The organism is Janthinobacterium sp. SUN073 (assembly GCF_030397665.1).
In the GTDB taxonomy this organism is placed as follows: Bacteria; Pseudomonadota; Gammaproteobacteria; order Burkholderiales; family Burkholderiaceae_D; genus Janthinobacterium.
The window spans coordinates 173,015-230,685 of the sequence record NZ_JAPUBT010000005.1 but is presented as its reverse complement, the minus strand read 5'-3'; the positions used below and the strand labels follow the sequence as shown (position 1 = coordinate 230,685).

Here is a 57,671-nt window from a genome sequence, read left to right as displayed (position 1 = left end):
CATGCTGTGCTCCGCGCGCGAACTGAAATTGTCGGAAGAAAACACCGGCTTGATGGAATTGCCGGACGACGCGCCGATCGGCCAGAATTTCCGCGATTACTTTGCTTTGAACGACTTGAAATTCACCATCAAGTTGACGCCGAACAAGGCGGACTGCCTGTCCGTGCTGGGCGTGGCGCGCGAAGTGTCGGCCCTCACGGGTGTGACCCTGAATGTGCCGCAGTTCCGCACCGTGCCGGTTTCCAGCGACGAAATCCTGCCCGTCAAAGTCAGCGCGCCGGACCTGTGCGGCCGTTTCACGGGCCGCGTCATCCGCGGCTTGAACGCCCGTGCCGCCACGCCGGACTGGATGAAGCAGCGCCTCGAGCGCAGTGGCCAGCGTCCGCTGTCGGCCCTGGTCGACATTTCCAACTATGTCATGCTGGAACTGGGTCGTCCCAGCCACGTGTTTGACCTGGCGAAGATCCACGGCAGCCTCGATGTGCGTTGGGGCAAGGCGGGCGAATCCGTCAAGCTGTTGAATGGCAACACCATCGCCGTCGACGAATGGCTCGGCGTCATCGCCGATGAGCAGGAAATTGAATCGCTGGCCGGCATCATGGGCGGCGACGCCAGCTCGGTGTCGGACGATACGGACAGCATCTACCTGGAAGCGGCATTCTGGTGGCCGAACGCCATTCAAGGCCGCGCGCGCCGTTTGAATTTCTCGACCGATGCGGCGCACCGCTTCGAGCGCGGCGTCGATTTCGCCACCACCGTCGAGCACATCGAGCGCATCACGGCCCTGATCGTGGAAATCTGCGGTACGCCGGCAACCACCGTCGGCCCCGTCGACGACCACGTGGTGAACTTGCCGCAGCGCCAGCCTGTATCGATGCGCACGGCGCGCGCGCAAAAAGTCATCGGCGTGCCGCTCAACGATGAGCTGATCGCCGATATCTTCACGCGTCTGGCCCTGCCATTCACCCTGGCGGACGGCGTGTTTTCCGTGACCTCGCCCAGCTACCGTTTCGACATCGAGATCGAGGAAGACCTGATCGAGGAAGTGGCGCGCGTGTACGGCTTTGAAAACATCCCGACCCTGCCGCCCGTGGCCGCGAACGTGATGCAGATTGCGCCAGAAAATACCCGTTCCCTGTTTGCGGTACGTCATGAGCTGGCTGACCTGGGCTTCCAGGAAGTGGTCAACATGAGCTTTGTCGATACGGCATGGGAGCGCGATTTCTCGGGCAACACCAATCCGATCAAATTGCAGAACCCGATCGCCAGCCAGATGAGCGTGATGCGTTCCTCGCTGATCGGCAGCCTGATCGCCAATGTGCGCTATAACCTGAACCGCAAGACGAACCGCGTGCGCATCTTCGAAGTGGGCGCCATCTACCAGCGCGATGACAGCGTGGAAAACGGTCCCTTGTCGGTGGCTGGCTACGCCCAGCCGAAGCGTGTGGCGGCCATGGCCTACGGCGCGGTAGCCGACGAGCAGTGGGGTCAGCCAGCCCGCACGGTCGACTTCTTCGACGTGAAGGCGGACCTGGAAGCGCTGTTCGCGCCGCTGGTCTTGCGTTTCACCAAGGCGGAGCACCCGGCCCTGCATCCGGGCCGTTCGGCCAACGTGGAACTCGATGGCAAGGTCATCGGTTTCATCGGCGAATTGCACCCGCGCTGGATGCAAAAGTACGACTTGCCGCTGGCGCCCGTGCTGTTCGAAGTGGATGCCGCCGCACTGACGCAAAGAGTCGTGCCCGTGTACCAGGAAATCTCGAAATTCCCTGGCGCCAGCCGCGACCTGGCCGTGGTCGTCAAGCAATCGGTAGCGGTGCAGGATCTGCTCGACAGCTTCCATGCCGCCGCCAAGGCAAGCCCTGCAGCGCGTATCGTGCAAGCCATTGTTTTATTTGATGAATATCGTGGAAAAGGGCTGGAAACGGATGAAAAAAGCCTTGCTTTCCGGATTAGCTTGCAAGATACTCAAAACACCCTGCAAGACGATGTCGTCGATGGCCTGATGGCTGTCCTGATCGATGCGGCCAAGCAGGGCCACGACGCGAAACTGCGTTCGTAATACCGGACTGGCCGTCGCCTTGCGTGACGGCCTTTCCGTCGTCAACCGTAGACGAGCTTGCCATGTGGCGGGCTCGGGCGCACAGAAAAGGCAGGGCAGGAAAATTAATAACAGCGACGTTGATTCCGCCGTACTGCAATCCGCACTGGCCGCCGATCTGCATCGGGCCATGCTGGTTGCCAAGGTGCGCCAGGAAGCGGAAAAAGATTTACCCACCTTGACCAAGGCGGAACTGGCCGAACTGTTGTTCGAGCAAGTGGGCCTGAACAAGCGCGAAGCGAAGGATATGGTCGAGACCTTTTTCGACGAGATCCGCAATGCGCTTGAGCGTGGCGAGGCTGTCAAGCTGTCCGGCTTCGGCAATTTCCAGTTGCGCGACAAGCCGCAGCGGCCGGGCCGCAATCCGAAGACGGGCGAAGAGATCCCCATCACGGCGCGCCGTGTCGTGACTTTTCATGCGAGCCAGAAGCTGAAAAGCATGGTCGAAGAGACCAGTCCGCTGGCACGTGCTGCCTGAGTGAGTGGCGATGAACGAGCGCATCAGTAAAACCGAGTTGATCGCCTTGCCGCCCATTCCGGCGAAACGCTATTTCACGATCGGCGAGGTGAGCGAGTTGTGCGGCGTCAAACCGCACGTACTGCGCTACTGGGAGCAGGAGTTTTCCCAGCTCAAGCCGGTCAAACGACGTGGCAACCGCCGTTATTATCAGCACCATGAGGTGCTGCTGATACGCCGTATCCGCGAATTGCTGTATGAACAGGGCTTTACCATCAGTGGCGCGCGCAACAAGCTCGATAGCCGTGGCGCATCGCATGCCGTCCTCGACGAATTGCCTGTGCTGCCGGCCATGCCTGTCGTGCCGCAGGAAGTACCGCTGGACCGCGTGTGGATACGCAATGAATTAATTGCGATTTTAAACTTGCTAAAATAAGATTTGTACCAATATAGGTCTGGTTGTCCGATACCGGATGAGCATATTGCATGGGCTCGTTGCCCAGGCGTTGCCGGTAGCCTGCGGCGCGCCATATTTTGAATATAATGTTAATGTTGCGTTTTTGTTAGTGACGCTAAGCCGGAGCAGCGTGCAGGTTCCGGTAGTCTTTCCCAGGCCAGGAAAATTTAAGGGGAAACAATGATACGCGTTGCCATTTGTGATGATCACCAAATAGTACGAGCTGGATTCAAGCAGATTTTTTCGTCGTCAAGCGATTTCAGTGTGGTGGCGGAAGCCGGTACCGGGCGTGAAGCGCTCGATATCGCCCGCCGCGAAATATGCGATGTATTGCTGCTCGATATAGCCATGCCGGATCAGAGCGGCATCGATACCTTGCGCACGATCCGCCAGGGTCAGCCGGAATTGCCCGTGCTGATACTCAGCGGCTATCCCGCGCAGCAATACGCGCTGAACCTGTTCAAGATGGGCGCGAATGGCTATCTGAACAAGGAATGCGAAGCCGATGAGCTGATGACGGCCGTGCGCACAGTATTCCAGGGGCGTCGCTATGTCAGTTCCACCGTGGGCGAGTTGCTGGCGCAGTCGTTCGACCGCGACACGAATGCCGCCCTGCATACGGAATTGTCGGACCGCGAGTTCCAGGTCTTCCTGCGCCTGGCGCGCGGCGCCACCGTGTCCGATATCGGCGTGGCCTTGTCGCTGAGCATCAAGACGGTGAGTACTTACCGTACGCGCATCATGGAAAAAATGGGCTTGCAATCGAACAGCGACTTGACCTATTACGCAATGAAAAACAATTTGCTTGACTAGCGCTGCGGTGCGATCATGGAAACATGATCGCTCAGCCCGCTAGCCAGCACGACTTGTGCAGTGCAGCAGTCTGTGGCGAGGACTATAATTGGCCGGCGCCGGCGCTCTCTCCCGCGCCGAACCTTGCTAAGGATGCACATCAGGATGTATTTCACCGCTGAACCGGCCCCGAATCACCGCCTGCCCTTGTACAAGACGATCCTGTGCGTCACTTGCGCCTTGCTGCTTGTGCTCAATGGTTTCAGCCTCTACCATAACTTGCAGTCGCTGAAGGGCACCAACGCCTTGCTTAGCCAGAGCGCCCGCGTGGCGGACCGCTTGCAGTACTTGAACGTGCTCGTGCTGGATGCGGAAAGCAGCTTGCGCGGCTATTTCATTTCCGGCTCCGAAACGTATCTGGGGCCGTCGAAGACAGCCACCACCGAAATCGACAACGAATTGAACGAGTTGCAAACCTTGCTCGCGGGCAGTCCCACGCAGCTGAAAAACCTGGCGCAATTAAAGAGCTTGATCCGTCGCAAGATGTCGATGCTGCAAGAATCGATCGAGGTCTACAAGCAGGGCGGGCTGGCTGAAATCGTCAATATCTCGCGTGTGACCGATGACCGCGCCACCATGGACGAAATCCGCCTGCAGGTGGTGATCATGACGCGTGAACAGAATGAAGCGCTGTCGTCCGGCAGCGCCGCCTTTTATCATGAGTACCAGAAAGCCGTGCTGCTCGGCATTGGCATCAATGCCCTGGCCATCCTCGTGCTGATCATGTTTTACCAGCTGGTGCGGCGCAGCTTCCAGAACCGCGCGGCCGTCGAGTATGCCCTGCAAAATGCCAACGACACCCTGGAATCGACGGTCAGCAAGCGCACCGAGCAGTTATCCGTGCTATCGCGCCATTTGATCAGCGTCAATGAAGTGGAGAAGGCGCGCCTGGCGCGTGAGCTGCACGATGAGCTGGGCGCCAATTTGACGTCGATCAGCATGGACCTGGGCGCCGTCACGCAGCAGCTGGCGCACACGCAGCCTGAACTGGCCGCGCAATTACGCCGCGCCAAGGCGACCCTGCTGGAAACGGTGGAACTGAAGCGCCGCATCGTCGAGGATTTGCGCCCCAGCCTGCTCGATAACCTGGGCCTGTGCGCCGCCATCGAAAGCTATTGCGAGGATTTTGCGCGCATGAGCTCGGTTCGCTGCGAAACGGACGTGGCCATCAATATCGATAACCGCGAAGCCACCCTGACGATCGCCCTGTTTCGCATCGTGCAGGAATCGCTGACGAACATCCTCAAATATGCGCGCGCCGGCATGGTCAGCGTGACATTGAAGCGCAATGAACACGGCCTGGTGCTGCGCGTCATCGACGACGGCATCGGCATCACCGAAGATGCGCTGCAAAAACCCATGTCGCACGGCTTGCTGGGCATGCGCGAGCGGGCCTTGCTGCTGGGTGGCACCCTCACCGTGCGCCAGGGGCCGGAAGGCAAGGGCACGTGCGTGGAAGCCGTGATTCCACTGCCGCTGACGCCGGAGCCGGAAGAGCTCGACGAGGACGCCAGCGTGTGATTGTTTCTGGATGCAAAAAAATGGCCGGGCATGCAGCCCGGCCATTTTTTTATCTATGCAGATCAGCAGCGGTTCAGCAGCGTGACACGTCGCGCAGCAAACGGTCGTATTCCGTCTTGGCGACCTTGTAGCACTCGCCCGCATAGCATTCCAGGCCGGCGCGGTCCAGCACCGTGATATTGCCACGGCGATAGTGAATCAAGCCTTCATCTTGCAGCTTGCCGGCGGCGGCCGTGATGCTTTCACGGCGCACGCCCAGCATGATGGAGATCAGCTCTTGCGTGACTTTGAGTTCGTTCGATGGCGAACGGTCCAGGCGGTCCAGCAGCCAGCGACACAGTTTTTGCTCGATGGAGCTGTGGCGGCCACCGACGGCATTCTGCGCCATTTGCGCAAACAGGGCATTGGTATAGCGCATCAACAGCTGGGGCAGGGCGCCGCCTTGATTGAAGGCGTCGCGCAAGCTTTGTGTTTTCAGGCGATAACCGTAGCCGGCACTTTGCACGACGGCCGTGCACATGGCGCGCTCGCCGGCCAGCAACGAGGCACCGGCCACGCCTTCATGGCCGACGACGGCGATTTCCGTCGTGGCGCCATCTTCCATCACGTACAGCAGCGAAATGATGGCGGTGGTGGGGAAATAGCTGTATTCCAGGTTGTTACCGTAGGCATACAGCTCCTTGCCGAAAGGCAGTTCCACCAGTTCCAGGTCTTCGAACAGCGATTCGAGCGCGGCGCGTGGCAGGGCGGCCAGCAATTCATTTTGTTGGGCACTGCTGAGGCTAACCCGCGACGCAAGCTTGATTTCCCGACCAGCCGCCGGCATGGCGCGCGGCAGCAACTGGTTCTTCTGGACCGGGGTGATAAGTTGAGTATGGCTCATAGTATTCCTCACAGGCTTTTTACATCGGAGTGCGACTGCCGCGTTGCTGGTCGAAAGCGGTGCCGCATCCATCGGATAACGGCGTTTTTTTTCGACCGCGCGGTGCAGATCGCGATGTAGCTACTTTAAAAGCTTATGTAAGTGGCGAACATAAGATTAGCAGTCGCCACTTTGTAGTCTCTTTTGAGGTGAAATTGTAGTCCTTGTCCTACACGCACACTTTAGCTTAGCTAGCCTTGCGCCGTTCTGCACGATTTTGTGATATGACGCGCGGCTTATTGGCGCTCCACAGGCCGGCCGGACGCACGCTGGGCAAGCCGTCGCGCATGCTCGTGGCACTCGCCAGGCGCGCGGCTGGCACCTCATGTTCGCCCAGGCGGAAGCGGCTGACGGCCTGCGTCAGCGCCTCGCCTTCCTGATGCAGGCGCTGCGAACCGGCGCGCGCCTCGTCGACCAGGCCCGCGTTCTGGCGCGTCATGTCGTCGATCTGCGCCAGCGCCTGGTTGATGCGGGCGATCTCGCCATTCTGCTCGGCACCGGCGCTGCTGATGCGCCCGATCACCACAGCCACCTGCTGCACCGCATCGACGACTTGCCGCATGGTGTTGCCGGCGGCATTGACGAGGTCACCGCCCGCATCCACGGTGGCCACGGAGTCGCCAATCAGGCGCTTGATTTCCAGCGCCGCCTCGTTCGAGCGCTGCGCGAGGCTGCGCACTTCGGAGGCGACGACGGCAAAGCCGCGTCCTTGCTCGCCCGCGCGCGCCGCTTCCACAGCCGCGTTCAGGGCCAGGATATTCGTCTGGAAGGCGATGCCGTTGATGACGCCGATGATGTCGACGATCTTGTGCGAGCTGGCCTTGATCGAGGCCATGGTCTCGACCACGGCGCCGACGGTCTGTCCGCCTTTCAGGGCCACGTCGGCCGCCGTCGCCACCAGCGTGCGTCCCTGTCCTACATGGGCTTCGTTGCGGCCCACGGTGGCCGTCAGCTCGCGCATCGAATCGACGGTGGCGCCCAGCGCGTCCGCTTGCGTGGCCGTGTGGCCGGACAGGGCGGCGTTGCCCTGGGCGATATCGGCGCCGGCCGCCGCGATGACGGCCGCGCCGCCGCGGATTTCCTGCACCAGGGTGGCCAGGCCATGCGTCATGGCGCCGAAGTCGCGTACCAGGTCGCCGATTTCGTCATGCGCCTGCGAGGTGATGCGCTGCGACAGGTCGCCCGCCGCCGCCGCGCCGACGGCCACGCGCAATTGCGTCACGTCGCGCGCGAAGGCGGCATAGAAGCCCGCGCACAGGTAGGCGGCGGCCAGCAGCACCAGCAGCATGGCGGCCAGGATCAGACTGCGGCGCGCCTCGTCGCGCGCGATGCGCTGCGCCAGCAAGTCGTCCAGGGCGCTGGCGGAGGCGCCGGACAGCGCGTGCAGGGCGTCGATGGCTTGCATGCCGGCCGCGTGGAATTGCGCGCCCGAGGTCTGGTCGTAGGAATTGGTCACTTCATTTTTCGTCCGTTCGAGGAAGGCCAGGGCCGTCGGCACGGCTTTCAGCGCGCCTTGCAGGCTGGCGCGCAATGCCGGCCTGGCGGCGAGGATTTCGTCGAAGCGGGCCGGCAGGCGTTCCAGTTCGTGGCGCGCGATCAGGGCGTTGGCATTGACGAGTTGATCTTCATTCGCTTCGAACAGGCCCGTGTCGATGTAGGCCGCGCCGCGCCCGGCGATGTCGGACAGGCTCTCGGCCAGGTCGGGCAGAGTGGCCGTGAAGACGGCGCTCAGGTGGTTGGCGCCTGCGTCCGGGTCGACGCTCAGGTGCGAGCGGTCGGCCACCAGCTGGCCCAGTTTGGCCGCCTGGCGCAGCAGCGCCGTGTGCGCCGCGTAGCTGTCGCGCGCCGCGAGGCCCGCCTGACGGCCCAGCAGGGCTTGCCACTGCTTCGTCAGCTCGGCCGCCTGGGGCAGGCCGGCGCCGGCCGGCAAGCGCGCCAGGGATGCCAGCGCGGCCGTGATGCGCGCATTCAGGGCCGTGTTGTCCATGCCCGCCTTGCCGCTCAGGCGCAAGTGTTCCAGGCCGCGCCGTTGCTGCAGCAGCCGCGTGCCTTCCTGCAACTGGCGCACATAGGCCACGCCTCGCTGCGCATCCTGCGCCTGCGCCAGCGACTTGCCCAGCTCCGAGATCAGCAGGGTGGTCGCCAGCGCCAGCGGCAGCAGGAAGACCAGGCAGACCAGCATGAATTTGGGCAGCAGGCGCAAGCGCTGCATGAGTCGGATGGCGGGAGTGAGGAGGATTTTCATCGGTTTTCCAGGGAAGAGTGGCGACATTTCTGCAGCGCAATGTTGCCTGTGGATTGTGACCCCTTGATGAAGTGGGCGATTTTGCTTTCCGCCAGAGTGAAGCAGTTCACACGGAAGTGCGATCCTTCTGTAAAATCGAGGGTTTTTTGCGAGGGCCATATTATGGTCACCAATATGGCCAACGAGAACGACATCACTACCCCCGATTCCAGCGACAATGCGGACAACGCCGCGGCGTCAGCCAGCAGCAAGGCGCCTGCCGTGATCGCGCGCGAAGTGGCGCGCCGCCGCACCTTCGGCATCATTTCCCACCCGGATGCGGGTAAGACCACGCTGACGGAAAAACTGCTGCTGTTCTCGGGCGCGATCCAGATGGCCGGTACCGTCAAGGCGCGTAAATCGGGCCGTCACGCGACGTCGGACTGGATGGAAATCGAGAAGCAGCGCGGCATTTCCGTCGCCTCCTCGGTGATGCAGTTCGAATTCCGCGACCACGTCGTCAATCTGCTCGACACCCCCGGCCACCAGGACTTCTCGGAAGATACCTATCGCGTGCTGACGGCAGTCGACTCGGCGCTGATGGTCATCGATGCGGCCAAGGGCGTGGAAGCGCAGACGATCAAGCTGCTGGCTGTCTGCCGCATGCGCAATACGCCCATCGTCACCTTCATGAACAAGATGGACCGCGAAACGCGCGATCCGCTGGATCTGCTCGACGAACTGGAATCGGTGCTGAAGATCCAGTGCGCGCCAGTCACCTGGCCTATCGGCATGGGCAAGAACTTCCGCGGTGTGTATCACCTGCTGAACGACGAGATCATGCTGTTCAAGGCCGGCGAAGAAAAAGCCGACGGCGCCTTCGAAATCATCAAGGGCATTGACAATCCGCGCCTGCAGGAGATGTTCCCGCTGGAGATGGACCAGTTGCGCATGGAAGTGGAGCTGGTGCACGGCGCGTCGAACCCGTTCAACCTGGAAGAATTCCTGTCCGGCGTGCAGACGCCCGTGTTCTTCGGTTCGGCCATCAACAACTTCGGCGTGCGCGAGATTCTCTCCGCGCTGGTCGACTGGGCGCCGGCGCCGCGCGCGCGCGATGCGACCGTGCGGTCGGTGGCGCCGTCCGAACAGCCGTTTACGGGCTTCGTTTTCAAGATCCAGGCGAACATGGACCCGGCCCACCGCGACCGCATCGCCTTTTTGCGCGTGTGCTCGGGACGTTTCGAGCGCGGCATGAAGGTCAAGCACTTGCGCCTGGGGCGCGAGATCAAGGTGTCGAACGTGGTGACCTTCATGGCATCGTCGCGCGAACAGGTGGAAGAAGCGTACGCGGGCGACATCATCGGCTTGCCGAACCATGGCAACATGCAGATCGGCGACAGTTTTTCCGAAGGCGAGATGCTGACCTTTACGGGCATTCCCTACTTCGCGCCGGACTTCTTCCGCTCCGTGCGCATCCGTAATCCCTTGAAGATCAAACAGTTGCACAAGGGCCTGCAGCAGCTGGGCGAAGAGGGCGCGGTGCAGGTCTTCAAGCCGGTGCAGGGCGGCGAACTGGTACTGGGCGCCGTCGGCGTGCTGCAGTTCGAGGTAGTGGCCAGCCGCTTGCTCAACGAGTATGGCGTCGATGCCGTGTTCGAAGGCACCAGCATCAGCAGCGCGCGCTGGGTCAGCTGCGACGACAAGCGCATCCTGCAGGACTTCGAAAACGCGCTGGGCCACAACGTGGCCTACGATGCGGCCGGCAACATGGCTTACCTGGCCACGTCGGGCGTGAACCTGCGCCTGACGGAAGAGCGCTGGCCGAAGCTGACGTTCCACGCGACGCGCGAGCATTCGGCCAAGCTGGCTTGATAGCCGACAGCTGGGGTCAGACCCGCCGGGTCTGACCCCATACTACACCGGCAAAATCGTGCGCGTACTCCAGTCGCGCCGCTCCAGCAGCAATGCCGTCAGCTGCGCCGCCGTCATGGGGCGCGCAAAGAAGTAGCCCTGCACGTTGTCGCAGCCGGCTTTCCTCAAAAACTCCACCTGCTGCAGCGTTTCCACGCCTTCGGCCACCACTTTCAGATGCAGGCTGTGCGCCATGGCGATGATGGCCGTGACGATGGCTTCGCCTTCGCCGGGCAGGTCGTGCACGAAGCTGCGGTCGATTTTCAACTGATCGATCGGCAGGCGCTTCAAGTACGACATGGAGGAATAGCCGGTGCCGAAATCGTCGATCGACAGGTGGATGCCCGTCTCCTGCAGGCGCCGCATCAGTTCCACGTTGGCGTGGATATTGTCCATCAATACCCCTTCCGTGATTTCCAGCTCCAGCAAGCCATGCGGCAGCTGCGTCTCCTGAAGGATGGCGCGGATGTCGTCCATCAATCCCGGGTCGCGCGCCTGGCAGGCCGACAGGTTGACGGCCACGTGTTCGAGCGAATCGAGCAAGCCGGCCTTGCACCAGCTGGCCGCCTGGCGGCAGGCGCTTTGCAGCACCCAGCGACCCAGCTCGACGATGATGCCGCTTTCCTCGGCCACGGGAATGAATTCGCTGGGGCTCAGTTGCCCCATCTCGCGGCAGTTCCAGCGTATCAGCGCTTCCACGCCGACGATGCGCCCGCTGCGCAAGTCGATCTGCGGCTGGTAGTGCAGATACAGTTCCTCGTTTTGCAGGGCGCGGCGCAGGTTCGCCTCCATGCGCAGGCGGCGCTGGGCGCGCAATTCCATTTCGGCCTTGAACACGGCATAGCGGTTCTTGCCCTGGTGCTTGGCGTGGTACATGGCCGTGTCGGCATTGCGCGTCAGGGTGGCCACGTCCTGCGCATCGAACGGATACAGGCTCACGCCGATGCTGGCGCTGACATACAGCTGGTGGCCTTCCAGCGCGAACGGCGCGGCCAGCACGGCGAGGATCTTGCGCGCCACGCTGGCCATTTCCGAGGCGTCGTCGGCCGGTTCGACGATGACGACGAATTCGTCGCCGCCGATGCGGCAGATGATGTCGGTGCCGCGCAGGATCTCCACCAGGCGCTCGGCGACGAGTTTGAGCAGCTGGTCGCCGCAGTGGTGGCCCAGCGTATCGTTGACCACCTTGAAGTTGTCCAGGTCCAGCAGCAGCAGTCCCACGCTGCTGTCCTGGCGGTCGGCGCGCGCCAGCGCGTAGGCCAGGGCGCCGTTGAATTCATGGCGGTTCGGCAGTTGCGTGACAGGGTCGACGTGGGCCAGGTAGTGCAAATGGCTTTCCGCGTGCTGGGCGGCGGTGCGCGTGCGGCGCACCATCAGGACCGTCAGGCCGAACGCACACAGGCAGACCAGCAAGGTGAAGGCGGCAAATTGCGCCAGGCTGCCCCACAGCGGCGCCAGGCTGGCGCGCAGATATAGCGCGCCGCCGCCGGGCAGGTTTTGCAGGAGGGCGGCGCTGCCGTCCAGGTAATCGATCTGCAGGCCGCTGCGCGGCGCCGTGGGCGCGGCATCGCTGGCGCTGCGCGCGTAGCGGGCGAATGGCGTGCCATACGGACTGTAGAGCAGTGCTAGCCGGACATGCGGGGCGGCGGCGAGGGGAGCGAGGACCTGTTGCGCCGCAAGGCGATCATCCCGGCGCATGGCCTGGGCAGCGGCTGGCGCCAGCATGTCGGCCTGGATGCGCAGGTCGCGCTGGAGCGATGTCTGGAGGGAAAACAACTGGAAGAGGATCAGCAGCAGGCTGGCCGTGGCCAGCATGGCCGCCGCGGCCAGCAGGTTCAGCCTGGCTATCCGGTCACCGCGCAACTGCACCGAGGGCAGCATCAATGGCACCATCATGACGCATTCTCCTGCCGGCCACGTTTGCCGCCACCCCGTGTGATCCCGCCTCGCCCTGCCATACTTGTCGTTCCAGTCTGATGAAAACCGAAGTGAGCCGGAACTCTCAACGTGTTGCTAAGGCCGATATATTGTCATTTCGCGGCGCGAAAGTACAGGGCGTGCGGTAATTTAATGGCCATGCCGCAGGCCGTTGGCCACATGCAAGACGACAAGTCAGGCGGGAAAAGCGGGAGCGTATCTTTCTAATAATAATACAAACTGAATTTTAATCCTTTTTTTGCCGCTGGTTTTTTTCCATAAAAACATGCTGCTGGTAAACAAAATGTCATGCAGAGTAACTTGAATGCCTGCAGCCGTCACGGCAGGGATTAACTTTTTGTCTGTATCGGTCATTGCAAGTCATTGATTTTAATAAATTTTAATGAAGAATGCGAGAACGCTATGGCCTTGCTCCGCGAGTTCGTCCATAATCCGCTGATGATGGACGTTCTGATGCTGTTTATTTTGTCTGCCGCGGCCAAGTAAACTGCCGCCAGCAAAACCGGACGTCGCCCTAATGATCAATAGTGAGGATATCTTGGAAAAAAAACCAAAAATTATTTTGTCGTCACAAGACCTGGAACGACTGGAAGCGTTGTTGTATGCCTTGGGAAATAACTTGTCGCCAGACAAGGCTGCCTTGCTCGATGAGCTGGGCCGCGCCGAGGTGCTCGAGCCGCAAGAAATTCCGCCCACCGTCGTGACGATGAATTCCACCGTGCGCTTCACGGTGGAAAACAAGGAGGAGTTCTGCCTGACGCTCGTGTATCCGAAGGATGTGGAAGGCCAGGCCGACCGCATTTCCGTGCTGGCGCCCGTCGGCAGTGCGCTGCTGGGCTTGTCTGTGGGCGACAGCATCGCCTGGCCCATGCCCGGTGGCGTGGTGAAGGTGAAGATCGAGGAAATCGTGTATCAGCCTGAACGGGCTGGCGAATACCACCGCTAGGCATCGATGCGGTGATGGCGGACGGCGCCTGCCGTTCGCCTGCCTGGCCGTGCCGGGAGCGGATTTAACTGTTTCTCTGCACGCGCACCACCAGCCATCCGGCCACGACGGTAAACGTGACGATGATGGCAACGATGATCCAGAAGCCCTGCGGGTGCTGGGCCAGCGGAATTCCCCCCACATTCATGCCCAGCATGCCGGCGATGATATTGATCGGCAAGGCCAGCACGGTGACGATGGTCAGCACGAACAGGCTGCGGCTGTTTTCCTCGTTGACCCTGGCGGCAATCTCTTCCTGCAGCAGCTTGATGCGTTCCTGCAAGGACGACATATCGCTGAGCACCACGGAAAATTCTTCCGTCGACTGGCGCAGTTCCAGGCTGTCCAGCTCCGACACCCATGCCGGCGGGCGTTGCAGCAGGCGGAACAGGGCTGCCGGTTCCGGCGCCAGCAGGCGCTGCAGCCGTACCAGCACGCGCCGCATGGCGCCCAGGTCTTCGCGCTTGGGCACCAGGCGCCCGGCCAGCAAGTGGTCTTCGATATCGTCGACCCGCGCCACGGCATCGCGCACGATGTTGACCAGCACGTCAGCCTGGTCGCGCAGCAAATGGATCAGCAGTTCCACCGACGAGCGGATCGGCTCGTGGTTCTTGATGACGGCCTGGCGCAAGCGTTCGATCGACTGCAGCGGCGCGCGGCGCGCCGTGATGACGAGGTCTTGCGCCACGCTGGCCCACATGGTGGAAATGTCGGACGCTTCGAACGAGAAATTGTGTACCACGTCGTTGACCACGGCGATCAGGGTGTTTTCCGCTTGTTCGATACGCGTCGAGCGGGAACCCTGGTGCAGCGTCTCATAGAATTCGTCGGCCAGCTGCGTATGCGTCATCAGCCATTTTTCGCTGGCCGCATGCGATAAATTGAAATGCAGCCAGACGAATTCCTGCGCCGGCCTGGCCGCGCCATCGGCCAGCCAGGCCAGCGCGGCCGCCGAGTCGAGCGCCAGCGGCTGGGCCTCGCGGCCAAACAGGAAGCCCCAGACCAGGCCCGAGGTATCCGAGCCGTAAGTGAAACCGGCAGTTTCCATCGCCATCGTGAATCTTTCTCGCGCAGTGTGATTGATCGTCGCGCGATTTTAATACATGGATATGTCCGGAAAATGACAAGGCCACCGCGATGGGGGGCCTTGGCGGGGACTACAACCGTGTGTTAGCTGCGGTTCGGGTTGTCCGGACGGCGGTCGTCGCGGTTCGGTATGCCATCGCCGTCGCGATCGTGGCGGTTGCCATTGTCGCGATCATAGCGGTTGGGGATGCCGTCGCGGTCGCGGTCACCGTTCGGGCCACGTGGCGACCAGCGGCCTTGCTCCATCTGCCAGCGGCCATCGCGCTGGTTCCAGGCGGGTGGCGCATACGCATAGCCGGGGCGTTCGGCGATCCACACGCCGGGCGTCCAGGCGTAGCGCTGGCTGCGCCATTCCCAGTGGCCGGGCGCCCAGGTGTAGCCGTGGCGCGCGCGCGGAATGGCTTCGCGGCGCGGTGGCGGCGGGGCGATGCGGATGTCGTCATAGCGCACGGGCTGCACTTGCGCGGCGACCCAGCCGCCACGGTCCAGGCGCCAGCGGTTGTTCTCTTGTATCCAGGCGGCGCGGCGGTACTGGTTGCCGCCGCGTTCGCGCAGCCATTCGCCGCCGGTCCAGACATGGCGCTGGCCGTCCCAGTTCCAGTAGCCCGGTGCCCAGACATAGCCGGCGCGCGGCACGGGGGCGCTTTCAAAGCGTGGTGGAGGCGGGGCGTTGCCGACGACAATGCTCACGCCGAGCTGATTCTGTGCCATCGCCTGCGCCGGCAAAAAGGCTGCGGTGCTGATGGCAAGCATGGCTGCTGCGTAGAGTGCGATGGGTTTCATGGTGTGCTCCATTTCGGTGATTGCGTGAAATGGACTATAGGCGCTTGCTGGCGGTTTTTCGCCTTTGATTCAACTTATTACAATTGACACAATGCTGTGTGTCCGTGTATCCGTGGCCGATACAAATGGCGGCCTGGCGCGTGGCTATTTACGCTGCGCCAGGCGGCATACAGTCAGCATGGATGGCTCACAAGGTGCTGGCGGTGGCGTTGCCCAGCAAGGCTTGCCGTTCCTCGATCAGCGAGATTTTCTTTTCCTGTTCCGTCATGCGCTTGGCGCTGACGACCACGACGGGGATGGCGCTCGCTTGCGCCACATCGGCGGTCTTCGCAGCCGATGGCTGCATGAAGCTGATATAGCTGGCGCCGCAGGCGATGGCGACGGCGACGGTAAAGATGGCTTCCATGTTTTTCAACGTTTTCATGATGGTTCCTTTCGGGTGGCGGGTGGGTATGCATGCACTGTAGCCAGGCGCGCGCCAATGCGCCATGCGCATGCGACCAGCCGTGGTTTTGGCGGGATGGCCTGCAAAAAAACGGCGCTGAAATGCCTGCACCCGGGGCTGGCGGGCGACCGCTTGAATTGAGGCCTAATTAGCCCTGTATCCGTGCATATGAATGCACTTGCCGCATGGCATTATTTGACACTGCACAGTGTTGTGCGCCGTGTCGGGCACGTGCGGCGTGCGGCAGGTGCCGCGCCTGCTGTCCTGCTAGAATCGGCATGGCAGCCGTGTTGCGCACACTTGCGCACACAATCATTCTCATCAGGAGTCACATATGTTCCAATTGTTTGGTTTTGGCGGCGCCCGCTGCCCGCGTTGCGAGCACAAGAACGGCGCTGCCGCCGGCTATTGCGCGCAATGCGGCTTGTCGCTGGGTGCCCCCGACAGCGACGCGGTGCTGCATGCCAACCAATGGCATCTTGCTGATGGGCAACTGGCCCTGTTCTTCGGCGTGCGCGAGCTGTCCTCGCTGTTTGGCAGCGCGGCGCGCCGCCTGCAGGTGCCCGCCGAGTCACGCGCCTGGATCGTGCAATCGGACGCTTTCACCTTGATACCGGCCGGCGACTACGACAGCGCCGCCTTCTTTGCGCGCCTGCCCGCGCTGCTGCCGGCGCGTCCGGCCGAAGTGCTGATCGCGCGCGCCGACGCCGTGCATCTCGACTTCGACCTGCCCGGCCTGGCCAGCACGGAACTGCTCAACGTCGCCGCGTCCTTGCGTATCGATATCGCGCTGGGCCAGCCCGATGCGTTCGCGCGCCAGTTCATGCGCGCGCCGGGCGCCGTCACGCGCGCCCACCTGCACGCCTTGCTGCTGCCGTCCGTGCGCCAGATTGCGCTGGAATTCATCGGCAGCCGCGCGCTGCGCGAGATGGACGCGAATGCCGACTTGCGCCCCGAATTGAACGAACGCCTGCAATCGGCGCTGACCCAGCGCCTGGCGCCATCCGGCCTGGCCGTGGTGCGCGTGGAGACGCTGGCGCTACGCCATGACAAGCGCGACGGCAACGCCGACGCCGCCATCGGCACGCTGTGGCTGGGCGGCTTGCCGGCGCAGGAACTGGAGCAGCACAGCCTGGAGCGCATGAAGCAGCTCGACCAGCTGTATGACGAGGAAGAGTGGCAGCGCATCCGCCGCGAAGAACTGGCGGCGCGCCATGCGCACCGCCGCGCAGAGCTGCGGCAGGATGCGACGGTGGAAAAGGCGGAGCTGGGCCACCAGGAAGCGGAGCGCCTGCAAGCGCTGCGCGGGCGCCAGATCGACCTGTATGGGCGCATCCTGGAAGCGAAATCGCGGCGCCAGGCGCTCGACCACGGCGCCGCGCTGGCGCTGGGCGAGCTGGAACAGGAACTGGCGCAGAAGGGCGCACAGCGCGCCGATGAAACGGCCAACTGGGAGCACGTGCGCGCGCTGGCCGCCATCAAGATGCGCAGCGAGCTGGAATTGTCGCAGCTGCATGGGCGCGAACAGATCCAGCTGGCGCAGCAGCGCTTTACCCACCAGGTCCACTTGCAGTCGATCGCGCAGCAAGTGGAAAGCGCGCTGCTGATCGACGACGAGACGGGCCGCCGCACCCAGCTGGCGCGCCTGCGCCAGGCGCAAGCGGATGCGGCCCAGCGCGAGGCGCAGCTGGAGGCGGAGCAGCACCAGGCCGCCTGGCAGGGCCTGATGCTGGCGAATGCGGCGCGCAAGCGCGAAGCGGAGCGGGTGCAGGAGTGGGAAGACCAGATGCAGCTGGCACGCCAGCGCGAACTGCTGCGCGCCGAGGCGCACAAGGATGAAGCGGCCCAGGTGCAGGCGGGGGAGATCGCGGAAAAAGTGGCGGCGCTGCGGCGCGGCGGCGCGCGTGAAGACGCCATCGCGCAGCAGGAAAAGCTGTTGCGCACCATCGAGGCCGATGGCGTGCACGCGCGCCAGCTGCAGCAGCAAACGCAGCTGGCGCAGCTCGACGCGCTGGCCATCGAGGAACAGCGCCAGCAGCTGCGCCAGCTGGAACAGGAAGCGCAATGGCAGCGCGACTTGCTGGCCATGGCGCAGCAGCGCGAAAGCGATTACGCGCGCTGGAAGGGAGAGTATGAAGCCCTGCTGGCGCAGCAGGCGCATGCGGCCGAACTGGCGCGTATCGACATCGACCGCATCGAGAAAATCGGCTCGCTGAGCGACACGGGCAAGGTAGCCATGGCCGCCGGGCAGAACGCGGCCGCGCTGGCGCAAGTGCTGAAGGTGCAGCTGCAGGCGGGCATGAGCGCCGAGCAGATCCACGCGCTGGCGGCGCTGGCGGCGGCCGAAAACAGCGTCGCGCCGCTGGACGCCATGCGCATGGCGCAGGACAGCGTGGCGCAGGAGCGCAGCTACCTGGAAGGCCAGGCCGAACGCGAGCGGCGCCAGCAGCTCGACTTGATCAACCTGCAGAACGCGGCGCACGCGCATGGCCTGTCGGCGCAGGCGCAGCTGGGCGTGGCCGTGGCGCAGGCGTTGCAGCCAGGCGCTGCCTCTGCCGCGCCGGCCCGCTGCAAGAACGGCCATGCGCAGCGCGCGGGCCATCCCGAAGACAAATTCTGCGCCGCCTGTGGCGTTGCCCTGCAGCCTTGATGGAAGCGTTTCACCCCAGATGATGCAAAAAGCACGAGACAAACTGCGGGAACTGCGCGCCCTCCACGACGACGGGCTGCTCAGCGAGCAGGAATTTGAACGCCGCAAGAACGCCATCCTCGACGCCGAGTACGCGCCGCCCGGCGCTGCACCCGTGGCCGCGCCGCTGCCGGTGCGCCAGGGTACGGAGCTGGGCTTCATGACGGGCCAGGAAATCGGCCCGCAAAACCGCCGCTACCGGCTCGAACGGCTGATCGGCACGGGCGGCATGGGGCAGGTGTGGCAAGCCACCGACCTGGCCACGCACGCGGAGCTGGGCAGCAGCGAAATGGTGGCGCTGAAGATCTTGCCGCCGCAGCTGACGCAAAGCGCCACGCACGCCAAGCTGCTGATCGAGGAAGCGACGCAGGCGAGAAAACTCGCGCATGAAAACATCGTGCGCGTCTACGAGTGGGCGCAGGATCCTGCCACGGCCAGCTATTTCATCATCATGGAATGCCTCGATGGCGAAGACCTCGAGCATTATCTGGGCCGCCAGGGCGCGCTGCCGCTGTCGACCGTGCAGGAATTGCTGCAGCCGGTGGCCGAGGCCCTGTCGTATGCGTGGGAAAAGCACAAGCTGGTGCACCGCGACATCAAGCCGGGCAATGTCTTCCTGACGGCGAAAGGCGATATCAAATTGCTCGATTACGGCATCGCGACGCGCGTGCGCAATGCGGATAGCAGCCTGGCGCTGGACATGCCGAATGCGGGCACGCACGGTTATCGGGCGCCCGAGGCAGGCGCCAATCAGCGCCAGCCCAGCCCGCGCCTGGACGTGTATGCGGTGGCCGTGATGATTTACCAGATGCTGGAAGGGCGCATGCCTTTCGACGATGCGCGCAGCGCCAGCCATTTGCCATCAACACCGCAAGCGCTCAACGCGCAACAGTGGCAGGTGCTGCAGAACGGTTTTTCGCTGACGGCGGAACTGCGGCCACAATCGGTGCAAGCCTTGCTGGAAAATCTGGAGCGTGCCGCCGGGCCGTCGCCCGAAGAACTGGCGGAACAGGCGCGCCAGCAGCAGGCGCGCGCGGCACAGCAGGCGCAGCAACAACGGCAGGCGGCGCTGGCCGCCGAACAGGCCCGCGAAGAAGAGATCAAGCGGGCCCGGATCCGCCAGGAAGAGTTGGACCAGCGGCGCAAGGCGGAAATCCATGCCGCCGCGCTGGAAAAGCAGCGGCAGGACAAACTGCGCCGCGAGCAGGAAGCGCAGCGCCATTTCGAAGCGGAAGAGGCGCGCAAGCTGCGCAAGGAAGCGCTGCGCGGCCAGTTGCGCGCGCGCCGCGAAGCCGATGCCGCCACGGCCTTGCAGGAGCATCAGGAATTGCAGCGCAAGGCCATCGTCGCCAAGGCGGAGGCGGCCTATCGCGCCGAGCAGGAACGGGCGCGTCGCGCAGAGACCAGCCGCGCCGCCGCGTCGGTTCCTGCCCCGGCATCCGCGCCGGCACCAGAAGCGGAATCGGAACCCGAACATGTGCAGCCGGTGGCCAATGCCGAAGGCATCTTGCGCGACGATTTCCCCGATGGCGCGGGGCAGGGCCCGGAACTGGTGCTCATTCCCAGCGGCCGCTTCCAGATGGGCGCGCACGAAACGGAGCACAAGGCCGCCATCCAGGCCGGCTCGCAGCAGGCCTGGCTGGAACGCGAGACGCCGCAGCACTGGGTCGGCATCGAGCGCCCGTTCGCGCTGGCGCGCCACCCCGTCAGCGTGGGCGAATGGCGCGCTTTCGTCAAGGCGACCGGCTGGGCGGGCGGTTCCGAGACGGACTGGGACAATCCCGGTTTCGTGCAAACCGACCTGCACCCGGTGGTCGGCGTGAGCTGGAATGACGCACAGCTATACCTGGCCTGGCTCAGCGAGCGCACCGGGCGGCAGTACCGCCTGCCCAGCGAAGCGGAATGGGAATACGCCTGCCGCGCCGGCACGCGCACGGCCTTCAACGTGGGCGACACGATCAGCACCGAGCAAGCCAACTACGACGGCCTGTATGTCTACAACGGCGGCCCGCGCGGCGTGTACCGGGGCGGCACCACGCCGCTGGGCAGCTTCGCGCCGAATTCCTGGGGCTTGTTCGACATGCATGGCAATGTGTGGGAATGGGTGCAGGACGTGGTGCACGACAATTACGACGGCGCGCCAGTCGATGGCAGCGCGTGGGAAGAGGGCAGCGACAGCAGCCGGCGCATCCTGCGCGGCGGCTCCTGGCTGTACCACCCGCGCTACCTGCGCTCGGCCCTGCGCAACGCTTTTTCCACCGTGCTGTCGAACGACATCGTCGGTTTCAGGGTGGCGCGCACGCTCGATTAATTTATTGTTAAATCTGCCATCTTGACGGATACTTCATGCACCTTAACCGTGCCGGAGTGTCCGTGTTCAAACGCCGCCTGCTGTCCTTGCTGTTCGCCTGCCTGCCCGTCTCCGCCCTGGCCGGCGACTTGCCCTCCTATCCCTTCATCCATGCGACGGGCACGGCGTTCAGCTTTGTCATGCCCGACCTGGGCGAGATCGATTTCGACGTCAGCGTCTTCGACCCCGCGCCGGACGTGGCCACGGCCCTCGTGCAGACGCGCATTACGGAAGTCAAGGCGCTGCTGGTGGAGCAGGGCTTGCCCGAGGCGGCGGCCAGCATCGAGGTGCGCGACGTGCGCAAGGAAATTCGCAAGGGGGCGGAACAGGACCCGGCCAACCCGCAGTACCTGATCAAGGCCAGCGTGCATATCAATGTGGCGGACCTGTCGAAATGGCCCGCCGTCATGCGTCCGCTGCTGGCCATGCCCAACCTCGATGCGTTTGCCGTCACCTTCGGCGCCACCGAACGCATTCGCCTGGAAGAGGAATTGATGGGCGAAGCCGTCAAGGATGCACAGCGCAAGGCCGACGCCATGGCGCGCGGCTTCGGCAAGCGCGTGGGCGCCGTGGCCGGCATCTCCTCGGATCAGCTGAAAAACCTGGGTAATGCGGTGGGCCTGGTGCCGTCCGACCGTTACCAGCGCGCCAACAGCCGCCAGCGGCAAAATCCCGACGACATGCTGATGGTCACCAGCCTGAAGATGGGGCAGACGGTGGACGCCGTGTTCCGTATCAAATAACCTGGCGCCCAGGGAGCTGGCTGCGCAAAGCGGGCAAACGGTGTAAATTGTGGCTTTCCAAACGCTCCAAGGAACGCCATGACCATCAAAGCCATCCGCGACCAGTCGCAACCCATGCGCCACATCGTGCACGTGCGCGATCACATCATTTCCGCCGACGCCTCGGTGGCTGAAGGCGGCGGCGATGCCGGTCCTTCACCGCACGACCTGTATGACGCGGCCCTGTCGGCCTGTAAGGCGCTCACCGTGGTCTGGTACGCCAAACACAAGGGCATCCCCCTGGAACATGTGGAAGTGTCGACCGAGCGCGATGCCAGCGACGAGCGCAAGGGCGTGTACCGGCTGGCCGCCACCCTGCACCTGACGGGCGAGCTGACGGATGCGCAGCGCGAGGAATTGCTGGCCGCGGCCGGCAAATGCCCGCTGCATAAATTGATGACGGCTGTGACCACCGAAGTGACGACGGTGCTGGCATGAGCGCGGCCATCCTGAAAAGCCACGAAAAGGACCTGGGAGGCGGCTTCGTCGTGCGGCGTTTGCTGCCGTCCGCCGTCAAACAGGCCGTCGGCCCCTTCATTTTTTTTGACCACTTCGGCCCCATCGACGTGGCGCCCGACGCCAACCACGACGTGCGCCCCCATCCGCATATCGGCCTGGCCACCGTCACCTATCTGTTCGAGGGCGCGATCGACCACCGCGACAGCATCGGTTCCTGCCAGCGCATCGAGCCGGGCGCCATCAACTGGATGACGGCCGGGCGCGGCATCGTGCATTCCGAGCGCACGCCGCACGACCTGGCCGGCCAGCCGCACCGCACGCACGGCTTGCAGCTGTGGGCTGCGCTACCGAAGGCGCATGAAGAGGACGAACCAAGTTTCACGCACACGCCGCAGGCCGACATTCCCGTCGTGGCGCTCGATGGCGCCGTCGTGAAAGTGTTGATCGGCACTGCCTTTGGTCAGACTTCGCCCGTACGCACCTACATGCAAACGGTGTACCTGGACGTGGCGCTGCAGGCGGGGCGCGAGCTGCGCCTGGAGGACTTGCCGCCGGAAGCGGCGATTTACCCGATCAGCGGGGAGGTGCTGCTCGATGGCGTGGCGCTGCTGCCGCATACCATGGCGCTGCTGGAGGCCGGCGCCGTGCCCGTGGTGACGGCAGGCAGCGCCCCGGTGCAGTTCGTGGTGATCGGCGGCGAGCCGCTGGACGGCCACCGCTACCTGTTCTGGAATTTCGTCTCGTCGAGCAAGGAGCGCTTGTCGCAGGCGGCCGACGACTGGAGCGCCCAGCGCATGGGGCAAGTGCCCGGCGAGACGGAATTCATCCCGTTGCCGAAGGCGCCCCTGCGCCCGGCGACCTAGGCGCTTGGTTTAGAAGCGTGCGCGCAGGGTCAATGCGGCCTTGCGCGGCTCGCCGTAGAAATTGCCCCACGCCGGCGCACCCACCGTCTGGTAGTAGCGCTTGTCGAGCAAGTTCGTCACGGACAGCGCCGCCGTCCAGTTGCGGTCGATCTGCCAGGCGGCGCGCGCACTCCACAAGGCATACGCGCCTTGCGCCACCGTCACGTCGCGCGTGACGCGCGAGCTCTGCGTCTGGAAGTTCACGCCGCCGCCCACGCTCCACTTTTGCAAGGCGCCGGACAGGCGGTAGTCGCTCCACGCGCGCAGCATGTGACGCGGCGAGTAGGTGCTGGCAAACATCACGCCCGCATTCGAGGTCTGCTCCAGGTACTTGAAATTGTTCAGGGTGTAGCCGGCGAACAGCTGCCAGCCCGGCGCCACTTCGCCGCTGATTTCCGCATCGACGCCTTCGCTGCGCACCTTGCCCGCCGAGAAATAGCACTCCGTGCCGCTGGAACAGGTATTGACCAGGTCGAGCTCCGCGCGGTTGCGCTGCTCGATGCGGAACAGCGCCAGCGAGGCATTCACCTTGCCATCGAACAGTTCACCTTTCACGCCCACTTCCAGGTTGCGTCCCTTGAGCGGGTCGAGCAGGGCGCCCTCGGCCGTGCGCTGGTTCTGCGGCTGGAAGATGTCGGAGACGCTGGCGTAGCCGGACCAGCGCTTGTCGAATGCGTAGATCACGCCGCCATACGGCGTGACGACGCCATTTTCGCGGTAGGGGTCGATATACACCTCGCCCGTGTCGCGGTACACGCTGCTCCATTTGTAGTTCGACACGCGCGTGCCGGCCACCACGGTGAGCGGATCGCTGACGCTGAAACGGGCCACGCCATACGCGCCCGTCTGCGTCATCTTCGTCACACTGGGATCGCCCCGATAGCTGTTTTCACGGAACCAGGCGTCGCTCGGCTCGGCCACGCCGTGATTCGGGCGCAGCGGGTTGTTCGGCTGCTGCAGCAGGGCCAGACTGAAATCGCTGGCGCTTTCCAGGCGGTTCGTGTTGATGCCGGCGCTGAAGCCGTGGCGGCGGCCGAAGGCGTTGAATTTGCCATCGAGCGACAGGTCGATGCCCTTGTTGGTGCTGCCGTAGTCGAAGACGCCGCCGTACATCATCATGCCGGCCATGGTGGCGGGATCGAGCGCACCCTGGCTGAACATGTATTTCACGTCATGCCGCTCGCGCGTGTAGTTGGCGCTGGCCTTGAGCGACCAGTCGGCGTCGAAGCGGTGCTCGAATTCGGCGAAGACGGCCGTCTGCCGGCTGTCCCAGCGGTTCCAGTCGGCACCGAGGAATGTTTCGCGCGGCAGCTTCGGGTCGCTGCCATCGCGGTAGCGGGGCATGCCGGAAAAGAAGGGCGTCGCGTGCAGTTTCTCGTAGCTGGCGCCCGTCGTCAGCTTGCTGCCCGGCGCCAGGTCGAATTCCAGCACGCCGTACAGCACGTCGGTGCGGCTGTCTGCCACGTCATAGAAATAATCGCGCTGGTCATGCGCGGCCACGGCGCGGCCGCGGATGCTGCCCGACTCGTTCAAGGGGCCGGTGACGTCGACTTCGCCGCGCACGTCGTTCCAGCGGCCCGCGCCGAGCGCTAGCTGCACCTGCTTTTCCGCCAGCGGGCGCTTGCGCACCATGTTAATGGCCGCACCCGGCGAGCCCGTGCCCTGCAGCAGTCCTGTGGCGCCGCGCACGATTTCCACGCGATCCAGCATGGCCGTATTGCTGGTAAAGCTGTTCGCCTGCGGGTAGTACATGGCGCGGTTCACGCCGTCGAACTGGTACGTGTCGACCATGAAGCCGCGCGAATACACATAGCGTCCTCCCATCGGGCTGTCGTACATGGTGATGCCGGTGGTGTTGGCCAGTACGGCGTCGATGGTGTTGAGGTTCTGGTCGTCCATCTTCTGGCGCGTGACGACGCTGACGGACTGGGGAATTTCGCGCAGGGTTTGCACGCCCTTGCCGACGGTGACGGCGCGCGCCGCGTACGAGTTGCTGTGTTCACTGACAGGGTCGCGCTCCATGCTGGCGCTGACCGTCACGGGCGCCATGGTTTTTTCCACTCCAGCCGCCGAGGCGGAGGAGGGCGCCGCCTGGCGCAGCACATACGCGCCGTTCGGCAGCTGCAGCGCTTCCAGGCCGCTGCCGGCCAGTACCTGGGCAAAACCCTGCGCCACGTTGACGCTGCCACGCACGCCGGGCGAGCGCAGGCCGCGCGTCTGCGCGGGATCGGTCGACAGGCTGACGCCGGCGGCGACGGCAAAGTCGTTCAGGGCGGTGGCCAGCGGGCCGGCGCTGATGGCGTAGCTTTGTGACGCGGCGGCGGCCTGGCCTTGCGCCAGCGCGGGCGTGGCGATGAAGGCGGAAGGGGCGGTACACGCCATGGCGAGGACGGCCAGGCGGATGGCGCGCGCGGCGGGATGGAGGACGGGGGTGATCAGCTGCATGCTCGGTCTTTCTGTTCAGGGTATGGTCAATGGAGGATGAATCGGCTACTTATCCATGAAGCCGAAGCAGCGCATCGAAACACCAACCCCTGGCGCAAAAAAACCGAAAATAATTATGCCGGCCGGGCCGACACCGTGGCCCAGTAGCGAGTGAAGTACGTCACTTGCAGTCCGTGCGAGGCGCACAGGCTTTCCAGCACGGCGTCGATATCGTCGAGGCGGTAGGTGCCCGTGACGGGACGGCGCGCCACCCTGGCGTCGCAGACGAGGCGCCCGCGCCGGTAGCGCGCCAGTTCCCGCAGCAGTTGCTGCAAGGGCCAGTCGGCCGCCACCAGCATGCCGCGTAGCCAGCTGTCCTGGTGCGCGGGCGTGGCCAGCACGGCTGCCAGGCCCGTGTCGGAGAAGCGCAACTGCTGGCCCGCTTCCAGGCGCCGCACGGCATCCGGGCGCGCCGCGCAGCGCACTTCCACGGCGTGCTCGAAGACGCTGACGGTGCTGCCATCCGCATCGCAGCGCACGCCGAAGCGCGTGCCCAGCGCGCGGATCACGCCGTGCGGCGTGTCGACCAGGAAGGGGCGGGCATCGGATGCCGTCGTGATCATGATTTCACCCTGGTGCAGGCGGATCCGACGCTGTGTGGCGCTGTAAGCGACATCCACGGCGCTATCCGTATTCATCTCCAGGCGCCCGCCATCGGCCAGCGCCACGTGGCGGCGCTGGCCCGGCGCCGTGCGCAAGGATGCCGTCAGGGCTTGCCATGAACCCGATTGCAAGCCCGCCTGGCCCAGCGCGATGCCGCCGCCGGCCGCCACCAGCACGGCGAGTATTTTGGCGGCGGCGCGCCGGCGCTGCTGCGCCGCCTGCAGCGCGGGAATCGCCAGCGCTGCCGGTAGCGTGGCCAGCTGGCCGTCCATGCGCCGCAGCAGCTCCCAGGCCCGCTCATGCTCGGCGCTGGCATCGCGCCATGCCTGCACGGCGGCCGGGTCGGCGCTGCCGCACTGGAGCTCCACATGCCAGTGGGCGGCGGCGGCCAGCACCTTGCGGGGGATAGGCGACGAAACGGAGGCGGATGCGGTGAACATCAGGCGGCCGCCAGCAGCAGGCATTCCGTGTAGGCCCGCACCAGGTGTTTTTTCACGGTCGGCAGGGAGACGCCGAGGCGCCGGCTGATGTCCACGTAACTCAGTTCTTCGATTTGCGCCAGCAGGAAGATGGTCCGCGTGCGCGCGCCCAGGCGGTCGAGCAGGCGGTCGACGGCGAGCAGGGTTTCGATGATGATGGCATGCGTTTCGGCGCACATCGATGCCGGCTCGGCCTGCTGCGCCAGCGCTTCCAGGTAGGCGTGCTCCAGTGCCTGGCGCCGGTAGCGGTCGATCAGCAGACCGCGCGCGATGGTCGCCAGGTAGCCGCGCGGCTCGCGCAGGGGCGCCAGCGGTGTCACATCGCGCTTGCCCAGCAGGCGTAAAAATGTGTCCTGCGCCAGGTCGGCCGCCTCGGCCCGGTTGCCCAGCTTGCCGCGCAGCCAGCCATACAGCCAGCCGTGGTGTTCGCTGTACAGGGTGGTCAGGGGGACGGCATGGACGGGACTGACGGTGCTCACTGCGTTCTCCTGGCAAGGGATGAGCTGGGCTGACGGAACGCGGGGTGCCGGCTGGCTGGGCTGTTTGAGAATGATACTCATTATCACATTGCCATGCCGCCGGCGTCAATTGGCGTCAGCCACCGAGGCGCCAGCGCTCTTGCCACTGTTGCAGATCCGCCCAGGCCGTCCGGAGTGCGCCAGCGGACCAGTGCAGCAGGCTGTCAAACGCCAGCACGGTGCGCCGCAGGTGGATGCCATCGAAAAACACGTGGTCGGCCACGACGGTGGCGGCCAGCCAGGCGGCGATGATGACGATGATGTCGTGGCGGCCGCTTTTCCACCAGCGCAGCGAGTGGCGGCGGAAAATCCACGGCACGCCCAGCGGATTGGGCCAGTCGGCCAGCAGATGCATGATGCCGCCTGCGGCAAAGCCGAACAGGGGCGGCGCCCACAGGTGGTGCGGCAATTGCAGATACGTGTAGACGAGCAGCGCGATCCAGGCCAGGCCCCAGTGCGTCCAGGTGCGATGCGTGATCCACAGCCGGTGCGTGCGTGCCCACCAGGCCACTTCCAGCCAGTCCGGCGCCGTGCCGCCCAGTGCGCCCATCACAAAGGCGAGCATGCTCAGCACTTGGTAGGGACCACCGGCGCCAGCGTGCGCGACCAGGGCCGCGGCGATCACGCCGGCAGCCCAACCGGTCGCATGGTGCGCTTTGTTGGAAGCCATAGAAAATGTAAAACGCCATGCGGGCGTTGTGTGAAATACAGGGGATATTAACTGGATGAATATACAGTATTCAAGGGCGTGGAGGGGTGCTATTTGCAGAATATCTGGCGATAATTTGTTAAATTATGTGTCGGCAGGGCCTGGCTAGCGGACTCGGCAAGTCATGCCGGGCGTTCAAGTGTGTTGTGCGGCTGATAATGTAATTGGCCCAGGGCGCGCTATGCTGAAAGCAGTCCCACGTTTTGAAGAGGTCTCGCCATGAAAATCCCGCGCGAATTGCAGATTCCCGCCATCGTGTTTACGCTGGAAGCGGTGTTTATTTTTGGGCTGTCGATGATTTTTCTCGTGCTGATACCGCGCTAGCTAATACCTGAGAGGTGTTGTATCAGGCCGTTAGCGCGCTATCGCACAGCGCTGCGCCCTCGGTGCGGATGATCCAGCATTCCGGATACGGTTCGCTGGCGAAGCGGTTGTGCCGCGCGAAGCCGCTGAGTTTATCCAGCGCAGTGGCGGGGGCCAGCGCGGTTTCCTTGCCGCTGGCGGTATCGATGTGCCAGAAACCGCCGTTGCGGTGGAACAGCACGGGCAGGCAACTGGCCTGCGGCGTGGCAAGGTGGCTGGCCGGCGTCGGCTGGGTGTCCGGCAGCAGCAGGTAAAAACATTCGGCGCGGGCGCCGTGGTCGATGCGGTGCAGGATCACGCCGTGCGCAAGGATGGCCGTGACGCTGAGCACGACGATGCCTTTGATGCTGGCAGACAACTCGATGCGCATGCCCAGGCGCAGGGCGACCGGTTTGTGCTTGCCGGGCCACACGCCGTCGAGCAGCACACCATAGCGCGATACGTCCTCGATTTCAAAGCCTTGCCCGCTGCGCCGGATGATGGCATGGCGGCCCGACAGGCGGCGCGTCAGGCCATTGTTGTCCTGGCCGTCGGGACTGAAATGGCTGAGCAGCACGTCGGCTTCCGGGTCCACCAATTCGAAGCGGCCCAGCATGCATTCTTCCAGTGCGAACAGGCGGACCTGGCGCTGTTCGCCCGCTTCCGGCGCCGCATTGACGAGGCAGGCGGCCTGGCTCGGGTGCGGATGGCAGTGGCTGGTGGCGGGCAGGTCGACTTCGATCAACTCCTCGTCCCAGGCAATGGTGGTAAAGCCCATGTCGATCTTGCCTTGCGGCGCAGATAAATCCACGTGGGCGATGCCGGCATTGCGCGCCGTCACGTCGAGGTTGCAGCCGTCGCCGCCCGTCACGCGGGCAATCGACGCGTCGTCGGCCATCACGCGCACATTCTTGTGCGTGCTGAGGAAGATCTGGTGGATTTCCGTCAGCGTGGCGTCGCGGCGCGGCACCAGGATGACGAAGGTGCAGACCCATTTCTGCGCCACGGCGCCATCGACATGGCTGTGTACTTCCACTTCGATCTGGTATTGCCCGTGTTCCTTGTTGCGCGAGGAAAACTCGACAAACACGGGGCGCCAGTCGCCGCGCGTGGTGCGCACGAAATCATGCTGCACTTGGCCACGGGGGATCAGGTCCGAGCGCAGGCGCAAGGTCAGCTGCGGCGCGCAGGCGGCGCTCATGCCGCGCAGTTCCATCTTCAGGGTTTGCCGTCCGCCTGCCGCACGGGGATCGAAGCCGCTGATGTGCAGGTGGGCTTGCGCTGGCTGGTAGGCGGGCGGCACCGTTGCCGGTGCAACGGGCGCTGGCGTGAATGCCGGGGCGGCGGCGGCCGGCGAGGAGCGGCTTGCCGTTTGAATGGCAGCATCGCCAATAACAGCATCACGAATAGCAGAATCATGCGCAGGGGCGTGCGGAAGCGCCGTTGCCGATGGCTCGGAACGGGCGCTGCGCAGTGCGGTCAACAGGTCGTAGCTGCTGGGGGCAGTCGTCGCTTGCGGGTGGTTGCCAGCGCAGACTGTTTCCCCAGGCAAGACCCAGAACGTACAGTGCGGGTGCTCCGGGTTGCTGCATTTTTTCATGACATTCTGACTCGAATCGAGCGGGGACATTGCGCCCTCTGTTCTACATGAGAGCTTACGCGCTTTTGCGCCTGCTTGGCAACTTTCGCGGACCCGGAATGCGCACTTTTTGCCCAAATTCATGTCCCTGCTCACACCCCGACATACATGTCATGGAAACTATTGCTCAAAAACACACATTATGTCTTTCTGGATATGTTATTTTGATATTGCCTGGAATAGCGTCCCATCAATGCGCGCGCACGCCGGCCGGGCATTTTGACGTCCGCGATGCGAGCCTGGGGCGTTTTGCATTATGCCGGCCGTTCCCCTATCGCTTGAATCGAGAGACGATCATGCCTGTCCAACGCCCGCTCCAGCTTGTCATTGCCTATGGCACCTAGGATTTGAGCGACTATGCCACCTTGCGCGACTGGCCGCTGGGCCTGACGGTAATCGACATGGCCTGGGGCAGCTAGCCGGCCGGGGCGCTGAATGCCGCATCGAAGCGCAGCGCCAGCAAGGTAATATTGTCGCTATACAAGCCTTTGGGGGGATGCGAGAGGAAATCGTCGAACAGGGCGCTGACGGCCTGGGCAGCACTCTTGCCGGCACACAAGGCGGGCCAGCGGGCCGTGAGCGCCAGCGGATCGTCACAGGCCCAGAAGCCGTCGCTGGCCAGCACATAGTGGGCACCGGGGCGCACGCGCAGCACGCGGCGGTCGCCCAGATGCGCCAGAAAGGGCGGCAAGGTGGATGCATCGAGGCCGCGCAGGGGCTTGTCGAGCTGCAAGCTGTCGCTCAGGGCGTTGCCTAAAATAAATGCCTGCGAGATTTGCGGATGGTGCTCGCCGTGCACGGCGGCGCGCCAGCGCGTCTCGTCGAGCGCGCCGCGCATGGCGTACACGGTGGCCGGCACATGGTCGACGGTGAGGATGCTGGCCACTCCATCGGCAAGTTCATACAGGCGCGAATCGCCCACGTGATACAGCAGCGGCGCTTCGCCGGGCGGCACTTCCAGCAAGGTCAGGGTGGTGCCGGGCGGACGTGCCTGGGCGGGCGTGCTCCTGGCGAAACCGTCCTGCAAGCGCGTATGCAGAGCGTCGAGCCTGGCTGCCAGGCTGGCCGGGTCGAGGCAGGCGGGCATGGCCAGCAAGCCTTGCACGGCCGCTTCCGCCGCCTCGCGCCCCTGGCCGTGGCCGCCCATGCCGTCGAGCACGGCTGCGCGCACATGGCCGCGCGGCCAGCCTGGCACCTGGCAGTGGAACGGCGCCTGCCGCGACAGGCAGACGGCGTGGCCGCTGGCATCGATCAGCAGGAAGTTGTCCTGGTTTTCGCGCCGCGGCACGGGGCCGGCGCCTACGCTGCTGCCGGCGGCGGCATCGAGCCAGGGGCCGAAGTCAAGCGCGTCTTTGATTAAATGCATCGGTTGAGCGGTCCAGGCGGCCAGCAATGTTGATCATAGGATACAGCTTAGCCGAAATTGTGCAGGGGCGATACCTTGCTTATCTAACAAAAAAACCTGCGGCAGCAGGCTGGCGCAGGTTTTAGAGGGGCGGGTGCAGGGTGCTGCTTAGCGACGATGGCCCCAGCCGTGGCCGCGGTCGTGGTAGTCTCGGTCATAGTAGTCGCGGCGGCCATGGTCGCGGTAGTAGCCGCGGCCCGGTTGCACGTAGACGACAGCCGGTGGGCCGTAGTAGCGTGGTGGCGGCGCGTAATACACGGGCTGCGGTGCCGGCGCGTAGTACACCGGTTGCGGCGCAGGCGCGTAATAGGTTTCGCGGTAGCCGCCGCGATAGCCGCCACGATCATAATAGCGGTCATTCGTGCTGATGCTGTTGCCGACGGCGGCGCCAAGCACGCCACCGACGATCGCGCCATTGCGCCCGCCGGTGCTGTTGCCAATGGCCGCTCCGACAACGGCGCCTGCAACGGTATTGAAGTCGCGGTCACCGGCGACTGCGGCCGAAGACACAGCCACTGCCGCTACCATTACCGCACCCAGGAGTTTCTTGTTCAACATGGCATTTCCTTCCATTCCGGCGAGATCACAATGATCTGCATGGACTGGACTATATCTGCTGTCGCCAGCTTGTTCCACGTCTAATACAACTTCTTACACTCCTGCCCCGATGGTAACAAGTCAGCGCAGGCGCGCCTGCCACTCGGGCCGCAGCAGGCTGTACATTTTGACATCGCGCATCACGCCATTGATAAAAAACGCCTGGCGCATCAAGCCTTCCTCGGTAAAGCCGTTCTTTTGCGCGATGCGCTCGGAGCCGATGTTCAGCGGGTCCATCAGCAGCTCCAGCCGGTGATACGAATAGGCGTTGAAGAGGTAATCGACCACCAGGCGCGTCGCCTCGCTGATGTAGCCGCGCCCGTCCCGCTGCCGGTCGAACAGGCGGTAGCCGATCTCGCGCGAGGCTGGCGTGCGGCTCTTGAAGTGCGTGATCGTGCCGATGATGTGCTGGGCTTTGTCTTCGATGAGGAACAATTCGCTGTCCTCGGTGACAAAACCCGATTGCAGGAAGTCGCGCCGCATGGCCTCGGGCGACTTGAATTGCATCGAGAAAAACTCGCCGCGCGAGGGCAGGTCGTTGACGAGGGAAATATAGGCATTCAGGTCGGCGGCCTGCACATGCCGGACGTTACAGAGTGTTCCCTTGAGCATGGCGGTATCCGGTAGCGATCACGATCTTGATGGTAATCGACTCCGGGGGGAGAGGCAATCGATCCCGTAAAAGTTGCTGCAATGACAGAACAAATACGCTATCGTAGAAAGCCGCGCCTTGCCTCTGGCCACGGCGTACCCGCTTCGACCTCGTTGACTGGAATTGACATTACATGCATACCATCCTGACTGGCGCGCCATTGCGCCGTTCCGCCGTATCCCTTGCCCTTGGCTGCATCGTCAGCACTGGCGCCTTTGCCGCCGCGCCAGGCAATGCGCCGCAAGCGCTGGCGCAGGTGCGCGACACGGCGCTGCACAGCGACTGGGCGTATGCGCGCCTGGCCGACATGACGGATCTGATCGGCCCGCGCCTGTCCGGCTCCGCCGGCGCGGCCGCCGCCGTGCAGCAGGTGGCCGAGACCATGCGCCAGCTGGGCGCCACCGTCACCTTGCAGCCCGTGAAAGTGCCACACTGGGTGCGCGGCGTGGAAACGGCGGAAATCGTCGATTATGCGGGCCGTCCGCAGGGCGTATCGCAGCGCGTGGTGCTGACCGCCCTGGGCGGCTCGGGTGCCACCCCGGCCAGCGGCCTGACGGCGCCCCTCATCATCGTCAAAAGCTTCGAGGAACTCAAGGCGCGCGCGGCGCAAGTGAAGGGCGCCATCGTGCTGATCGACACGCCGTTCGACCAGGAGATGGCCGAGCGGGGTCTGGCCGGCGTCACCTACGGCCAGGGCTCGCGCTTCCGTTTCAATGGACCGAAGGCGGCGGCCGACCTGGGCGCGGCCGCCGCGCTGGTGCGCTCGATCGGCGGCGCGAACTTCCGCATCCCGCATGCGGGCGCCACGGGCCTCGATGACAACAAGCGCATTCCCGCCGCCGCCGTCACCGTGGAAGACGCCTTGCTGATCGGCCGCCTGGCCGCACGCGGCCCGATGAAAATGCATTTGACCCTGACGCCGCAAAACCTGCCCGAGGCGGACAGCTACAACGTCATCGCCGACTGGCCGGGCACGGACAAGGCCGACGAAGTGGTGGTGGTCTCGGGCCACCTCGATTCCTGGGACCTGGCGACGGGCGCGCACGACGACGGCGCCGGCGTGGTGGCGGCCATGGGCGTGGTGGAAACCCTGAAAAAGCTCGACTACCGCCCGCGCCGCACCATCCGCGTGATCGCCTGGATGAACGAGGAAAATGGCGGCCGTGGCGGCCAGGCTTACTTCGAGGCCCACAAGCAGGCGCTCGGTAAACAGTATGCGGCCATCGAGATGGACAGCGGCGCCGGCCGTCCGTTCGGCATCCTCGCCAGCGTGGGGGCGAAGTCGGAAAAATTGTTCGCCCCGTTGCGCGCCGCCCTGCAACCGATGGGCGCGCACGCGTTCACGCGCCGCGACGCGCTGGGCACGGGCGACTTGCACCGCCTGGAAACGGGCGGCGTGCCCAGCTTCGAGCCGCTGGTCGACAGCCACAGCTACTTCCACTACCACCACACGCCGGCCGACACGCTGGACAAGGTCGACCCGGATAACCTGAAGCGCAATGTGGCGCTGATGTCGTCGCTGGCCTGGTTCCTGGCCAATATCGACGGCGAGATCGGGCGCGCGCCGGAGCAGGGCGAGTAAGCGCCAATGTCGCTACCCGACCTGAACCTGTTGATCACCCTCGATGTCCTGCTGGCCGAAGGCAGCGTCACGCGCGCGGCGCGGCGCTTGCGTTTGAGTCCATCTGCCATGAGCCGCGCCCTGGCGCGCCTGCGCGAGACGACCGGCGATCCGTTGCTGGTGCGCGCCGGCCGTGAACTGGTGCCCACGCCGCGCGCGCTGGAGCTGCGCGCAAGAGTTGGGGCCCTGTTAGGCGAGGTGCTGGCCGTACTGGGTCCGGCGCAGCAGCTGGACCCGCGCCAGCTGGCGCAAACATTTACGCTGCGTTCGAGCGACGGTTTCGTGGAAAATTTCGGCCCGGCGCTGCTCGCGCATATCGGCGCGCAAGCGCCTGGCGTGCGTCTGCGCTTCGTGCAAAAGCTGGACCGGGAAAGCGTGCAGCTGCGCGAGGGCAGCATCGACCTGGAAACGGGCGTGATCGGCAGTCTTACCAGCCCGGAAGTGCGCACGCGCAGGTTGTTCGGCGACTGTTTCGTTGGCGTGGTGCGCAGCGGCCATGCGCTGGCGCAAGGCGACATCAGCGCCGAGCGTTATGCGGCCGGCCAGCACGTGCTGGTGGCGCGGCGCGACCAGGATACGGGACCGATGGACGGCGCCCTGGCCGCGCTGGGATTGCAGCGCACGATCGCCTGCATTGTCGGCGGCTTTACGGCGGCGCTGGCGCTGGCCGCCGGCTCCGACCTGATCGCCACCGTGCCGGAACGGCATACGGGCAATCTGCGCGCCGGCATGTTCAGTTTTGCGCTGCCGCTAGGCATGCCCGACCTGACCGTATCGCTGATGTGGCATCCGCGCATGGATGCCGACCCGGCCCACCGCTGGCTGCGCAACTGCGTGGTCGACGCCTGCGCGGCCCGGATCAACGCCGGCTGATGCCGCCGGCAGCGGCAGGTCAGGGCTTGCTCAGAGCGCGGCCGAGCGCGAAAATGGCCAGCGCGGCGAGTATCAGCGCGCTGGCGACGGCAAAGCTGGCGTGCATGCCACGGATCATGGCGGCTGGCTGGGCGCCGGTGATATCGCCGGCGCTGGCGACGAAGACGGCACCCATCACGGAGGCGCCCGTGACGAGGCCCAGATTGCGCGACAGATTGAGCATGCCCGAGATAACGCCGCGCTGATCGGGAGCGATATCGCCCATCACGGCGGTATTGTTGGCGGCCTGGAACAACGCGTAGCTGGCCGTGAGCAGCATGATGGGAGCGACATAGCCGGGAATGCCCAGGCTGGCGGGCAGCAGGGCCAGCGCCAGGCAGGCGCCGGCCGCACCGCACAGGCCCGCGCCGCCCATGCGCTGCGCGCCGTAGCGGTCCACCAGCCAGCCGGACGGCACGCCGCAGAACGCCGCCACCAGCGGCCCCGCCGCCAGCACCATGCCGGTGATGGCGGTGCCCAGGCCCAGGCCGCGCGCCAGGTAGAAGGGACCGACCACCAGGGTGGACATCATGACCGTCGAGACCAGCATGCTGGTCGCCAGGCCGGCGCTGAGCACGGGCGCGCGCAGCATGGCCAGGCGGATCAGCGGCGCCGGCGCCTTCAGTTCGACCCGGACGAACAGGATGGCGCCGACGCAGGCGGCCAGCAGCAGCGCCACGTTGCGTGCGCCGAAATGGCCGCGGCCCAGGGTCATGGCCAGCGCATACGCGCCCAGGGTCAGCGCCAGCAGCACGGTGCCGCGGTGGTCGAACACGGGACGCTTGGCGTGCGCGCCGCGCTGGTCCGCCGGCAGGTAGCGCCAGGCCAACAGCAGCGCCACGCCGGCCAGCGGCACGTTGACGAGGAAAATGGCTGGCCAGCCGAAGTGCGCGATCAGCAGCCCGCCCAGCGCGGGGCCGAGCGTGGTGCCGACCGCCGACATGGTGCCGAGCAGGCCCATGGCGCTGCCCGTCCTGGCCTTCGGCACGGTGCTGCCGACAAAGGCCATCGTCAGCGCCATCATGACGGAAGCGCCCAGGCCCTGCAGGGCGCGCGCGGCAACCAGCAGCCACAAGGTGGGCGCCAGCGTGCACAGGATGGAGGCGACGGCAAACAGCGCGATGCCTGCCAGCAGCAGGCGGCGCCGGCCGAGCATGTCGCCGAGCCGGCCCACGCTGACGATCAGGGCGGTGATGGCCAGCAGATACGCCAGCACGATCCATTGCACATCCTGGAACGGTGCCTGCAGGGCCCTGGCCATGTCGGGCAAGCCCACGTTGGCGATGCTGGTGCCCAGTGCCGGTAGCAGCATCGCCAGGGACAGGCTGGCAAGCGCGCCGCGCACGGGCATCGTGGCGCTACCGGTCTGGGTGGCCTGCTGTTCGGGTGGTACGGGGTTTGACGGTGGTTGCATGGCGTGGCTGATCCTCGAATAGGGTCACCACATGGTACTGAGGGATATGGCATGGCGGAAGACGCATCATTTGCATTGTGTTATTGCGTTTGACGCCATGTGAGGAGCGTTGCCTTCGGACTTCAATCTGAGTAGCCCTGCATATCGTTCGTCGCGTCGTGGCGGATGCCCCACCACGGCAGATACGCATGGTTTTCGCCGCGCGCGCGGAACCACGGCTGGTCGTGATTGATGGGGCGCACCGTGGCCGGCGGCGACACCAGCACGCCCGTGACGCTGGCAGGATCGCTGGTGCCCGCCACCAGCACGCTCTTGCCGACGTGGTTCGCATGGGCGATGGCCAGGGCGACATTGGTCAGCGCCGTGCCGGCGCCCATTTCGCCCAGCAGGGCCGGTGTATTGAAAGTCTGCGGCAGGAAGTCGAAGTCCGGCACCTCCAGGGTCAGCGCCTGCGCCAGCTGGCCCAGCCGGTCGGAGGACGTGGGCAAGGTCTTGCTCGCGTCGTGGATGACGTAGCCAATATCGGTTTCCGTCTTGCCGCCCTGGCGCGCCGCTTCGGCAAATACGGCCTGCCACGCCTGCACGGCGCGCGGCGGCTGGTCCTTGGCCAGTTCAAAGTCCGCCACATTTTTCGTGGCCGGGTAGCCTATCCACGCCAGCTCCGCGCGCTCCGTCTTGTAATCAGGGCCGGCCAGCACCAGCAGCACCAGGTTTTCATTGATCTGCATGGTTTTCGGCCGGCTCGGCGCATCCCAGTTCATGACCCATACGGTTTCCTTCGGATGTGCTTCCAGGTAGGCCAGCGCGGCTTGCAGGGAGACGAAGCCCGCGTTGTTGCCGCCCAGGGTGATGCGCACGTCGGGTGGGGTGGCGCGGGTCCAGAGGGTGGGGAAGTTGCCATTGCCGATGTTGAAGGTATCGATGATGCGTTCGCGTGTAGTGTTTTTTGCCTCTTCTGAGTCCAACTTACCCGCAGGCAGGGCATATTCGACGCGGATGCCTGCCAGTTCGCGCCAGTTCTGTTTTTGATCCTTGGGATAGACCCGATAAAAGTAGGTGGGGCTGGAGTAGTAAATGTCATGAAATAGGCTGGTTAATTTTCGTACATATTTATAGTGATAGCCCTTGAACGTTTCCGTGCCATCGAGATCGTGGGCAATGGGGGCGACGGCCCGCAAGGTGCTGAAACCCCTGGGATCCGTCCTGACCATATCGTCATTTTCGTTGGGCTTGGCCAATCCCAACGTCCATAGCAGCTGCCACTCGGTCGGATAGTCGAGCCGCTGCAGCGGATTGAGCCACTGCAGGCCCACCACTTGTGCCCGGAAGGGAGCATGGGCAGTGTTTCTTGGGAGATCGTCTTCTTTCTGCGCAGGTTGCACGGCGCAGGCTGTCAATAGCGCAAATAGGGAGAAAGCGGCGAGCATGGGCAGTGCAAGGAACTGTTTCATGAGTTCTCCAGGTGAATGGATAGTCTGGTGACCTGCATAGCTTGGCCAGTTGAGCCAGAGCGCAAGGCAAATGACTATGAAAGATGCGGCGAGCGCCCAGGCCAATCGCTGGCGCGGCGTGGCAACGAATTTACGCACCGTCAGTCCTCAGCGCAAAGTTGGTGGAAGGGTCGGCAGGCTTGGCGTTCTGGCGCTCGTCAACGATGCTTTTTGGTTTTCTGGCAGGGCTGTCTTTGGCGTTAGCCCATTTGTATAAAGATGCTTTTTTGAATTCTCCGCTGTCGTAATACTCAAAAAATTCGGCGCTATCATCGGTGGCATTGAGAGGCTCTAACAACCTCCAATCCGCCGCAACCCGTAACTTGCGCAACGCCTCCTGCCTGATCGTGCACACCCCCACCGCCACGTCATACGCCAGTGCCTTTTGCGCATGCTCGGGGTTGGTCATGATGGTCGAGTGATCGGTGGCGTGGGTGTCGATGTTGGCGGCCAGGTAGCTCTGGATTTCCTGCTTGCGCCAGACATTGAATTCCTTGCTAGCCTCCTCCGGCTTGTCCACCGCCGTCACAGGCTTGCCTTTTTCGACCCAGCCGTCGCGCCTGGCCTGCATGCGCAGCATGCCATTCTGTTCGTAGCGCAGCGCCGCCTCGGTTTGCGCATCGCCCTTGCCCTGGGAACGGTAGGGCGCATACGCGCCATCGGCTTCGGTGGCGCGCTCCTTGTGCAGGGAGTCGGCCGGGGCATCGCAGCCTTCGTCAAACTGATCGCTGATGTCGGCAAAGCGCTTCGAGTGCGGCAGGAATGCCTCGGGCAGCTTGGGCGCCTTCATTGGCAGCCGCCAGGACTTGGGCGGCAGGGCGTTGATGCGCGTGCCGGCAGTCTTGGCGAGAATGATGACGATGGGTGCGAACAAAAAGGTCAGTATCTTGCGCCCGATGCCTTTGCTGGCCCGCATGCCCTTTTCGATCGAGTACTCGGCGACCAGCGAACGCGGGTGCCAGAAATCAAGGCTGTCCGGCGTCAAAGGCTGGCCATGGCGCTGCCAGATATCGTAGTCCTTTTCATTTTCCTGGCCGACAAGGTGGTTTTGCGCAAACACGCGCTGCGTGAAGACGCCTTCGCCACCCGTATCGGCAATTTCCTGCGCCGACATGCCGCGCCAGCCTATGCCCTGCACGGGGGTGGCCGAAATCACCTGGTCGTGCGGATTGAAATACAGGGTGACCCTGCCATAGGTAGAGCCATGCAAGCCGTAGTCTGCGCGGTCGAACGCGGCCGTGTAGCTGTCCTTGCGTTCAGGCTTGCGATTGGCGCTGCACTCGTCGACAAAGGCGGCATCCTGCTGCATGGCCGAGCGTGTGCGCAGGATGTTGAAAAACGCTTTCAAGGTTTGCGTGCGGGCTGCGTACTTTTGCCGGCCCGTATTGCCATGCTCATCCTTCAGATGGCCGCTGACCCAGTTTTCCGTGAAATTACTGTCGAGCAGACTGTAGGGCGGGTTGCACAGCACATAACTGTCGGCCACGGCGGAAGCGCCCAGCGTTTCACCGAGAAAGGCGGCCGCCATGGCCACCATATTGCCCTGGCTATGGCAGACGATGGTGACGGGTGCGTCGTGCTGGCACGCCCTGATCGACTGTACGAGACGCGCCAGGCGCCACGCGGCAAACACGAAATACGGGCGCGGCGGGCAGGCATACACTTGCCGGTCATTCGTCGGGTTCATGTGCTGGATATGCATCCACAGGAACAGTTCCTCCGACAAGCCCTGGCCCCACAGATCAGGCAGGGCGCTGCAGCCGTTGGCGAACGGTCCGCCGCCCCAGTAATTCTTTTCGTTGAGATAGATGCCGTCGCCGAATGCCTGCAATTCCTCGCCGTTGGCCTTGTAGCCCCAGCGGAAGCGGATCACGGGCGAATTGGCATCGTCCGCTTGCAGGAAGGTGGTGGCATTGCGCTTGGGATTGAGGAAACCGTCATTCGTCAATTCGCGTGTGTAAGTGGCAGCCTGCATCTGCCCGGCGGCCGGGCCAGGTATCGCCAGGTCCTCATCGCGGCGTTTCAGGCGGGCATTCAGGCCTTCGCACAGGCCTTGTTCCGCTTGCTCATACCATTCACCGTCGGAATTGACGCCGTGCACAAAGATGATGATGCCGGGACGCGGCAATCGCGTGACGGCCTTGAGCAGCGCATGGCTGAACAAGGTCGTGCCTTCGGCTTCGGCGAGCAGGATGCAATTGGTATCGAGCGTAGGGTCGGGCGACATGCGGGCGCTCCATCCAGGATGGGGAAGGAAAAACAGCTGCGCCCAAGCAAGCCCAGGCAATCTGCACTGTATGCGGATTGCCTGAGGTGGAACTTGCGTGGTGTCAAGAAAGGACGTTCGGTAGGCGGGGAGTGCCCCAGGCAATCAGATCGCGTTCAGCGGTATTTTGAGGTAGCGCACGCCGTTGTCTTCCGGCTCGGGCAGCTTGCCCGCGTTGATGTTGACCTGGATGGCGGGCAGGATCAATGTCGGCATGTCCAAGGTGGCGTCGCGGCCCGTGCGCATGGCCACGAATTGTTCTTCCGTGATGCCGTCGCGCAAGTGGATGTTGCCGGCGCGCTGTTCGGCCACCGTCACTTCCCAGCGCGGCGCGCGGCCGTTCGGTGGATAGTCGTGGCACATGAACAGCCGCGTTTGCGGCGGCAGCGCCAACAGGCGCTGCACGGAGCGGTACAGCAGGGACGCGGAGCCGCCTGGAAAGTCGCAGCGGGCCGAACCCACGTCCGGCATGAACAGGGTGTCGCCGACGAAGACGGCGTCGCCGATCTGGTAAGCGAGGTCGGCCGGCGTGTGGCCGGGCACGTGCAGCGCGCGCACTTCCAATTTGCCAATATGAAACACCTGGTCGGGCGCGAACAGCTGGTCGAACTGCGAGCCGTCGGCCCTGGCGTCATCCTGGTGGTAGACGGCGGCGAACGCCTGCTGCACTGTCTGGATGGCCGCGCCGATGGCCACGTCGCCGCCCAGCTGCTGTTGCAGGTAGGGCGCGGCGGAAAGATGATCGGCATGCGCGTGGGTTTCCAGCAGCCAGCGGCACTGCAAGCCGTGTTCGCGCACGAAGGCGATCACCTTGTCGGCCGAGGTGGTCGAGGTGCGGCCCGCTTTCGGGTCGTAGTCGAGCACGGAATCGATGATGGCGCAGTCCTGGCCATCGGCCTCGTACACAACATACGTGACGGTGGCGGTGGCGGGATCGAAGAAAGCTTGGATTTGTGGGGTCATCACGGCGGCAAGGGGGCGGACAGGGAAGGACATTATATCGCCAGAGTACGCTAAAAAAATGGTGAGAATTGACCTTTGGCATGCGAAAAACAGATAAGGAGTGCGCGGCAGTCGTGCGCACCCTGGCGCTTGCAGCATGGTAACCTCATTCTTACAAGGAGGAATTCATGAACGATATCACTGCACGCAGCGAACAATACCGCGGTTTTACGATTTCGGTGACCCCGCAAAAGGACAACGACGATTTATGGGATTTTACCTACCGCCTGCAGCGCGAGGGCGAGAGTGCGGCGCAAGCGATCACGCGCAGCCGCACCCTGGGCGGCTACGCGGCACCTGAAACGGCTTGCACGGCCGGGATAGAAGTGGCCAGGACGGAAGTGGATAATCTGCTGCGTCCTTGAGCCAGCGTAAATCGTTTAGCCTGAAAGTCAGCCTGACCGCCCGCTGGCGCGTGAAACACGTCGCTAGCGGTCGCGCTTCATGCTACGATTTCCACTATTGAGTCAGTCACCAAGGAGGCACCCCATGGATAACAGTTCTAAAATTCACTACAAAGGCTGGGAAATCGTTCCCCTGGCCGTGCCCACCACCGATGGCAAATGGTCGGCCAGCTGCGACATCGAACGCGCCACTGCGGAAGGCCTGGAAGTATTCGAAGGCTCGACCATGCAGTTCGTGCGCGACGACGAGGATGGCGCCATTGCCGCCGCCTGCGAAGAGGCCGTGCGCCAGATCGACAACATCATCGCCAATCCGCTGGTGCGGCTGGCTTAGTTTCAGCATTTCCAGCATTTCCAGCAAACCTGCAGCCGGCGCCCGCCGGCTGTTTTTTTATGTGCGCGCCCGCCGTCCCGTCCGGAGTTCCGCCCGGTGGCAGTCTGGCATGTTTCATGTTTCAATGTTTCAAATGGAATGATTGAAACATATTTGAAACATCATTGTCATGCATTGTGACATCGCTGTTCCCGTGCGTGACAGCGCGTGCAGCGCCGTTGCGTGGCCGTTTCCCCTGATTTTCACTGTGCGTGACGCATTTTCCGGGCCGGTGAGCGGTGCTGGCACGGCATTTGCAATACTGATGCTCATAGCCACTCCGTGAAACATTCGGGACCGTCCGAAACCCATAAGGTGAACACATGACTCAATACTCCGCAGGTGCCGCATTCCGCAAGGCCGTCCAGGAAGAATCCCCGTTGCAAGTCGTCGGCGCCATCAACGCCAACCACGCCTTGCTGGCCAAGCGCGCCGGTTATAAAGCCATTTATTTGTCCGGCGGCGGTGTCGCGGCCGGCTCGCTGGGCTTGCCCGACCTGGGCATTTCCAGCCTGGACGACGTGCTGACCGATATCCGCCGCATCACCGACGTATGCGACCTGCCGCTGCTGGTCGATGCCGACACGGGCTTCGGTTCATCCGCCTTCAACGTGGCGCGCACCGTGAAATCGATGATCAAGTTCGGCGCTGCCGGCCTGCATATTGAAGACCAGGTGGGCGCCAAGCGCTGCGGCCACCGTCCGGGCAAGGAAATCGTCAGCAAGGAAGAAATGGTCGACCGCATCAAGGCGGCCGTCGATGCGCGCACGGACCCGAACTTCGTCATCATGGCGCGCACCGATGCGCTGGCCGTCGATGGCCTGGAAGCGGCACTGGAACGCGCCGTCGCCTGCGTCGAGGCGGGCGCCGACATGATCTTCCCGGAAGCCATCACAGACCTGGACATGTATGCCACGTTCGCCAAGGCCGTCAATGTGCCTATCCTGGCCAACATCACGGAATTTGGTTCCACGCCGCTGTTCACGCTGGACGAATTGCGCAGCGCCCACGTGGGTCTGGCCCTGTATCCGCTGTCGGCTTTCCGCGCCATGAACAAGGCGGCCGACAATGTCTACCGCGCCCTGCGCCGCGACGGCACGCAAAAGAATGTCGTCGACACCATGCAGACGCGCATGGAGCTGTATGAATCGATCAATTATCACGACTTCGAGCAAAAGCTTGACGCGCTGTTCGCCGCGCAAAAGAAGTAAGCACCTATACAAGAGCGGGCCCTGGGAGGCCCAGGCCCGCCGCACTGGACTGACAATCATCTTCTGGAGAACACTATGACCGCACCGCAAGTCGCTACTTTCAAGCCTAAAAAATCCGTCGCCCTGTCCGGCGTTACTGCCGGCAACACGGCGCTGTGCTCGGTCGGCAAGACCGGCAACGATTTGCACTATCGCGGCTATGACATCCTGGACGTGGCCGACAGCTGCGAGTTCGAGGAAATCGCCTACCTGCTGGTGCATGGCAAGCTGCCGACCGCCGCCGAATTGAAAGGCTACAAAGCCAAGCTGAAATCCCTGCGCGGCCTGCCGTCGGCTGTCAAGTCGGCCCTGGAAGCGCTGCCGGCCGCCGCCCACCCGATGGACGTGATGCGCACGGGCGTGTCCGTGCTGGGCTGCACCCTGCCGGAAAAAGACGACCATAACGCGCCTGGCGCGCGCGACATCGCCGACCGCCTGATGGCGTCATTCGGCTCCATGCTGCTGTACTGGTACCACTACAGCCATAACGGCAAGCGCATCGAAGTGGAAACGGACGACGACTCGATCGGCGGCCACTTCCTGCACCTGCTGCATGGCGAAAAACCGTCGGCATCGTGGGAAAAAGCCATGCACACCTCGCTGATCCTGTACGCGGAACACGAATTCAATGCCTCGACCTTCACCAGCCGCGTCATCGCCGGCACGGGTTCCGACATCCATTCGGCCATCACGGGCGCCATCGGCGCGCTGCGCGGCCCGAAACACGGCGGCGCGAACGAAGTGGCGCTGGACATCCAGAAGCGTTACGACAACGCCGACGAAGCGGAAGCGGACATCCGCGAGCGCGTGGCCAACAAGGAAGTGGTGATCGGCTTCGGCCACCCCGTCTACACGATTTCGGACCCGCGCAATAAAGTCATCAAGGAAGTGGCCCGTTCGCTGTCGCAGGAAGCCGGTTCCACGAAAATGTTCGATATCGCCGAGCGCCTGGAATCGGTCATGTGGGAAATCAAGAACATGTTCCCGAACCTGGACTGGTTCTCGGCCGTGTCGTACCACATGATGGGCGTGCCGACGGCGATGTTTACGCCGCTGTTCGTCATCTCGCGCACCTCGGGCTGGGCCGCCCACATCATCGAACAGCGCATCGACAACAAGATCATCCGCCCGAGCGCCAATTACGTGGGTCCGGAAGACCTGGAATTCGTCCCGATCAAGGACCGCAAATAATGAGTACCAACATGAACACCCTGCACCGCAAATCCTTGCCGGGCACCCAGCTAGACTACTTCGACACGCGCGCCGCCGTCGATGCGATCCAGCCAGGCGCCTATGCCACCTTGCCCTACACCTCGCGCGTACTGGCGGAAAACCTCGTGCGCCGCTGCGACCCTGCCACCCTGGACGCTTCGCTGGGCCAGTTCATCGAACGCCGCCGCGACCTCGATTTCCCGTGGTTCCCCGCCCGCGTCGTCTGCCATGACATCCTGGGCCAGACGGCCCTGGTCGACCTGGCCGGCCTGCGCGACGCCATCGCGGCCCAGGGCGGCGACCCGGCCCTGGTCAATCCTGTCGTGCCAACGCAGCTGGTGGTCGACCACTCGCTGGCCGTCGAATGCGGCGGTTTCGACCCCGATGCCTTCGCCAAGAACCGCGCCATCGAAGACCGCCGCAATGAAGACCGCTTCGACTTCATCGACTGGACCAAGAAAGCCTTTAAAAATGTCGACGTGATCCCGCCAGGCAACGGCATCTTGCACCAGATCAATCTGGAGCGCATGTCGCCCGTGATCCAGGTGCAAAATGGCGTCGCCTATCCCGACACTTTGGTCGGCACGGATTCGCACACGCCCATGGTCGACGCGCTGGGCGTGATCGCCATCGGCGTGGGCGGCCTGGAAGCGGAAAGCGTGATGCTGGGCCGCGCTTCGTGGATGCGTTTGCCCGACATCATCGGCGTCAAGCTGACGGGCAAACCGCAGCCGGGCATTACGGCCACCGATACCGTGCTGGCGCTGACGGAATTTTTGCGCAAGCAGAAGGTCGTCTCGTCCTACCTGGAATTTTTCGGCGAAGGCGCTTCGCACCTGACCCTGGGCGACCGCGCCACGATTTCCAACATGGCGCCGGAATTCGGCGCCACGGCCGCCATGTTCTACATCGATGCGCAAACCATCAAGTATCTGAAACTGACGGGCCGCGACGACGAACTGGTGAAGCTGGTGGAGCTGTACGCCAAAGAGACTGGCCTGTGGGCCGACAGCCTGGTCGACGCGCAATATGAGCGCGTGCTGACGTTCGATCTGTCGTCCGTCGTGCGCAATATCGCCGGGCCGTCGAATCCGCACAACCGCGTACCGACGTCGGAACTGGCCGCGCGCGGGATCTCCGGCGTGGTGGAAAACGAGCCGGGCAAGATGCCGGACGGCGCCGTCATCATCGCGGCCATCACCAGCTGCACCAACACGAACAATCCTCGCAACATGATCGCCGCCGGCCTGATCGCGCGTAACGCGAACCGCCTGGGCCTGACCCGCAAACCATGGGTCAAATCGTCGCTGGCGCCAGGCTCGAAAACGGTGGAGCTGTACCTGCAGGAAGCGGGCCTGATGACCGAGCTCGAAACATTGGGCTTTGGTGTCGTGGCGTTTGCCTGCACCTCGTGCAACGGCATGTCGGGCGCGCTCGATCCCGTCATCCAGGAAGAAGTGGTGTCGCGCGATCTGTACGCCACGGCCGTCCTGTCGGGCAACCGCAATTTCGACGGCCGCATCCACCCGTACGCGAAACAGGCTTTCCTCGCCTCGCCGCCGCTGGTGGTGGCGTATGCGATCGCCGGCACCATCCGCTTCGATATCGAGAAGGACGTGCTGGGCATCGCCCCGGACGGCAAGGCTATCCAGTTGAAGGATATCTGGCCGTCCGACGAGGAAATCGACGCCATCGTCGCTTCCAGCGTCAAGCCGGAGCAGTTCCGCAAGGTGTACATCCCGATGTTTGCCGCGCAGGTGGACGACGGCATCAAGGTCAGCCCCCTGTATGACTGGCGTCCGCAGACGACGTACATCCGCCGTCCTCCGTACTGGGAAGGCGCGCTGGCTGGTGCACGCCCATTGAAAGGCATGCGTCCGCTGGCCGTCCTGGGCGACAACATCACCACCGATCACTTGTCGCCATCGAACGCCATCATGCTCGATAGCGCGGCCGGGGAGTATCTGGCGAAGATGGGTTTGCCCGAGGAAGACTTCAATTCCTACGCCACGCACCGGGGCGACCATCTGACGGCGCAGCGCGCCACGTTTGCCAACCCGACCCTGAAGAACGAGATGGTCATCGAGGATGGCAAAGTCAAAGCGGGTTCGCTCACGCGCATCGAGCCGGAAGGCACGATTTCGCGCATGTGGGAAGCCATCGAGGTGTACATGGAGCGCAAGCAGCCCCTGATCATCATCGCCGGCGCCGACTACGGCCAGGGTTCCTCGCGCGACTGGGCCGCCAAGGGCGTGCGCCTGGCCGGCGTGGAAGCCATCGTGGCCGAAGGCTTCGAGCGTATCCACCGCACCAACCTGGTGGGCATGGGCGTGCTGCCGCTGGAGTTTTTGCCAGGCGTGAACCGCAAGACCCTGGGCATCGATGGCAGCGAAACCTACGACGTCGTGGGCGAGCGCACGCCGCGCTCCACTTTGACCCTGCTCGTTCACCGCAAGAACGGCGAAACGCTCGAAGTGCCCGTCACCTGCCGTCTCGATACGGCGGAAGAGGTGTCGATTTACGAGGCGGGCGGCGTGCTTCAACGCTTCGCGCAGGATTTCCTCGAGTCGTCCAAGGCGGCGTAATGGCGATGTGATCGCGCAATTCACCCCAAACGCAAGGACTGGGGTCGGACCCTCAGGGTCCGACCCCGGCATTTCGCCGTTGGGTTTAATCAGCCAATCAATGCAGGAATTTCAATGACCCACGTACCCCAAATCAAAATCCCCGCCACCTACATGCGCGGCGGCACCAGCAAGGGCGTGTTTTTCCGCCTGCAGGATTTGCCCGCCAGCGCGCAAGTGCCGGGCGCGGCGCGCGATGCGCTGCTGCTGCGCGTGATCGGCAGCCCCGACCCGTACGGCAAGCAGATCGACGGCATGGGCGGCGCCACCTCGAGCACCAGCAAGACGGTGATCCTGGCAAAAAGTAGCAAGCCAGAGCACGACGTCGATTACCTGTTCGGCCAGGTCTCCATCGACAAGCCGTTTGTTGACTGGAGCGGCAATTGCGGCAACCTGTCGGCGGCAGTCGGCTCGTTCGCCATTGCCAGCGGCCTGGTGGACCCCGCGCGCGTGCCCGAAAATGGTGTCGCCACGGTGCGCATCTGGCAAGCCAATATCGGCAAGACCATCATCGCCCACGTCCCCGTGACGCATGGCGAGGTGCAGGAAACGGGCGACTTCGAGCTCGATGGCGTGACCTTCCCGGCCGCCGAAGTGAAGCTGGAATTCCTCGATCCGGCCGCGGAGGAAGAGGGTGGCGGTGGCGCCATGTTCCCGACCGGGAATCTGGTCGATGACCTCGACGTGCCCGGCATCGGTGTCTTGAAAGTCACGATGATCAACGCCGGCATCCCGACGATTTTTGTCGATGCGCAGGCCATCGGCTACACGGGCACGGAACTGCAGGACGCCATCAATGGCGATCCGGCCGCGCTGGCCCGTTTCGAGACCATCCGCGCGCATGGCGCCCTGCGCATGGGTTTGATTTCCCACCTGGACGAGGCGGCGAAGCGCCAGCACACGCCGAAAGTGGCTTTTGTCGCCAAACCGGCCAGCTATGTCTCGTCCAGCGGCAAGCAGGTGGCAGCGGGCGAGATTGACCTGCTGGTGCGCGCCATGTCGATGGGCAAGCTGCACCACGCCATGATGGGCACGGCCGCTGTCGCCATCGGCACGGCGGCGGCCATTCCCGGCACCCTGGTGAACCTGGCGGCGGGCGGCGGCGAAAAAACCAGCGTGCGTTTCGGCCACCCGTCCGGCACCCTGATGGTGGGCGCGGAAGCGGCGCTGGTCGATGGCGCATGGAGCGTCACCAAAGCCATCATGAGCCGCAGCGCACGCGTGCTGATGGAAGGTGCCGTGCGCATTCCAGGCGACGCGTTTTAGGCAGAAATACGCAGGCAGATGCTACACAGATCGTACACATAATGCGGCGGCCAGGCCAGTTGGCCCAAGTCCGACACAGATTGCACGCCTACCGGAGGAGACATGAATTTCGCAGCATTTTATCAACGCTCGATCGACACGCCTGACGCTTTTTGGCGCGAGGAAGCGGAAAAGATCGATTGGCATACCCCGTTTTCGCAAGTGCTTGATTATTCCCGCCCGCCGTTCGCCAAATGGTTCGTCGGCGGCACCACCAATTTGTGCCATAACGCCGTCGACCGCTGGGTGGACAGCCAGGGCGATGCCGCCGCACTGATCGCCATTTCCACCGAAACGAATACCGAGCGCACTTACAGCTTTCGCGAACTGCAGCGCGAAGTGGAGCGCTGCGCCGCTATTTTGCTGTCGCTGGGCGTGGACAAGGGCGACCGCGTCCTGATCTACATGCCGATGATCGCCGAGGCGGCCTTTGCCATGCTGGCGTGCGCCCGCATCGGCGCCGTGCATTCCGTGGTGTTCGGCGGTTTTGCCGCCAACAGCCTGGCCAGCCGCATCGACGATGCGCAGCCAAAACTGGTGTTCTCCGCCGATGCCGGTTCGCGCAATGGCAAGGCGATCGCCTACAAGCCGCTGCTCGACGAAGCCATTCGCATCGCTGCGCACAAGCCGCAGCAGGTGCTGCTGGTCGACCGCCACCTGGTGCCGATGCAACTGACGCCGGGCCGCGACGTCGATTACGCGACCCTGCGCGAGCAGCACCTGGACGCGCAGGTGCCCGTCACCTGGCTCGAATCGAACGAGCCGTCATACGTGCTGTACACCTCGGGCACGACGGGTAAACCGAAGGGCGTGCAGCGCGACGTGGGCGGCTATGCGGTGGCGCTGGCGTCGTCGATGCAGTACAACTTCTGCGGCAAGCCCGGCGAAACCTTCTTTGCCACCTCGGATATCGGCTGGGTAGTGGGGCATTCCTACATCGTGTATGGCCCGCTGATCGCCGGCATGGCCACCATCCTGTACGAGGGTTTGCCGATCTGTCCCGATGCGGGCATCTGGTGGAGCATCGTCGAAAAATACAAGGTCACGCGCATGTTCTCGGCGCCCACGGCCATCCGCGTGCTGCGCAAGCATCCGGTGGAACTGATGCGCAAGTACGACCTGTCTTCCCTGAAGGCGCTGTACCTGGCGGGCGAGCCGCTCGATGAAACCACCTCGCAATGGATCGCCGATGAACTCAAAGTGGACATCATCGACAACTATTGGCAGACGGAGACGGGCTGGCCGATCCTCTCGGTGGCAAAAGGCGTGGCCGATACGCCGACGCGCCTGGGCAGCCCGGGCATGGCCATGTACGGCTACCAGGTCAAACTGCTCAACGAAGCGACGGGCGAGGAGTGCGGCGCCAACGAAAAGGGCGTGCTGGTGCTGGAAGGCCCGCTGCCGCCGGGCTGCATGCAGACGGTGTACGGCGACGACGAGCGTTTCGTCGAGACCTACTGGTCCACCTTCAGCGGCCGGCAAGTGTATTCCACCTTCGACTGGGGCGTGCGGGACGCGGACGGCTATTACTTCATCCTGGGCCGCACCGATGACGTGATCAACGTGGCCGGCCACCGACTTGGCACGCGCGAAATCGAGGAAAGCATCACCAGCCATCCGAACGTGTCGGAAGTGGCCGTGGTGGGCGTGGAAGATAAGCTCAAAGGCCAGGTGGCGATGGCTTTTGTGATCCTGAAAAACCCGCAGGGTTTCGACAGCGTTGAAGCGAAAGCGGCACTGGAACGCGAAGTGATGGCTGTGGTAGACCGCCAGCTGGGCGCCGTGGCGCGGCCCGCGCGCGTGCTGTTCGTGCCACAGTTGCCGAAGACGCGTTCGGGCAAGCTGCTGCGCCGCTCGATCCAGGCCATCTGCGAAGGCCGCAGCCCGGGCGACCTGACGTCGATGGACGATCCGGCATCGCTGCAGCAGATCCAGGCAGCACTGGCGTAAGCGCCATGACGAGAATGTAGTTTATCGATTGATAAATTACATTCTCAAATACGGTCGCTTTCCTTGCGCACGACCCTGCCCACGATCAGGCATTCATTACCGCGGCACAGCTTGCGGTGGTATTTGCGCTGGTCCGGATTGTCCGAGGTCAGCCACCATTCTCCGATATCGCGCGCCATGCGCTTGACCACCGGTTCGCCTTCGTAATTGATGGCAAACACAATGCCATCGGCCGGCCGCTTGTCGGCCGTATTGATGATCACCACGTCGTCCTCGTACAGGGCCGGCTCCATGCTCTCGCCCTTGACCTTGATCGCCACCAGTTTTTCAGGGTGGTAGCCATTGCGATCGACCCAGCTGCGCGGCACGCTGATGCTGCTGCCGTCGTGCGTTTCCGGTTCGATGGCAAAGCCCGTGATGCCGGCCGACAGGCGCAATTTCACCTTGCGGATCGGGTAGAAGCGCGCATCTTCGCCATCAAGCACCACCACCGGCTGTACCTCACCGAGCGCACCCAAGGCGCGCGCCGCCAGTTCCGCCTGGTCGGGCGCCGCCCCCTGGTCGAAGTACATGCTGTCGAGTTGCAGGTCCGCTTCCAGCTTGCGCGCGATTTTTTCGCTGAAGGCGCGTCCCTCGCGGTAGGTGGGCGAGAGGATTTGCGAGATGCGCGCCTCGCTCCAGCCGCTGACGTCGGAAATTTTCTTGCGCGTGTTGTCGTAGTGCTCGCGGATCAGGGCCAGCAGGCGGTCGCGTCTGTATTGATACATATTCATCTCCACATTAAACCCGAAATTTACCGTTTGATAAATTACCAAATGCTTGACTTTAACATTAGCGATTGATAAAGTCCACTCGTTGCCTGTCGCAAACGCACTACAGCGTCTGCCGATGGGCGACACCACGGGAGGTCAGGCAGATGTTGAACAGCAGTCAGTTGGTGGAAAGCAGGACGGTGCCACGGCAGGGGCGCCAGTTACAGGGACGCAGCAGGAAGTCGCAGCTGCATATCGCCCGCATCGCGCAATACATCCGCGAGCAGGGCCAGGCCAGCGCGGCGCAATTGTCCGCCTTGCTGGGACTCGATGCGGGCACCATGAGCCGCTATTTGCGCCACATGTGCGGCATGGGACAGATTCACCTGGCGCAGCGCCATTGCACGGAACCGGGGCGCCAGCGGCCCGCTCTGTACGCGCTGGGCGAACCGGACGACGAGGTCGATGGCTGGGCCGAACTGCCGCCGCAGGTACGCCGCACGGCGTGCTGGCCACGCGGTGCGGCGCGCCGCGATCCGCTGGTGGCGGCGTTGTTCGGACCGGCGCAAGAAAACTAAGACAAGAATCAACGAGGAGAAATCATGGGGTTTGCAGAAAAATACATCGCATCGCTGTCATCGCAGAACCTGCGCGACAATGCCGTTCACCACGACCTGGATGTCATCGCGGCAGCCGCGCTGGCTGGCGACATGGGCGCCTTGCTGTGCCGCGTCAAATACGCGGACGGTACCGTCAGCCGCCTGTTCGAAGGCAATGCGGGCAATCTGGCACAGTTGCTGCGCGCCTGGACGGCGGCCGTGACGCAGAAGGGCCGCGCGCGGCGCTGGGTCAAGGCGCACACGGCCTGGGATGCGCAGGCGGCCAATACCTTGTACCGCCGCGTGGCAGAAGCGTCGCTCGCGCATTGGCTCGACAGCAAATGCAAGGTCTGCCATGGCACGGGCGTGGTCGCTGCCATGCGGACCGGTGCGCCTGGCGCTTGCCAGGCTTGCCACGGCGCCGGCGAGGCGGCCATCAGCTGCTCCGGTGGCTTCGAGCTTGAACGCATCAAGGACATGGTCAGCGAACTGGAAGGCATCTTCCAGTCGCACGGCGCCCGCGCCATGCGCCGCCTCGGTCACTGACAAATTTTTTGCAATATGCCTGGCACTGAAAAAAACGCCCCTAGAATAGAGTCTCGATCACGCAGCAACAGCAACACACGTCACACCGCAGTACTGCAAGACCACATGCTTCTCCACTCGTAATAGACGCGCCCAGGGCGCGACACCGATAGGGGAACTCAGCGCAGCGAATGGCCCACATGGCCCCTTCGCCCATCTTTCGTCCGGCATGGCCCCGCGCCATCCGGACGCCCGCCCGCCGCCTCACTGCGCGCGGGCTTTTTCGTTTCATCCCCCATTTTTCAGTTTTCCCCACAAGGCCGCCCCGGCGGTTTTCATCCCACGAAAGGTTTTACAACTATGGCATCGACAGCAAACGGCATCGACAGCTTGATCGTTATCAGCAAACAAAGCGCGGAAGGCAGCAAGGCCGCCGCCGGCGGCGGCCAGATTTATCCCCGCGTCACGGCCACGTTCGACACGGAAGCGGACAAATACGCGAGCGCCGAAATCGACGCCAGCCAGCAGCAGGGCGATACCCGCCTGGGCAATTTCCGCACCACGGGCGCCATCAAGGCTGAAGCGGCGTGCGGCACGTATGCACCGCTGATGGCGGCGCTGCTGCGCCGCGACTTTACGGCAGGCGGCGTGGCTGCCGCGCAAACCACCATCGCGGCGGCCACCTCCGGCCTGACGCGCAGCACCGGCTCCTGGCTGAGTGAAGGCTTCCGCGCCGGCAGCGTGGTGCGCATCACCGGCATGACGGCGCCGGCCGCCGCCAACAACGCGAAGAACTTCTTCGTCACCTCGGTGACGGCCAGCAACCTGAATGGCCAGTTCATGGACGGCTCGGCCATGATCGTCAAGGCGGCCGGTGACTCGGTCGGCGTGGCGGCGGTGGGCAAGCGCAGTTTCACCCCGTTGACGGGCCATACCACCGACTGGTTCACGGCCGAAGTGCAGGACCCGAAGATCGGCGTGCACCGCAGCTTCGTCGACCAGCTGGTCAGCAAGATGGATATCGCCGTGCAGCCGAACGGTATCACCAGCCTGGACTTCACCCTGATGGGCAAGGCGGAAGGCCCGACCACGGCCGTGCCGTACTTCCCCGCGCCGCTGGCGGCGCCGGGCTCCGGCAAGTTCTCGGGTGCCACGGCGATGTTGTCCGTGAACGGCATCCCGTCGCAGATCTGTACCGGCATGTCCGTTTCGCTGGACGGCCAGGTCAAGGTCGACCCGGTGATCGGCTCGAAGTACGCCACGGCCGCCTCGCGCGGCAAGGTGATGGGCTCGGGCCAGTTCACGGTGCTGCTGCAAGACGCCACCTATCTCGACTACTTCAAGTCCGAGACGGAAATCCCGCTGGCCTACGCCATGGCGTCGGGCACGGCGCCGACCGCTGACGTGCTGGCGCTGGCCATGGGCCGCATCAAGATCACCTCGGCCAAGATCGACGACGGCGAGAAAAACAAGATCGTCACCTGCGCCTTCGACGTCCTGCGCTACAAGGGCACCGACGCGCAGCACGAAGCGACCACCTTGACCATCCAGGACAGCGCGCTGTAAGCGGCTGAGGCTTGACCCGGGGCCGCCTGATGGCGGCCTTTTTACTTTTACCTTAATCAAGAAAGCAGAACACATGAACAACGCACAAATGATCGCCTCGGCTGGTTTTGATATCTCCCTGTTGAATGATGGCAACAAATCGGTGGACCAGGTTCACCTGGTGTCGGTGCTGTTTGACGAAGACGGCGCGCATAAGGCGGGCTTTGAAATCGTCAGCAAAAATTCCGACCAGTACCGTGCCGTGATTCGCGAAACGTCGGTGGTGGCGATCAAGCGCTCGGTGCAAAAAAGCAAGCAAATCGACGCGAAGACCGACGAAGGCGCGGCGGAACTGTATGACCTGGCGGAAAACCGCAACATGAAGATCGCCATTGCGGTGGTGGTGGGCATGCCTGGTTTCGTCGACAAGGATGTCCCGGTACAGCCTTCCCCGGCTTTGCTGAAGGCGATTTTTGAAAAAATGCCGTCCTGGCAGGAAAAAGTGCTGGCTGCACTCGAGGCGGACGGCAATTTTTTGACAGTCTAGCCACCGCCTTGCTGCTCTTTGCCGAGGAACAGTTCGAGCGTTCGGCAAAGGCGGCCGATGGCAATGCGAAAGGCGAACACCTGGATGCCGCGAAGCGCCATCCACTCTACCTGGAGCGGCAGGCTCCCATTCGCGCGCAACTGCCGTTTGAACTGGCGCATGTGTGGCAGTTTTTCGTGCAAATGAGTCGCAAGCGGCAAAACGGCATGGCGGTCAATCCCTTAAGCAGCCTGGATATCCTGGCATGGCAACTGCGGCATCGTATCCGTCTGACGGTATGGGAAGAGGAACTGGTCGATCAGCTCGACGCAGCCTATATCTCCCATCAAAACAGTTCGCTTTAGCCCTGGTTTTGCCCTGATTTTTACAGCAGAGGTGACACGGAAAACACAACAGCCGTCGCGAAGGTGGCCTCGATTGCACGGTCACCTTTGCGGTGGCTTTTTTTATGGGTAAATTATGACCGTTGAAATTGAAACATTACAGATACGCATCGATACGCTCAATGTGCGTATCGCGGCAGTTGACCTGGAACGCATACGCGAGGCCAGCGAACGGGCTGCCAAGGCAACGCTGACACTGGATGATGTAACGAAAAAATACACGGAGATACTGTCCAGCCTGGGTATCTCCAACAGTATCGGCCAGATCGTCAAATTGTCTGACGAGTATACGAAACTGACAGCGCAATTGCGCATGTCGACCAGTACCACACAGGAATATGGCGAGGCGTATGACAATGTCAAGCGCATTGCCGCCTCGGGTCAAACGGACCTCGTCGCCACGGCGGGTCTGTATGCCCAAATGAACGATGCGACCAAGAAACTGGGCATCAGCCAGGCCGAAGTGGCCGGCATCACCGAGGCGCTCAATCTTGGCGTCAAGATCAGCGGCGCCTCCGCGGCCGATTCCGCTACCGCTTTCAAGGGGCTATCCGATGCCTTCGCCGATGGCGCCCTGAGCAGCCAGCAATTTAATGCCGTCAGCCAGGCTGCCCCCGAAGTCATGGAGGCAATGGCCGCCGGCCTGGGCGTGTCGAAAGAAGCGCTCGCCGGGCTTGCCGGCGCAGGACTGATCACGGCCGACGTGATGGCCGTCGCGCTGCCGAATGCGCTGGGCGAGTTGCGCAAGGAAGCTGCACAGTTCGAAACCATCGGTGGCAGCTTTACCGTCTTGAGCAATAACGTGATGGAATTCACGGCGAGACAGGCGGAGTCGACCGGCGCCGTGCGCCTGATGACGAATGGCCTCGAATTTCTGTCGAATAACCTGACCCTGGTCGTTGGCGTGCTGGAAACCCTGACGACCGCAAAATTCGCCACCTGGGCTGCCGGCGTCGTAATGGCTACCTATAGCAAGGTCACGGCCAACAGGGCCTTGTTGGCATCCACCCTGGCGGCGGCAAATGCCGACGTGACGGCGACCGCCGCCACCTCGGCACTGGCGACCGCACGTGTCGTTGAATTGCAAGCGACGATACGCACCAGCCAGGCCGACGTGGCGCTGGCGCTGACCACCAATGGCTTGATACCAGCCCAGGCCCGCGCGGCAGTTGCCGCCGAAGCCCATGCCGCCGCCTTGGTGGCGCAGACAGCGGCAATGCGTGCCGCATCCGTCACTGCTGGCGTTTTGCGCGGTGCGTTGGCCTTCCTGGGGGGGCCGATCGGCTTGATTGTCACGGTGCTGGGCTTGGGCGCAACTGCCTGGGCCATGTGGGGGAGTTCATCGAAGGACAATGCGGAGAAAGCCGTAGAGCCCATGCGCAAGAGCACCAAGGAAATCGTTGCTGAACTCGACAAGCAGATGGTCCAGCTTGCAAAGCGCAATGAGCTGGCAAAGCTGGGCGTGTCGGAGAAAGGATTGAATACCCCGGCTGGCGAGCGCATGGCAGAGATATCGACGGAAATGGATGCTGTGCGCAATCGCACTGGAAAATACCAGTCCCTGGACAAGGCCACCCAGGACAAGACCATGGCACGGCTGCAGGGCGAATTAGATACGCTGCAAGGCAAGCTCAAGCAGCTTGAACAGCAAGCAGCACCCGGAAAACCGAAGAACGGGCCTGCTACAGGCATGCCGGCGCTTCCCGCTCCGCCCAAGCCTTTCGAAGCCATGATGGATGAGATGCGCAGCAGGGCTAGCGACCTCAAGCGCGAAGCCGAAGGCTATAACGAACTGAACGAGGCACAAAAGTACGATTATCGGTTGAAGGAACTTTTGGCTGATCGGACGAACAAAGTGACCGCGTCGCAGCAGGCAGGATTCGAGGTTGCGCGCAAGGGGATACAGGCCCGCCTCGACGAGATCGAGGTGGACAAGAAAGCCAAGGCAGTGGCCGAGCAGGCGCAGGCTGACGCGAAAGCACTGTCCGATACGCGGACGCAGGCCGTTGCCGATGCCGTCAAGGAAGCCGAGGCTGGCGAAAAGTTGGTCGCGGTGTATGGCATGAGCAAGACCGCCATCGCGCAGAATGAAATGGCGCTGTTGAAGGAGCAACGTGCGGCGCTGGCAGTGGGCAAGGAAAACGCGGCGCAGATCGAGTATTTGAATGCCCTGATCGATGCCAAGCAGCGCAGCATGACGGCGACGGAAGAGCTGGCCGCCAAGGAAGCGTCTGCCGCTGCGGCCAAGAAGGCCTCCGATGACTGGGCTGCCAGCGCCAAGGACATCGAAAAGTCGCTGACTGACGCCTTCATGAACGGCTTTGAAGGCGGCAAGAACTTGGCGACCATGTTCAGGGACAAGTTGAAGAACATGTTCAACAACCTCGTGCTGCAACCGATCATGTCGCCCATCGCGGCCGGCTTTGCCTCGTTCCTGAATCCGGGCGCGGCGCAGGCGCAGGCGCAGGGCAGTGTGGCCAACGGGGGGGGCATCCAGTCGTTCCTGAGTTCGGCGAAGGGCATCTACGATTCACTGTCCAGCGGACTTTCCGGTATTGGTAACTCGGTGGCCGATGGCGTGCAGCGCGGTATAAACATGCTGCAAGGTAATTCTTATTCTCCGTTTGTCAGTGCCAATGGTTCTCTCGCCACTGGTGCGGGCGCGGCGGCAAGCGTCGCCGCCGGCGTCATGGGCGGCGTATATGGCGGCAAGATGATTTCAGGGGAGTATGGCCGAAATGGCATCGTCAATGCCGGTACGGCCGTTGGCGCAGCGCTGGGGACTGTCGTCTTTCCTTTGGTGGGCACTGCGATGGGCGCCCTAGTGGGCGGCCTGCTGGGCGGCGCCGCGAACCGCCTGTTCGGCATGGGCGAGAAAAAGGTCAGCAGCGCCGGCATTTCCGGCAGTCTTGGTGCCGATGGTTTTGCGGGCGAGAGTTATTCGAACTGGACCCAGAAGGGTGGCCTTTTCCGCAAGAATAAAAAAGGTACGGACCGCTCTGAAGTCGATGCCGAGCTGGCGGCATCGCTTGGCGATACGTATGCGCAGATGAAGGCGGTGACGGGCGCTTTTGCCAGCACGCTGGGCGTCAACACGGATAGCCTGGCCACGCGCACGCAGTCGCTCAATATCGTCATGACCAAGGATGACGCCGCGAACCAGAAAGCGATTGCCGATTTCTTTACGGGCGTCGGTGATGCGATG

The 57,671-nt window shown here is 63.5% G+C and carries 48 protein-coding genes (2 of these 48 running past the window's edge); 28 read left to right on the top strand and 20 right to left on the bottom strand.

The annotated features are described in order from the left end of the window. From pheT to O0882_RS16000, 5 genes are all read left to right on the top strand, one after another. Nucleotides 1-2,062, top strand: the 3' portion of a protein-coding gene (gene pheT / locus O0882_RS16020; protein ID WP_289949502.1) for a phenylalanine--tRNA ligase subunit beta. 365 nt of this gene lie to the left of the window's left edge; the window shows 2,062 of its 2,427 coding nt (coding positions 366-2,427); its start codon lies beyond the left edge, outside the window; its stop codon occupies nt 2,060-2,062. Between the two features lie 169 nt (nt 2,063-2,231). After that, the gene (locus tag O0882_RS16015) at nt 2,232-2,579 is read left to right on the top strand and encodes an integration host factor subunit alpha (protein WP_010399205.1); all 348 of its coding nucleotides are present in this window, start codon (nt 2,232-2,234) and stop codon (nt 2,577-2,579) included. A gap of 10 nt (nt 2,580-2,589) precedes the next feature. After that, nucleotides 2,590-2,994 (top strand): MerR family transcriptional regulator, encoded by a 405-nt coding sequence (locus tag O0882_RS16010; protein ID WP_071076665.1) that lies wholly within the window; start codon nt 2,590-2,592, stop codon nt 2,992-2,994. A gap of 201 nt (nt 2,995-3,195) precedes the next feature. After that, the gene (locus tag O0882_RS16005) at nt 3,196-3,828 is read left to right on the top strand and encodes a response regulator transcription factor (RefSeq protein ID WP_034783185.1); all 633 of its coding nucleotides are present in this window, start codon (nt 3,196-3,198) and stop codon (nt 3,826-3,828) included. Nucleotides 3,829-3,972: 144 nt separating this feature from the next. Then, nucleotides 3,973-5,388 (top strand): CHASE3 domain-containing protein, encoded by a 1,416-nt coding sequence (locus O0882_RS16000; protein WP_289949498.1) that lies wholly within the window; start codon nt 3,973-3,975, stop codon nt 5,386-5,388. 73 nt (nt 5,389-5,461) lie between these two features. Here O0882_RS16000 and O0882_RS15995 read toward each other — a convergent pair whose 3' ends face one another. Together O0882_RS15995 and O0882_RS15990 are read right to left on the bottom strand one after the other, a co-directional pair. Next, the gene (locus tag O0882_RS15995) at nt 5,462-6,271 is read right to left on the bottom strand and encodes a Crp/Fnr family transcriptional regulator (RefSeq protein ID WP_099763284.1); all 810 of its coding nucleotides are present in this window, start codon (nt 6,269-6,271) and stop codon (nt 5,462-5,464) included. Nucleotides 6,272-6,497: 226 nt separating this feature from the next. Continuing rightward, nucleotides 6,498-8,555 (bottom strand): methyl-accepting chemotaxis protein, encoded by a 2,058-nt coding sequence (locus tag O0882_RS15990; RefSeq protein WP_289949496.1) that lies wholly within the window; start codon nt 8,553-8,555, stop codon nt 6,498-6,500. A gap of 174 nt (nt 8,556-8,729) precedes the next feature. Between O0882_RS15990 and O0882_RS15985 the strand changes: the two genes are divergently transcribed. Then, on the top strand, nt 8,730-10,406 hold the full coding sequence (locus O0882_RS15985) for a peptide chain release factor 3 (RefSeq protein ID WP_289949845.1): 1,677 nt from the start codon (nt 8,730-8,732) through the stop codon (nt 10,404-10,406). A 42-nt stretch (nt 10,407-10,448) separates the two neighbouring features. On the opposite strand, the gene O0882_RS15980 is transcribed toward O0882_RS15985, so the two are convergent. Beyond that, nucleotides 10,449-12,341 carry an EAL domain-containing protein gene (locus O0882_RS15980; protein ID WP_289949494.1) on the bottom strand — a complete coding sequence of 631 codons (1,893 nt, stop codon included), beginning with the start codon at nt 12,339-12,341 and terminating at the stop codon, nt 10,449-10,451. A 216-nt stretch (nt 12,342-12,557) separates the two neighbouring features. Further along, the gene (locus O0882_RS15975; protein WP_289949491.1) at nt 12,558-12,737 is read right to left on the bottom strand and encodes a hypothetical protein; all 180 of its coding nucleotides are present in this window, start codon (nt 12,735-12,737) and stop codon (nt 12,558-12,560) included. Between the two features lie 184 nt (nt 12,738-12,921). Between O0882_RS15975 and rnk the strand changes: the two genes are divergently transcribed. Further along, a complete protein-coding gene (rnk, locus tag O0882_RS15970; protein WP_162835757.1) occupies nt 12,922-13,329 on the top strand; it encodes a nucleoside diphosphate kinase regulator in 408 nt (135 codons plus the stop codon). Between the two features lie 64 nt (nt 13,330-13,393). Here rnk and O0882_RS15965 read toward each other — a convergent pair whose 3' ends face one another. The 3 genes from O0882_RS15965 to O0882_RS15955 all read right to left on the bottom strand — a co-directional run bounded on the left by O0882_RS15965 (nt 13,394) and on the right by O0882_RS15955 (nt 15,661). After that, entirely contained in the window at nt 13,394-14,422 is a 1,029-nt protein-coding gene (locus tag O0882_RS15965; RefSeq protein WP_289949490.1) for a transporter, read from the bottom strand. 116 nt (nt 14,423-14,538) lie between these two features. After that, nucleotides 14,539-15,237 carry a hypothetical protein gene (locus O0882_RS15960; RefSeq protein WP_289949489.1) on the bottom strand — a complete coding sequence of 233 codons (699 nt, stop codon included), beginning with the start codon at nt 15,235-15,237 and terminating at the stop codon, nt 14,539-14,541. A 187-nt stretch (nt 15,238-15,424) separates the two neighbouring features. Continuing rightward, complete coding sequence (locus tag O0882_RS15955) at nt 15,425-15,661, bottom strand: hypothetical protein (RefSeq protein WP_289949487.1); 237 nt, start codon at nt 15,659-15,661, stop codon at nt 15,425-15,427. A gap of 355 nt (nt 15,662-16,016) precedes the next feature. Here O0882_RS15955 and O0882_RS15950 point away from each other — a divergent pair, with 355 nt between their 5' ends. The 5 genes from O0882_RS15950 (at nt 16,017) to O0882_RS15930 (ending at nt 22,825) form a co-directional block, all read left to right on the top strand. Next, the gene (locus O0882_RS15950; protein ID WP_289949485.1) at nt 16,017-18,332 is read left to right on the top strand and encodes a hypothetical protein; all 2,316 of its coding nucleotides are present in this window, start codon (nt 16,017-16,019) and stop codon (nt 18,330-18,332) included. 19 nt (nt 18,333-18,351) lie between these two features. Further along, the gene (locus tag O0882_RS15945) at nt 18,352-20,682 is read left to right on the top strand and encodes an SUMF1/EgtB/PvdO family nonheme iron enzyme (RefSeq protein ID WP_289949482.1); all 2,331 of its coding nucleotides are present in this window, start codon (nt 18,352-18,354) and stop codon (nt 20,680-20,682) included. 35 nt (nt 20,683-20,717) lie between these two features. Next, nucleotides 20,718-21,464 (top strand): SIMPL domain-containing protein, encoded by a 747-nt coding sequence (locus O0882_RS15940; RefSeq protein ID WP_289949480.1) that lies wholly within the window; start codon nt 20,718-20,720, stop codon nt 21,462-21,464. A gap of 78 nt (nt 21,465-21,542) precedes the next feature. Next, nucleotides 21,543-21,941, top strand: coding sequence for an OsmC family protein (locus O0882_RS15935; RefSeq protein ID WP_289949478.1), 399 nt, complete (start codon nt 21,543-21,545; stop codon nt 21,939-21,941). Continuing rightward, nucleotides 21,938-22,825, top strand: a complete 888-nt coding sequence (locus tag O0882_RS15930; protein ID WP_289949477.1) for a pirin family protein — start codon at nt 21,938-21,940, stop codon at nt 22,823-22,825. The genes O0882_RS15935 and O0882_RS15930 overlap by 4 nt, the downstream gene beginning before the upstream one ends. A gap of 9 nt (nt 22,826-22,834) precedes the next feature. Here O0882_RS15930 and O0882_RS15925 read toward each other — a convergent pair whose 3' ends face one another. The 5 genes from O0882_RS15925 to O0882_RS15905 all read right to left on the bottom strand — a co-directional run bounded on the left by O0882_RS15925 (nt 22,835) and on the right by O0882_RS15905 (nt 29,599). Continuing rightward, nucleotides 22,835-25,309, bottom strand: a complete 2,475-nt coding sequence (locus O0882_RS15925) for a TonB-dependent receptor (protein WP_289949475.1) — start codon at nt 25,307-25,309, stop codon at nt 22,835-22,837. Nucleotides 25,310-25,422: 113 nt separating this feature from the next. Continuing rightward, nucleotides 25,423-26,391 carry a FecR domain-containing protein gene (locus tag O0882_RS15920; RefSeq protein WP_289949474.1) on the bottom strand — a complete coding sequence of 323 codons (969 nt, stop codon included), beginning with the start codon at nt 26,389-26,391 and terminating at the stop codon, nt 25,423-25,425. After that, complete coding sequence (locus O0882_RS15915; RefSeq protein ID WP_289949472.1) at nt 26,391-26,909, bottom strand: sigma-70 family RNA polymerase sigma factor; 519 nt, start codon at nt 26,907-26,909, stop codon at nt 26,391-26,393. Before O0882_RS15915 ends, O0882_RS15920 begins: the two co-directional genes overlap by 1 nt. 115 nt (nt 26,910-27,024) lie before the next feature. After that, the gene (locus O0882_RS15910) at nt 27,025-27,618 is read right to left on the bottom strand and encodes a metal-dependent hydrolase (protein WP_289949471.1); all 594 of its coding nucleotides are present in this window, start codon (nt 27,616-27,618) and stop codon (nt 27,025-27,027) included. A gap of 385 nt (nt 27,619-28,003) precedes the next feature. Further along, nucleotides 28,004-29,599 carry an FHA domain-containing protein gene (locus O0882_RS15905; protein WP_289949469.1) on the bottom strand — a complete coding sequence of 532 codons (1,596 nt, stop codon included), beginning with the start codon at nt 29,597-29,599 and terminating at the stop codon, nt 28,004-28,006. Between the two features lie 386 nt (nt 29,600-29,985). Here O0882_RS15905 and O0882_RS15900 point away from each other — a divergent pair, with 386 nt between their 5' ends. Next, nucleotides 29,986-30,057 (top strand): DUF2177 family protein, encoded by a 72-nt coding sequence (locus O0882_RS15900; RefSeq protein WP_289949843.1) that lies wholly within the window; start codon nt 29,986-29,988, stop codon nt 30,055-30,057. On the opposite strand, the gene O0882_RS15895 is transcribed toward O0882_RS15900, so the two are convergent. From O0882_RS15895 to O0882_RS15885, 3 genes are all read right to left on the bottom strand, one after another. After that, nucleotides 30,054-31,004 (bottom strand): protein phosphatase 2C domain-containing protein, encoded by a 951-nt coding sequence (locus O0882_RS15895; RefSeq protein WP_289949468.1) that lies wholly within the window; start codon nt 31,002-31,004, stop codon nt 30,054-30,056. The genes O0882_RS15900 and O0882_RS15895 overlap by 4 nt on opposite strands. 147 nt (nt 31,005-31,151) lie before the next feature. Beyond that, nucleotides 31,152-31,601: a glycine zipper domain-containing protein gene (locus O0882_RS15890; RefSeq protein ID WP_152250951.1), complete on the bottom strand. Its 450-nt coding sequence runs from the start codon at nt 31,599-31,601 to the stop codon at nt 31,152-31,154. A 120-nt stretch (nt 31,602-31,721) separates the two neighbouring features. Continuing rightward, on the bottom strand, nt 31,722-32,252 hold the full coding sequence (locus O0882_RS15885) for a GNAT family protein (RefSeq protein ID WP_289949466.1): 531 nt from the start codon (nt 32,250-32,252) through the stop codon (nt 31,722-31,724). Between the two features lie 173 nt (nt 32,253-32,425). Here O0882_RS15885 and O0882_RS15880 point away from each other — a divergent pair, with 173 nt between their 5' ends. Together O0882_RS15880 and O0882_RS15875 are read left to right on the top strand one after the other, a co-directional pair. After that, nucleotides 32,426-33,874, top strand: coding sequence for a M20/M25/M40 family metallo-hydrolase (locus O0882_RS15880; RefSeq protein WP_289949464.1), 1,449 nt, complete (start codon nt 32,426-32,428; stop codon nt 33,872-33,874). A gap of 6 nt (nt 33,875-33,880) precedes the next feature. Further along, nucleotides 33,881-34,786 carry a LysR family transcriptional regulator gene (locus O0882_RS15875; protein ID WP_289949462.1) on the top strand — a complete coding sequence of 302 codons (906 nt, stop codon included), beginning with the start codon at nt 33,881-33,883 and terminating at the stop codon, nt 34,784-34,786. A 19-nt stretch (nt 34,787-34,805) separates the two neighbouring features. Here O0882_RS15875 and O0882_RS15870 read toward each other — a convergent pair whose 3' ends face one another. The 4 genes from O0882_RS15870 to O0882_RS15855 all read right to left on the bottom strand — a co-directional run bounded on the left by O0882_RS15870 (nt 34,806) and on the right by O0882_RS15855 (nt 40,958). Beyond that, the gene (locus O0882_RS15870; RefSeq protein WP_289949841.1) at nt 34,806-36,176 is read right to left on the bottom strand and encodes an MFS transporter; all 1,371 of its coding nucleotides are present in this window, start codon (nt 36,174-36,176) and stop codon (nt 34,806-34,808) included. 185 nt (nt 36,177-36,361) lie between these two features. Next, nucleotides 36,362-37,690 (bottom strand): hypothetical protein, encoded by a 1,329-nt coding sequence (locus tag O0882_RS15865; RefSeq protein ID WP_289949461.1) that lies wholly within the window; start codon nt 37,688-37,690, stop codon nt 36,362-36,364. Nucleotides 37,691-37,820: 130 nt separating this feature from the next. Next, the gene (locus O0882_RS15860) at nt 37,821-39,956 is read right to left on the bottom strand and encodes a DUF3274 domain-containing protein (protein WP_289949459.1); all 2,136 of its coding nucleotides are present in this window, start codon (nt 39,954-39,956) and stop codon (nt 37,821-37,823) included. A 144-nt stretch (nt 39,957-40,100) separates the two neighbouring features. Then, on the bottom strand, nt 40,101-40,958 hold the full coding sequence (locus tag O0882_RS15855) for an MBL fold metallo-hydrolase (RefSeq protein ID WP_219134695.1): 858 nt from the start codon (nt 40,956-40,958) through the stop codon (nt 40,101-40,103). Between the two features lie 167 nt (nt 40,959-41,125). On the opposite strand from O0882_RS15855, the gene O0882_RS15850 reads away from it, so the two are divergent. The 7 genes from O0882_RS15850 (at nt 41,126) to O0882_RS15820 (ending at nt 50,115) form a co-directional block, all read left to right on the top strand. Then, nucleotides 41,126-41,362 carry a hypothetical protein gene (locus O0882_RS15850; protein WP_099763306.1) on the top strand — a complete coding sequence of 79 codons (237 nt, stop codon included), beginning with the start codon at nt 41,126-41,128 and terminating at the stop codon, nt 41,360-41,362. 124 nt (nt 41,363-41,486) lie between these two features. Then, entirely contained in the window at nt 41,487-41,735 is a 249-nt protein-coding gene (locus tag O0882_RS15845; RefSeq protein WP_076571626.1) for a hypothetical protein, read from the top strand. Between the two features lie 362 nt (nt 41,736-42,097). Then, nucleotides 42,098-42,985: a methylisocitrate lyase gene (gene prpB, locus O0882_RS15840; RefSeq protein WP_096236075.1), complete on the top strand. Its 888-nt coding sequence runs from the start codon at nt 42,098-42,100 to the stop codon at nt 42,983-42,985. A gap of 75 nt (nt 42,986-43,060) precedes the next feature. Beyond that, nucleotides 43,061-44,215 carry a 2-methylcitrate synthase gene (gene prpC, locus O0882_RS15835; RefSeq protein WP_071076692.1) on the top strand — a complete coding sequence of 385 codons (1,155 nt, stop codon included), beginning with the start codon at nt 43,061-43,063 and terminating at the stop codon, nt 44,213-44,215. Between the two features lie 11 nt (nt 44,216-44,226). After that, nucleotides 44,227-46,821 (top strand): Fe/S-dependent 2-methylisocitrate dehydratase AcnD, encoded by a 2,595-nt coding sequence (gene acnD, locus O0882_RS15830; protein WP_289949839.1) that lies wholly within the window; start codon nt 44,227-44,229, stop codon nt 46,819-46,821. Nucleotides 46,822-46,935: 114 nt separating this feature from the next. Next, nucleotides 46,936-48,126, top strand: a complete 1,191-nt coding sequence (gene prpF, locus O0882_RS15825; RefSeq protein WP_289949446.1) for a 2-methylaconitate cis-trans isomerase PrpF — start codon at nt 46,936-46,938, stop codon at nt 48,124-48,126. Nucleotides 48,127-48,228: 102 nt separating this feature from the next. Continuing rightward, a complete protein-coding gene (locus O0882_RS15820) occupies nt 48,229-50,115 on the top strand; it encodes a propionate--CoA ligase (RefSeq protein WP_289949444.1) in 1,887 nt (628 codons plus the stop codon). Between the two features lie 44 nt (nt 50,116-50,159). Here O0882_RS15820 and O0882_RS15815 read toward each other — a convergent pair whose 3' ends face one another. Next, nucleotides 50,160-50,882 carry a S24 family peptidase gene (locus O0882_RS15815; RefSeq protein ID WP_289949442.1) on the bottom strand — a complete coding sequence of 241 codons (723 nt, stop codon included), beginning with the start codon at nt 50,880-50,882 and terminating at the stop codon, nt 50,160-50,162. A 149-nt stretch (nt 50,883-51,031) separates the two neighbouring features. On the opposite strand from O0882_RS15815, the gene O0882_RS15810 reads away from it, so the two are divergent. The 6 genes from O0882_RS15810 to O0882_RS15785 form a co-directional block, all read left to right on the top strand. After that, nucleotides 51,032-51,445, top strand: a complete 414-nt coding sequence (locus O0882_RS15810; protein ID WP_289949439.1) for a FeoC-like transcriptional regulator — start codon at nt 51,032-51,034, stop codon at nt 51,443-51,445. Nucleotides 51,446-51,469: 24 nt separating this feature from the next. Beyond that, complete coding sequence (locus O0882_RS15805; protein ID WP_289949437.1) at nt 51,470-52,012, top strand: zinc finger-like domain-containing protein; 543 nt, start codon at nt 51,470-51,472, stop codon at nt 52,010-52,012. Between the two features lie 339 nt (nt 52,013-52,351). After that, nucleotides 52,352-53,557 (top strand): phage tail tube protein, encoded by a 1,206-nt coding sequence (locus tag O0882_RS15800; protein ID WP_289949435.1) that lies wholly within the window; start codon nt 52,352-52,354, stop codon nt 53,555-53,557. A 73-nt stretch (nt 53,558-53,630) separates the two neighbouring features. Then, a complete protein-coding gene (locus tag O0882_RS15795) occupies nt 53,631-54,083 on the top strand; it encodes a hypothetical protein (RefSeq protein ID WP_289949433.1) in 453 nt (150 codons plus the stop codon). 8 nt (nt 54,084-54,091) lie between these two features. Further along, a complete protein-coding gene (locus O0882_RS15790) occupies nt 54,092-54,427 on the top strand; it encodes a hypothetical protein (protein ID WP_289949432.1) in 336 nt (111 codons plus the stop codon). A 115-nt stretch (nt 54,428-54,542) separates the two neighbouring features. Then, on the top strand, nt 54,543-57,671 hold the 5' portion of the coding sequence (locus O0882_RS15785; protein ID WP_289949429.1) for a tape measure protein. The gene runs 1,452 nt beyond the window's last position; 3,129 of the gene's 4,581 nt are visible here — the first part of the coding sequence; it begins with the start codon at nt 54,543-54,545; the stop codon falls past the right edge of the window.

Bases quoted from the DNA above. Each gene is read 5' to 3' on its own strand.
- O0882_RS16015 (WP_010399205.1), top strand. From the start codon at position 2,232: ATGCTGGTTGCCAAGGTGCGCCAGGAAGCGGAAAAAGATTTACCCACC.
- O0882_RS15975 (WP_289949491.1), bottom strand. From the start codon at position 12,737: ATGACCGATACAGACAAAAAGTTAATCCCTGCCGTGACGGCTGCAGGC.
- O0882_RS16010 (WP_071076665.1), top strand. From the start codon at position 2,590: ATGAACGAGCGCATCAGTAAAACCGAGTTGATCGCCTTGCCGCCCATT.
- O0882_RS15935 (WP_289949478.1), top strand. From the start codon at position 21,543: ATGACCATCAAAGCCATCCGCGACCAGTCGCAACCCATGCGCCACATC.
- O0882_RS15990 (WP_289949496.1), bottom strand. From the start codon at position 8,555: ATGAAAATCCTCCTCACTCCCGCCATCCGACTCATGCAGCGCTTGCGC.
- O0882_RS15880 (WP_289949464.1), top strand. From the start codon at position 32,426: ATGCATACCATCCTGACTGGCGCGCCATTGCGCCGTTCCGCCGTATCC.
- prpC (WP_071076692.1), top strand. From the start codon at position 43,061: ATGACCGCACCGCAAGTCGCTACTTTCAAGCCTAAAAAATCCGTCGCC.
- O0882_RS15920 (WP_289949474.1), bottom strand. From the start codon at position 26,391: ATGTTCACCGCATCCGCCTCCGTTTCGTCGCCTATCCCCCGCAAGGTG.
- O0882_RS15815 (WP_289949442.1), bottom strand. From the start codon at position 50,882: ATGTATCAATACAGACGCGACCGCCTGCTGGCCCTGATCCGCGAGCAC.
- O0882_RS15960 (WP_289949489.1), bottom strand. From the start codon at position 15,237: ATGAAACCCATCGCACTCTACGCAGCAGCCATGCTTGCCATCAGCACC.
- O0882_RS15985 (WP_289949845.1), top strand. From the start codon at position 8,730: ATGGCCAACGAGAACGACATCACTACCCCCGATTCCAGCGACAATGCG.
- prpF (WP_289949446.1), top strand. From the start codon at position 46,936: ATGACCCACGTACCCCAAATCAAAATCCCCGCCACCTACATGCGCGGC.
- O0882_RS15930 (WP_289949477.1), top strand. From the start codon at position 21,938: ATGAGCGCGGCCATCCTGAAAAGCCACGAAAAGGACCTGGGAGGCGGC.
- O0882_RS15995 (WP_099763284.1), bottom strand. From the start codon at position 6,271: ATGAGCCATACTCAACTTATCACCCCGGTCCAGAAGAACCAGTTGCTG.
- O0882_RS15955 (WP_289949487.1), bottom strand. From the start codon at position 15,661: ATGAAAACGTTGAAAAACATGGAAGCCATCTTTACCGTCGCCGTCGCC.
- O0882_RS16005 (WP_034783185.1), top strand. From the start codon at position 3,196: ATGATACGCGTTGCCATTTGTGATGATCACCAAATAGTACGAGCTGGA.
- acnD (WP_289949839.1), top strand. From the start codon at position 44,227: ATGAACACCCTGCACCGCAAATCCTTGCCGGGCACCCAGCTAGACTAC.
- O0882_RS15865 (WP_289949461.1), bottom strand. From the start codon at position 37,690: ATGAAACAGTTCCTTGCACTGCCCATGCTCGCCGCTTTCTCCCTATTT.
- O0882_RS15860 (WP_289949459.1), bottom strand. From the start codon at position 39,956: ATGTCGCCCGACCCTACGCTCGATACCAATTGCATCCTGCTCGCCGAA.
- O0882_RS15905 (WP_289949469.1), bottom strand. From the start codon at position 29,599: ATGAAAAAATGCAGCAACCCGGAGCACCCGCACTGTACGTTCTGGGTC.
- O0882_RS15805 (WP_289949437.1), top strand. From the start codon at position 51,470: ATGGGGTTTGCAGAAAAATACATCGCATCGCTGTCATCGCAGAACCTG.
- O0882_RS15950 (WP_289949485.1), top strand. From the start codon at position 16,017: ATGTTCCAATTGTTTGGTTTTGGCGGCGCCCGCTGCCCGCGTTGCGAG.
- O0882_RS15810 (WP_289949439.1), top strand. From the start codon at position 51,032: ATGTTGAACAGCAGTCAGTTGGTGGAAAGCAGGACGGTGCCACGGCAG.
- O0882_RS15910 (WP_289949471.1), bottom strand. From the start codon at position 27,618: ATGGCTTCCAACAAAGCGCACCATGCGACCGGTTGGGCTGCCGGCGTG.
- O0882_RS15885 (WP_289949466.1), bottom strand. From the start codon at position 32,252: ATGCTCAAGGGAACACTCTGTAACGTCCGGCATGTGCAGGCCGCCGAC.
- O0882_RS15965 (WP_289949490.1), bottom strand. From the start codon at position 14,422: ATGGCGATGGAAACTGCCGGTTTCACTTACGGCTCGGATACCTCGGGC.
- O0882_RS15855 (WP_219134695.1), bottom strand. From the start codon at position 40,958: ATGACCCCACAAATCCAAGCTTTCTTCGATCCCGCCACCGCCACCGTC.
- O0882_RS15895 (WP_289949468.1), bottom strand. From the start codon at position 31,004: ATGCATTTAATCAAAGACGCGCTTGACTTCGGCCCCTGGCTCGATGCC.
- O0882_RS15875 (WP_289949462.1), top strand. From the start codon at position 33,881: ATGTCGCTACCCGACCTGAACCTGTTGATCACCCTCGATGTCCTGCTG.
- prpB (WP_096236075.1), top strand. From the start codon at position 42,098: ATGACTCAATACTCCGCAGGTGCCGCATTCCGCAAGGCCGTCCAGGAA.
- O0882_RS15925 (WP_289949475.1), bottom strand. From the start codon at position 25,309: ATGCAGCTGATCACCCCCGTCCTCCATCCCGCCGCGCGCGCCATCCGC.
- O0882_RS15820 (WP_289949444.1), top strand. From the start codon at position 48,229: ATGAATTTCGCAGCATTTTATCAACGCTCGATCGACACGCCTGACGCT.
- O0882_RS15795 (WP_289949433.1), top strand. From the start codon at position 53,631: ATGAACAACGCACAAATGATCGCCTCGGCTGGTTTTGATATCTCCCTG.
- O0882_RS15980 (WP_289949494.1), bottom strand. From the start codon at position 12,341: ATGATGGTGCCATTGATGCTGCCCTCGGTGCAGTTGCGCGGTGACCGG.
- O0882_RS16000 (WP_289949498.1), top strand. From the start codon at position 3,973: ATGTATTTCACCGCTGAACCGGCCCCGAATCACCGCCTGCCCTTGTAC.
- O0882_RS15845 (WP_076571626.1), top strand. From the start codon at position 41,487: ATGGATAACAGTTCTAAAATTCACTACAAAGGCTGGGAAATCGTTCCC.
- O0882_RS15800 (WP_289949435.1), top strand. From the start codon at position 52,352: ATGGCATCGACAGCAAACGGCATCGACAGCTTGATCGTTATCAGCAAA.
- O0882_RS15945 (WP_289949482.1), top strand. From the start codon at position 18,352: ATGATGCAAAAAGCACGAGACAAACTGCGGGAACTGCGCGCCCTCCAC.
- O0882_RS15870 (WP_289949841.1), bottom strand. From the start codon at position 36,176: ATGCCCGTGCGCGGCGCGCTTGCCAGCCTGTCCCTGGCGATGCTGCTA.
- O0882_RS15940 (WP_289949480.1), top strand. From the start codon at position 20,718: ATGCACCTTAACCGTGCCGGAGTGTCCGTGTTCAAACGCCGCCTGCTG.
- O0882_RS15850 (WP_099763306.1), top strand. From the start codon at position 41,126: ATGAACGATATCACTGCACGCAGCGAACAATACCGCGGTTTTACGATT.
- O0882_RS15890 (WP_152250951.1), bottom strand. From the start codon at position 31,601: ATGTTGAACAAGAAACTCCTGGGTGCGGTAATGGTAGCGGCAGTGGCT.